Raw genomic sequence first — 57,671 nt, forward strand, 5'->3', positions numbered from 1 at the left:
TAATTCAGTATAATATAAATGGCATCACGATTATAAAAGTGAAAAATACAAATGTGATGTTTGAGTTACTATGGTATTCTAAAAAGAAATATTTCATGTCTATTTGTATGTTTAAAACGATTTTGTATGCCGCTTGCTATAGCGATCAATGTCGAAATGGATGTCTGGGGAAGGATAAGTGAGGTATGTCTGAGTTATTGGATACGAAAAAATCTCGTCGCCAGACGCTTGTTTTGGAGAAGCGTCGACATATGAATCGTATTATCATGCAGAAGAAACGACATGAACGTAGCACTCATCCAACCATGCCTCGATTAGCCATTGTCGCTCTGGTACTACAGGCTATTTTCATCGTGCTCTCCTCCTGTGGTGGTGGAGCTGCCCTCACCTATTATCACTCCCAACTGCCGTTGCTTGATAGTATCGCGCGACATTCTCTTTTTCAGACCACGCATATTTATGATCGTAATGGCAAATTATTGTATCAGCTCTATGATCATGGCGCGGATACTTCGGGGCATCCACGTGGACGGCGTACGTATGTGAACTTTGGCGATATTCCTACTGTGCTGGTGAATGCTACTGTGGCTGCCGAGGATCATTCTTTCTGGACAAATAGTGGCGTTGATCTTTATGGCATTCTGCGAGCCGTGGTGACCGATTTTCAACATGGTGTGCCGGAGCAGGGTGGCAGTACGGTCACACAACAATTGATCAAAAACCAGTTCTTTTTGAAACAAGATCGTACTTTGCAGATGAAGGGTGCTGAGGCTTTGCTGGCCGTTGGTCTAACTCAGCGTTACTCTAAAGCTCAAATTATGGAAATGTATCTTAATACTGTTTTCTACGGCGATTCGAATTTCGGTATTGAGGCAGCTGCACAGGATTTCTTTGGCCTGGTGCCACAATGCAATAAGCAAGGACAATGCAAGCCAGCGGTCGCTCAGTTGACATTAGGAGAAGCATCACTCCTGGCAGGGCTGCCACAAAGTCCCACCACATATATGCCATTCTACAATCGCCAGGCGGCCTTACAACGCCAGATGCACGTCTTGAATAACATGTTAGCTCTGGATATGATTACTTTGCCGCAGAGCAAAGCGGCGCAAAAAGAGATGAAGGCCTTCAAATTTAAACGGCCTCCCTCCGTCAAGAACGCGCCCCATTTTGTCGATTATATTGTCGATCAAGTACTGATCCCGCTGTTTGGAGCTCAAAATCTGGTGGATGGCGGCTATTCTATTTATACCACGCTTGATCTGAATCTCGAACGAAAAGTCGAAGATATCACTTATAAGCGCATCTATGGCGATACACCGGACATGTATGGCTACACCAACCTCAGAATTGCGCATAATTTGAATAATGCTGCGGTGGTTGTCACTGATCCGCGTACTGGCGAGATTCTGGCGATGGATGGTAGTGTCAGCTACAATGATACTTCTGATGATCCACGCATCCAGGGACAATTCAACTCGGCTGCCGATGCTTTACGACAGCCTGGATCATCATTCAAGCCCGTTGTCTACGCTACTGCCATGGAGATGGGCTGGTATCCGGCCATGAATATCGCTGATGTGCGTACATATTTTCCTGACGGTATCCAGGCATATGTGCCTGGTAACTATGACCACATGTATCATGGCGCGATTGGGATGTCGATGCGCCGAGCGATTGCCAACTCGTTTAATATCCCTGCTGTCGAAGCGTTAGAATTTGCAGGCATTCCCAACGTCCTGACGACTGCTGCCCGCCTTGGTCTCTCCAATGTAGCAAGTACTCCCCGTAGTTATCAGGGAGCGGCCATGGCGCTAGGCACAAGCGTAGAATCGCTCCTCAACATGACGACTGCCTATGCTACCTTTGCTAATCAAGGTACCCGTATGCCCCAAACGACTGTTCTACAAATCAATAATAACGTCGGGAAACCGATCTATAAATTTGATCCGCAAAAGGTGCGGGGAATACGCGTATTAGGTCAGGATGTCGCTTTCCTGATGAGTAGTATTTTGTCAGACACGAAGGCGCGTCACGAAGAATTTGGTCCAGGCAATCCACTGGAATTGGATCGTCCCGTTGCTGCTAAAACTGGCACTACCGATAGCTTTAATGATAACTGGACCCTGGGCTACACTCCCTATCTCACGGTAGGAGTCTGGGCTGGCAATAGTGATAATACGCCAATGAATAATGTGATCGGTATTACTGGAGCTGGCCCTATCTGGCATGACGTGATGGTCTGGGCTAATCAGCATTATCACTTCCCTGTAGCAGACTTTGTACCCCCCTCTAACGTCCATAGAGCGGTTGCCTCAGCCTATACCGGCCTATTGCCACATCTGGGCGAGCCTACTATCAAAGACTGGTTTATTGATGGCACAGTACCAACCATCCAGGGACCATATTATATCCGACCTGTTACACCAAAACCCAAAGTAGTCCATCACGATGCCGATCAGAAAGAGAAAAAAGAAGACAAATAGTGTCCTGTCTGCGCGTACAATACTTCACTTTTTGCTCGATTACCCTATAAATGTTGAGCTGCACGCACCACGATATTCTGTGGTATGGTATGATGCTTTATAGTAGCAAGTTTGTGAGAGATCCTGTGTTTTTGCGTGATGCGGTGGATCTCTCTTTGAGGAGATGTGTGATGGCTGATCTTTCAGAGGACGAAAAAGGGGATATTCAGCAGACGCTCGCACAATCAGGCTTCCGGCCACTCAATCGTACCGAGCGTCGTAATATCTGGATTCATGATTATGAGTCGCAAGATATTGCTTTGCAGGCCTGGGTGCGCCTGGTCGAACATGATGGCCTTGAAGTTGAGATTATGCTTCAGATGCAAGGACTTTTGATCTTCGGTACAATGGTAAGTGTACGGGCTTATGCTCAATTCTACATCGATCTGCACGAGCAGATGTATCGGCAGGAGTCTCCTGAAACCGCCGATTTCTTGCGCGATTATTATGCGGCTCTGGTGCCGCCCGATGAGCCTGCGGACTTTGGACCTGAAGGTCTACCTGTGATATTCCGCTACGCTCATTTGCGCGATGTAACGATTATGAATGCAGGCCATAAGGTCAGTGTTCCTTACTGGCGCGGTAAAGTAAATCAAGTGGACGCCTTTGTGGTTGGTGCCTCCGCTAGCGAATAGATATGTAGTTGGGATAGATGCTTCATTTGTGTTGCCTGTGTAGCCAACATGGTGTGGAAAGCCGGTTTTTAAATCGTTTTGCGCTTTTGGAGTACTATTGGCTAATTTTTTAGTGCACGTTACATTCATCGATCAAGATTCGTCTGACAATGAAGTAGGTCGATTTGACTGCACTCTAGTATATAGAAAATGGAGCATAGTATAAATTTTATGGATCATTCTCTTCATAACTCTCATGTAGATACAATTGATAATCCCTCTCAGGACGTGGTAGATGAACTGGTTGAAATAATTGACCAGGTAGCTCCTGCCTCTCAGTTTGTTCCCAGCTATCGTCCCACGCAATGGACCTTTGTCAATACTACTCTTGATCGCGTCGACATTATCACCAAAGGCCGCGCAGGTTCGTTGGTGAAGTTTGCGACCTTTCTTGTGATTGGTGGCTTTACTTCAGTTATCAATTTAGTAGTTGCTACCGTCGTCTGGCGTCTTCTCGTGCATACGTCTTTTTCGGACACGGTTCAAAATGTCATGGGCACTCTGGTCGGAGTTGAAATTTCCCTCGTCGTAAATTTTATGCTCAATGATAAATTTACTTTTCATGATACCGCAGGTCACGATCGACCGTGGTTGGCACGCTTCTCTCGTTTCCATGTGACTGCCATTGGTGGCGTGGTCTTGACTACCGTGCTTCAGACTTGTTTCGCCGATTTCCTGGATTTGAATAAGACCATTGCCCTGGCTATCTCAATCATTATCGTACTGTTTTATAACTTCACATTTCATCAATTTTTCACCTATCGCCGCCTTAAAGTTATTGAAGAAGTCGAATAAAAATGTCTGCGCAAAAAAATCCTGGAGAAGTTTTAAACTTCTCCAGTTTTTTTTGTGTTGCACTGCTAAACAGCTTATCGGATTTAGAAGAGCGATAGTTGTTGGGGAGGCTCTTCTTCATGCTTCTTCTGTACAATCACTTTTTCTGGTTGTCCTGCTGCCTGACGTTCGGCGGCCAGGCGTTCAGCTTCGGCGATGATTAGAGGAATTTTTTTGAAATCTTGACGAATCACATCTTTCAGGCTGGCCTGATGCAGTCCGGCTGCTGGATGATACATCGCGATGCAGATACGACCATCCTTTTTACGGGCGCGACCATGAATGGTGCTGATCCTCTCGGCACCAAAGAACTTTGTCATTGAGAAGCGACCCAGCGTTACGATGACTTCGGGTTGAAGCGCATCGATCTGGCGATCCAGGTAGCTGTTGCAGGCGACCATCTCGTCGGGCTCTGGATCTCGGTTACTTGGAGGACGACATTTTACGACGTTCGTGATAAAAACGTCTGAACGTTTTAAGTGAATACTTGCCAGGAGTTCATCCAAAAACTGTCCTGCCGGGCCGACAAAGGGGCGAGCTTGCTTATCTTCATGATAGCCCGGACCTTCACCGATAAATAATATCTTTGCTGTGGGACTGCCTTCGCCGGGGACGGATTTTGTACGCGTTTTGCATAATTTGCATTTTGCACAAGTAGAGACTTCTACTGCTACTTCTTGTAGTAGCTCCTCTGACGACATCACACCTTTACCCCTTTTCAAAGATTATGTAAAGATCGAGTTCTTATAAGATAAGGCGACCTCATGGTCGCCTTATCGCTTTTAATTGTGATCGAGAGATTACCAGCGGCGATCAGGCCTTTGCTGACCGTAGTTGTTGTCACGACGAGGAGCAGGATTAGGTCTGCTGCCTCCCTGGCCTCCCATGGGACGGCGCTGGCCGAAGCCACCACCACTACTAGTGCCGCCACCGTTGCGATCGTTGTTATAGCCACCGCGCAGACCGCCATTATCACGATCATTGTTATAGCCACCGCCACCGCCGCTGCGATTGCCACCGCCGTAGCCACCGCCACGATCATTGTTGTAGCCGCCGCCGCGATTGCCGCCGCCGTAGCCACCGCCACGATCATTGTTGTAGCCGCCGCCGCCAGGACCGCGTCCTGGGCCGCCTCGGCTAGGACCGCGATTCCCACGATCCTGATCTAACTCGGCTTGAGTTGGCATTTCGCCACTTAAGGCGGCACGTCGTGAAAGATTGACACGACCTTGCCCATCGACCTCAATCACCATCACAGTGATCTCATCGCCGACGGAAACGACATCCTCTGGGCGAGCAACCTGATAGTCGGCCAGCTGTGATGTACGCACCAGACCTTCTTTTCCTGGCAGAATCTCGACGAAACAACCGAAGTCGACGATGCGACGTACAGTGCCTGTATAGATGTGTCCCAACTCGACCTCTTCGGTCAGAGCACGCACAGCATCCATCGCATGCTGCATGGCTTCGCCCGAGGTGGCAGAGATATTGACGGAACCATCGTCCTCAATATCAAGCTTGGCGCCACTCTCGTCCTGGATCTTGCGAATCGTCTTGCCGCCTGGGCCGATGACTGCACCGATCTTGTCAGGATTAATCTTCAGGGTCTGGATACGCGGCGCGAATCCCGAGAGCTCCTCACGTGGTGCATCGATGGTATCAAGCATCTTCTCCATGATGAACATTCGGCCTTCGCGAGCCTGCTCCAGTGCTGTCGACATAATTTCGTAGGTGATACCCTTGACTTTGATGTCCATTTGCAGTGCGGTCACGCCATCGGCGGTACCTGCAACCTTAAAGTCCATATCGCCAAGCGCATCTTCAATACCCTGAATGTCTGAGAGCACAGCCCATTTACCCGCACGCTCGCCTTCGCCTGTGATTAATCCCATGGCGACGCCAGCAACAGGAGCATGAATCGGCACACCAGCATCCATCAGAGCCAGCGTGGTCCCGCAGACCGAACCCATTGAGGTTGAGCCATTGGATGAAAGGATGTCAGAAACGGCGCGGATCGTGTAAGGGAATTCTCCCTGGGTTGGCAGCACAGCTGAGATAGCACGCTCGGCCAGTGCGCCATGACCAATCTCACGACGGCCAGGACCACGCAAGGCTTTGCTCTCGCCGGTTGAATAGGGAGGGAAGTTGTAGTGGTGCATGAAGCGCTTCTTCTCGCTGATCCCCAGACCATCGAGTGTCTGCTCATCGCCAGGAGAGCCCAGCGTGACAACGCTTAACACCTGTGTTTGTCCACGTGTAAAGATAGCGGACCCATGTGTGCGTGGCAGTAAGCCAACTTCGCAGTTGATCGGACGGATCGTTTTGAGATCGCGGCCATCAGGACGTTGCGAATTATCCAGGATATTTCCACGGACGTATGCTTTGAGCTCCTTTTCGTAGAAGCCAATCACCTCTTTGAGGCGCTCAGGATACTGCTCGGTGAACGTATTGATGAGCTCTTCCTGAACCAGTCCTAGTGCAGCTCCTCGAGCCGCTTTGTCTGGATTGTTGACTGCAGCCTCGAAACGAGGGAGGACAAATTCAGCGACCTTCCCCTGCAATTCTGTATCGACGGGCGTGGGGGTAAATGGTCGTTTGACAGGGCTGACTGCCAGGACTAACTTCTCCTGGATCTTGATGATCTCTTGCAGACTTTCCTGACCAAAGCGTACGGCCTCCAGCATCAACTCTTCTGGGAGCTCTTTCGCGCCAGCCTCAACCATCATCACAGCATCAGCTGTACCCGCGATAGAGAGATCGAGCCGACTCTGCGCCATCTGGGATTCGAGCGGATTGATCACAAAATGATCGTCGATGTAACCAACACGCACAGCCCCAACCGGGCCTGCAAATGGAATATCAGAGACACTTATTGCGGCAGATGCACCAATAATGCCGAGAATATCGTAGTCGTTTTCCTGATCTGAGGAAAGGACGGTGATGACAACCTGTACATCGTTGCGGTAACCCTTGGGGAAAAGAGGTCGGAGTGGGCGATCGGCGAGGCGGCAAGAGAGGATTGCATGTTCCGATGCTCGGCCTTCACGTTTGATAAAACCACCTGGAATCTTACCTGCGGCGTACATACGCTCTTCTACATCAACTGTTAGTGGAAAAAAATCGATACCTTCACGAGGCACGTGGCTACCTACCACTGTTGCCATGATGATAGTATCTCCGTAGCGCAATAACACTGCGCCACTGGCTTGCTCTGCTACCCTGCCGGTCTCTATGCTCATTACCCGACCGCCGATAACAGCTTCTTGACGGTGAATCATATTTCCTCCGATAAATGGCACCCTATTCGTATTACTGGCCTGAAATCCTGGTGGAGGGCCTTTCACATCCCATCTTTTGTTGCCTTACGTTCAGATGAGAAATGTGTGTATGCACATCTCTAATTCGCTTGATCGCGACGTAATTCGCTTGATCGCGACGTAGCAATGGTTATTGTATTGCTGAACGTATATGGGTATTATGTAAAACTGGGTGCAGTTACTCTCTACTTTAAGGGTACAACACGGCGTGCAATCGTCGTCACGCATGCATCTGCTTGTGGTTTTTTCTACCCGTTACTCTTTACTCTATCATCTACCCTGGTTCGTGGGGGAACACCCTGCGTCTTGTTGAATTTCTCGTTCGTCTCGTTTCTTTCGCACAACAGTCGGAATGGCTCAAGCGGAGAAAATGGGAGCAGCGCGGTCGGGCTTCTGTACGGCGCTCGCCATGCTGCGCCGACCGCATCCACAGCAGCCTTTGGATTATCTGCGTGGGCCAAGCTTTACGCGTATACCCAGCTTTGCAACCAATGCGCGATAGCGCTCTGGGCTTTTCTTACTGAGATATGTGAGTAGGCGTCGGCGCTGTCCGACTAGCATCAGCAAGCCTCTCCGTGAATGGAGGTCATGCTTATGAATCTTCAAATGCTCGGTGAGCTGATTGATTCGGCGTGTGAGTATGGAGATCTGGACTTCAGGAGATCCGGTATCGGTCTCATGGACACGCACGTCCTCGATGATCTCAGTTTTTTCTTCAAGAGTCAATGCCACGTTTGTAAATCACCTCCAATGTAATGTGGGTGGGAAAAGATACAGATCCAATCACACAGCTTATATTTTTCTCTCATTAGCAAGCGCCCATTCGTTTGGATCAGGGCGTTTGGTATGATCTGAATGATTTGGACATAGAAGTATACGTTCGCATTATAACATGGATACCCAAAGGGTGCAATCAACGATCACGCCTTGCAGTGCTTTCTAACTCTGCTTTTACCGTCTATAGGCACTGTTTTTGAGCTGCATGATGCTCTCTCAAGCCTGCGTTGCTAACTCCCTCTGAGCGCATAGAGAAAGGCATCTCGCCGTCCGATTGTTATCCTGACAACGAGATGCCTTGCCCTCGTAAAGTTTAACTACTTGATAGTTACTTTCGCGCCAACTTCGGACAGCTTTGCAGCGATCTTGTCGGCATCTTCACGGGAAACACCTTCTTTGACGGCTTTTGGAGCCTCGTCAACGACGGCTTTGGCCTCTTTCAGGCCCAGGCCTGTGATCTCGCGCACAACTTTGATGACGTTGATTTTGTTAGGACCAACTTCGGTCAGAACGGCATCAAACTCGGTCTGCTCTTCAACGGCAGCGGCGGCTGGTGCATCGGATGCGGCAGCTGGTGCTGCGGCGGCGGCGACAGGTGCCGCGCTGACGCCCCATTTTTCCTGCAAGGTTTTTGTCAGCTCGACGAGATCGAGAACGTTCAACTTTTCAATTTCTGCAATGATATCTGCTACAGCCATGATATGTTTCTCCTCTTTATTTACTATTCAGCGGATGTTCCGCTATTTAATTGATCTGCACGTGCTTGTAAAACGTAGGTGAGGTCGCGCAACGGAGCCGTAAATAGTCCGTATGCGGCTGCGAGTGGACCCTGGACGGTTCCAACGACTTCGGCTTTGGCCTGAATCTTACCGCCTTTGATCTTGCTGATGCCTTCAACCTGTGCGGCCGTAATCGAACGACCACCCAGAATACCGGATTTGAGCAGGGCGACTTTTGAGGTCGCGAGGTAATCGTTCACTGCTTTGGCTGTGGCGACTTCATCCTCGTATCCAAAAGCGACAGCTGTCTGGCCGTTGAAAATTTTATGATCAATACCAGTCATCTTGTTGTGCTCAGAAGCGATACGCAACAGCGTGTTCTTTGCTACCTGGAACTCCACTTGTGAGGCACGCATCTTCTGGCGCAGGTCGTTCATATCCTTTACGGATAGGCCTTGCGTTTGAACCAGAATCGTAATGGCGGCTCGGTTCAGCTTATCGGCTAATTCGTCAATTTTATTTGACTTTGCCTCTGTTGGCATAAGGTATTTTCCTCCTTTCCCAGAAATAGATCTCTGTCACGAAGGGCAATAAAAACGCCTCCGGTACACTACCGAAGGCCAGGAGAGAGAACTGCTATTCTATGTCGTATGCCACAACCGCCTCAAACAGCGAGCAGAGCATAGTAAATTGTTGAATAGGTGAAATCCCCTCGGCAAGTCGATCGTTGTCTGCTGATCGCTTAGGTGCCTGCTGGCACGCTTGCTGTCTTCGGTGATGAATAATCATCTGGAAATTGTTTATGTAATCTTTGCCAAGACTATAATACCACAAAGAGTTCGTTTTGTGAACTCTCAATTTTGTAATTGGATGCGTTTTTATGTCAAGACACCGTAGCGTCGTACCCAAGGGTACGATGTCCCACTCGACGTACGATCAGGCCGGTCAGCGTGGTGAGCCGAGAGCCTGCTGAATCGTGCGAGATACTGGGACATCGTACCCAAGGGTACGACGCTACATGGTCTTCGCTTCGCTTGACCTCTTATGAGAGGGGCTTCAGAGCGGTGGCTGCTGCTACGTCCAGGCGTACGCTGGGGGACATGGTCGAGGAAAGGACAACGCTTCTGACGTAGGTACCTTTCGCGCCGGTCGGTCGAGCGCGTACTACTGCATCGATGATGGAAGAGATGTTCTGAATGAGCAGGTCTTCGCTGAATGAGAGCTTGCCAGCCGGGATGTGCAGGAGCGAGGTGCGGTCGACTTTGAATTCGACGCGACCAGCTTTGACGTCGCGGATGGTTTTGGCGAGATCAAAGGTGATGGTGCCAGCTTTTGGACTTGGCATCAGGCCGCGGGGACCAAGCTTTTTACCGAGACGACCGACTTTGCCCATGACATCTGGTGTTGCGATTGCAACATCGAAGCCGAGCCAATCGCTTTCAATCTGCTTGATCACATCGTCAAGACCGACAACGTCAGCGCCAGCGGCCTCAGCCTCGGCGGCTTTTTCGCCCTGGGCGAAGACAAGCACTCTGACTTCTTTACCGGTTCCAGCAGGTAGCATGGCTACTCCGCGAACCATCTGATCAGCGTGGCGTGGATCGACACCAAGCTTCATGTGTACTTCGACGGTTGGGTCGAATTTGGTATAGTTGAGCTTCTTGAGGAGTGTGACAGCTTCTTCTGGCTGGTACAGCTTTTCGGCATCGACGAGCTTTGCCGCTTCAAGATATTTTTTTCCGTGTGTTGTTGTTGCCATTGATTCTTTGCCCTCCTTGAGGCAGTTACCGCAGTGACTTCGGGCAGGATTAGTCGATTGTGACACCCATGCTACGTGCAGTACCTTCGATTGTTTTTTCGGCGGCCTCAATGCTGTTGACGTTGAGGTCTTTGAGTTTTAACTCGGCGATTTCACGCAACTTGGCTCGGTCGATCGAACCGACCTTGGTTTTGTTTGGCGTTGCGGAGCCCGATGTGATGCCCGCCGCTGCCTTGAGCAGATCAGGTACCGGTGGGGTCTTGGTGATAAAGGTAAATGAACGATCTTCAAAAATGGTAATCTCGGCTGGAATGACCATGCCGACTTGTTCCGCCGTACGGGCGTTGTATTCCTTACAGAACATCATTAAGTTGATGCCGTGAGGTCCAAGAGCGGTACCAATTGGGGGAGCTGGTGTGGCTTTCCCGGCTGGAATCTGTAGTTTTACTACCGCTTTAATACGCTTTGCCATAAGTGTTCAAACTCCTCAAAATGGTTCGGTTAACTAGTGATCCGCTCTAGATCTTCTCTACCTGGAGAAAATCCAGTACCACGGGGGTCTCACGACCGAAAAATGAGACGAGCACTGTCACTTTATTACGATCCATATTAATATCGCTCACAGTGCCAATAAATTCGGTAAATGGGCCATCTACCACGCGTACGCTCTGTCCTTTGGTGAAGTTGACCTTCGCTTTGGGCTTCTCGGTCTCGTGGGTGACCTGTTTCAAGATTGTTTTGATTTCGTGCTCATGGAGAGGAACCGGGCGAGTTCCAGATCCCACAAAGCTTGTGACTCCAGGCGTGTTACGGACGACATACCAGGCTTCGTCGCTCATAATCATTTCTACCAGCACATAGCCAGGGAATACCTTGCGTTGTACTGTGCGTCTTTGGCCTTGCTTAATTTCCACCTCTTCCTCCATCGGGACGATGATGCGGAATATTTTGTTACGCATGTCCATCGACGCGATGCGTGCCTCCAGGTGGCTTCTCACTTTGTTTTCATAGCCAGAATACGTGTGTATTGCAAACCAGGCACGTTTCTCCTCGGGCTGTGCTTTCTCGCTGGTACGTTCTGTAACCACGACATTTCCCCTTTAAATTTCCAGGCGACGAAGTTCGTTACCCATTGATAACAAGTAGGAAGAGATGATAAAGCCCGAGATCGATCAAGGATAAGATTCCGCCGAGAACCGCTGAGATGATGAGCACCATGACGGTCATGTTTCTGGCTTCTTCGAATGTCGGCCACGTTACTTTATGTCGGAGCTCATAATACGCTTCGAACAAGAAACGACCGACTCTGTTGTTCCGTAAGCGTGCAAGAGTTGAAGTCCCTCTGGAAGAGCGTTTCGCAGTTGGCTGTTTGCTAACTGCCGCTTTCGGGGCCGATTTAGCTATGGCTGCCGCACGTCGTTCTTCGATTGTCTTCCCTGATGTTGCCTGGGCTTTTTCTTGCGGCTTCACTTCGGTTGCCTGACTTCGGCTGACATTTTTTTTTCTGTCAGTCATGTTCTTTGCCACGTTCTTCAGCCTTTCTGATCAGTAGCGATTGCACTTCTGCTCAACGTACGAGGTTGAAGGGAAGAGAGACAATCCCACTTCCTACTTGGTTTCACGATGCGGTGCAGGCTGGCGACATGTGTTACAAAACTTCCGCAGCTCCATCCGCTCCGGGTTATTCCTTTTGTTTTTCGAGGTCGTATAGTTGCGGCTTTTGCAAACCGTACAAGCTAATGTTACCACGATTCTATTTTCTTTGCCTTTACTTGCCATCTTTTTCTCCGTGTATACTTGGAAACTGGCTGACTGACTGACTGGCGCTGCGCTGCTTCCCTATGCGGGAAGACCAATGGATACACTGTGTTATCTTCATTGTATCCATTGGCCCTTCATGCCATCTTAGTTGAGCACTTTGGTGCAGATGCCAGCGCCAACAGTTCGGCCACCTTCACGAATGGTGAACTTTACGCCCTCTTCCATCGCGACCGGCTGGATCAATTCCACCGTCATCTCGACGTTATCGCCAGGCATCACCATCTCCACGCCCTCTTTCAACTTGATCGCGCCAGTTACGTCGGTTGTCCGCACGTAGAACTGAGGACGATAGCCGTTGAAGAATGGGGTGTGACGTCCGCCCTCTTCTTTTGAGAGGACATAGACCTCTGCCAGGAAGTTTTTGTGCGGCTTGATCGATCCGGGCTTCGCCAGGACCTGACCACGCTCGATGTCGGTGCGCTCAATACCACGCAGCAGACAGCCAACGTTGTCACCGGCCTGACCGGAATCCAGGGTCTTCTGGAACATCTCGACGCCGGTGACGACGACGTTGCGGGTCGTCTCTTGCATGCCAACGATCTCGACGTTCTCACCGACTTTGACGACGCCACGCTCGATACGTCCGGTGGCGACGGTGCCGCGACCTTTAATACCGAAGACATCTTCAATAGGCATCATGAACGGCTGATCGGTTGCACGAGGAGGGGTGGGGATGTAGCTGTCTACCTGATCCATCAACTCCCAGATCGGCTTGGCGGCCTCGTCGTTGCGGGACAGATCGCCTTTGCTCTCCAGAGCGGCCAGCGCTGATCCACGTACGACAGGAACATCGTCGCCAGGGAAATCGTATTTGGAGAGCAGTTCGCGCACTTCCAACTCGACTAATTCGAGTAACTCTTCGTCGTCCATCATGTCGACCTTGTTCAGGAAGACAACCATGGCTGGTACTTCTACCTGACGGGCAAGCAGAACGTGCTCACGCGTCTGTGGCATCGGACCATCAGGGGCGCTCACCACGAGAATAGCGCCGTCCATCTGAGCGGCACCGGTGATCATGTTTTTGATATAGTCAGCGTGACCAGGGCAGTCCACGTGTGCATAGTGACGCTTCTCGGTCTCATACTCCAGGTGAGCAATCGAGATCGTGATACCACGCTCGCGCTCTTCGGGAGCTTTGTCAATCTGGTCAAAAGCCGTATATTTGGCAAGCTGAGCATTCGCCAGCACTTTCGTGATAGCAGCTGTCAGGGTTGTCTTACCATGGTCAATGTGTCCAATTGTTCCAATGTTCACATGCGGCTTTGTGCGCTCGAACTTTTTCTTCGCCATTTCCTACTGTGGCTCCTTCTGCAATCCTACTTACTGATCAGATAGCAATGGATGGGTATAGACATGCAGCAGCCGTCCCCTGGTATCTAATCGTCAAACAATGAGATAAATCTCCCTACGAAACGAGTGGGAAAAGTGACGATCAATCAGAAGACGGCAGCAAGGATCTTGTCTTATTCTTTTATAAGATACTCGCGGAGTTCAGGTTGACGAGTCAGAGCCATGTAGATAACGGCACGTAACTCGTCCAACACATCGAAACCACGGGAGCCCGTGATGGGACTTGAACCCATGACCTCATTCTTACCAAGAATGTGCGCTACCACTGCGCCACGCGGGCTTGATACTTGTACTACCAATAGCTGGAGTCATTGATAGTGGTGGGCAGTGAAGGATTCGAACCTTCGAAGCTCTCGCAATTGATTTACAGTCAATCCCATTTGGCCACTTTGGTAACTGCCCCGATAGCGTCAAACACCCCAGTTCCTCTGGTGATCGGTCTGAGTGATCAACGACCACATTATAGCTGAATCCTCCATAGGTGTCAAGCACTTTTTAAACGGTTTTTCCGCTGCCCCAAAAAACGCCTCCCAGCCTCATCCCAGGTAGCGTCCAAATCACTTCAAAGAGGGCAAAATAACGCTTCGCCCCAGGATACAATTGCTCACCGACGTAGCGGCGCGGCTCTGCCGTGCTGTCTGTGACTCGTACGATAACGTTCCCCATGGGGTTTCCTTGAGACTGCCTTCCCTTGAGAGACGCACCCGAGCAAATCATACGAGCAACTGACAGCACGGCAGAGCCGCGCCGCTACGTCGGCTGGCTTTTGTGCCGCTAGCGAAAGGGGTTTATTCCTTTCATCACAGCATTGTGACGCTACACAGGATTTTGTGAAAGTCATCCTTAAAAGGATTGCTTCTTGCCTAAATTGCTGGTATAATCTCCATCGTTGGAGAAATTCATCATACCTCATGCGGTTTTTCCGTTACCCATGTATGAGTAATCTTTTTGGATTTAGGAATAAGAGGTAGCTTCTATGGCGACGAATCGTGACTTCAGCCGTTCTTCCTTACTTCGTGAGCAGTATCAGCGAGACATGGAGCTCATAGCTATTGCGTTACAAGAGGAAAGTCAGGACGAGCGCAATGAGCGTTTGTCTCTCGTCGCTCAGTCTTGGGCTCTGACATCGGCCTGTTTCCGTTCTCAGCTTGAGACCAGTGACGTGCCATCCTATTCTCCGGTTGCTCTTGTTCACCCTTAGTTAGGTTTTACTGTTGGCTAGTGAAGATGTGTTAGTTTAATTACCATGCCTCATCCTCCTGAAATTGCATCGGAATCTCTCACCTATCTCACGCCTGTGCAGTTCGGCATGGTGTATTGGGTGAACTTCGGTTATCCATCCCTTCCGCCGGGGATCGAAGAGAAACGCATATTGGACTGGCATCCTGCGCTTGTTGTGTCAGGAGAGCCTTTTTGTCGGCACGCGGGTGCCGTCAATGTTGTTGCGCTCACTTCCTACCGTGGCAAACTCCGCCCCTATCATCACCTGTTACTCAAACGAGATTATCCCTTATTAGATACCGATAGCCTGGTAAAGACTGAACTGATGTATCCTATTCTGCGTTCGTTACTGGCTGATCAGTACGCGATCTGTCGCCTCAACGATCCCGATCTGCGTGCCGTGATGGGGAAGGTGGCGAACAGTCTGGCGATTACGATGTTTTATTCTTTGCATTAATGCTAGCAGATGTGGCGAGATGATGTCTTATGACTCTTGAGCACAACCAATTTCGTTTATTGCCATCTGTCGACGAGCTGTTACGAACTCCTCAAGGCGAGGAGCTCGTAGCAGCTTTTTCGCATGTGCTGGTCGTAGCTGCCTTACGTCAGAGCATCTCTCAGGCTCGTGATGATATCCATGCGGGCATGGCCTGTCCTGCTGCTGAGACACTCATTGTCCGTGCCGAGGTATCTTTACAGCAGCAGTTGCGTCCTCAATTACGCTCGCTGATCAACGCGACCGGCGTGATTATCAACACGAATCTCGGACGCGCTCCGCTGAGCCAGGATGCTTTATTAGCGGTTCAGCGTGTCGCCGGTGGCTACTCGAATCTTGAATATGATCTGGATCTGGGCGCACGAGGCTCGCGTCATACGCATATCACCGCTTTGTTGCAGGAACTGACTGGCGCGGAGGCGGCTCTGGTAACCAATAATAATGCTTCTGCTGTCCTCCTGGGATTGAGCGCGCTGGCCGCGGGTCGTGAGGTAGTGATTTCCCGTGGTCAGTTGATCGAGATTGGCGGTGGCTTTCGCATTCCCGATGTGATGCGACAGAGTGGTTGTGAGCTGGTGGAAGTTGGGACCACCAATCGCACGCGCATTGCCGACTATGCCGCAGCGATCACCGAGCGTACAGGCATTCTTTTATCTGTGCATCCGAGTAACTTTCAGGTCATCGGATTTACCGAATCCACTTCTACAGAGGCGCTGGCTGAACTGGCACATGAGCGTGGCCTGCTGGTGATGGATGATCTTGGCAGCGGTTGCCTGCTTCCCTGTGAGCGCTATGGCCTCACGCATGAGCCAACTCCTCAGGAGAGTTTGGCCGCCGGGGCTGATCTGGTCTGCTTCTCTGGTGACAAGCTGTTGGGAGGTCCACAGGCGGGTATTCTGATTGGTAAGCAAGATGTGATCGCTCGCCTGGCGAAGCATCCCTTGATGCGAGCTGTGCGCATCGATAAGATGACTCTGGCTGCGCTGGAAGCCACGTTACGTCACTATCAGCGCGATCAGGCCGAGACGCATATTCCTGTCTGGCAGATGATCTCTGCACGTCCTGAACGTCTGGCACAACGCGTAACTGATTGGATAGCACAGCTTGCTGCACAGGGAATACGTGCACGCAAACAACCAGGAGAATCGACTATCGGAGGTGGATCGTTGCCAGGAGAAACTTTACCGACAACTTTGCTGGCCTTGCACGCATCCGAACAAACTATCTCGCTTGATCTCATCTCTCAACATCTACGTTCCTTACCAACTCCCATCGTTGCCCGCATCTCGCACGATCGCTTGCTGTTCGATCCGAGGACTATCTTGTCAGAGCAGGATGCCCGTATTGTGCCATCCCTTGTCTCTGCTTGCTTACCTTAGTAGAGGCGCAGCGTTCGATGCGATTGCTGACTCAAAGCGGCAAAATAAGCAATCACAAAATCTCGGAACAGGCATTCCGCTCGCGAGAGATAGCTTTCCTGACGCCATGCTATTACCAGCGTGCGCTGAATGCTTGCTCCTTCTACAGGTAAAAGCACCAGGGATGACAGAACGTTTTGCCATGTCACGGCTGGTGCGAATCCGACGCCCAGTCGAGCTTTGATCAGCGCGGGAATCACTGCAGGGTTGTTGACTTCAAAGGCAACGTTGGCTTGAATGTTATTTTTTACCAGGAAGGCCTCAGTGATTTCGCGCAGAATATAGCCAGGTGTCAATGTCACTAATGGCTCATTAGCGATCTCGCTCAATAAGACATGTCCTTTCTGTGCCAATGGATGATCAGTTGGGACGGCTAAGAGTATGTCCTCGGTGATGAGCGGCAAACTACTTATATTTGTATTTTGCCGTGCTAGAGGTAAGCAGGTAAGGCAGAGTTTTGCTTCTCCACGTTCCAATTCGTTCAGTGCATCATGGCCTGTATGCTCTGAGACCTTGAAGCGAATGTGTGGATACTGCTCGCGAAAGGTACTCAAGAGGTCGGGCAATATCTGCGTTCCGGAATGGATCGCCAGTTCAATGACTCCTTGCTCTCCACTTGCCAGATCAGCCAGCTCGCGCTGGGCCTGATCTAGCTCATCAAAGGCTCTTTCTACGCGATATAACAATGCCCTCCCGAAGTGGTTCAGGCGGATCTGTCGGCCGACACGATCAAATAAGTGCACGCCCAGATCCTCCTCTAGCTGGCTGATAGCTTTGCTCAATGAGGGTTGCGCAATCGATAAGACCTCGGCAGCTTGCGTGATATGTTCCAGGCGCGCTACCGTTTGAAAGTATTTTAACTGGAGAAAATTGAGATGCATGCTGTCCTCTTCTCTTCTGTTTGATTGTTTATAACCATTTGGCTATATATCTCATAGTAAATTATGTCTTTGAATTTATGAATCAGCAAGACTATACTTCTCTAAACAGAACTGATAACGACGTTTTTTTTAGTATTGCCGTTGGCTCATATTTTATCTATCAAAAGGTAACAACAACGATGACTGAAAACCATGTACGTCCCTCTAGAAGCGACCAGGAAAGATTTAACCCCGCAGACTTGTTTCAACAAAATGCTGGCGATCCTGTACAAATGCTGGTCACTATCCTTGAAAAGGAGCTTCCCACTCCATCGACAGAATTTGGGCAAGAAGAGACGGTCCGTGTGTCTATGCGTGACGGGATCAACCTTGCGACACTGGTATTTTTTCCGGCAGGTCAGGGTCCCTGGCCTGTGATTCTGACTCGTTATCCCTACCCAATGACTGCGCTGATGAGGGCTCTTGGTAGAGCCTGGGCGCGACGTGGCTATGTCTTTGTGGCGCAGGATTGTCGGGGGACAAATGACTCAGAAGGCGTTTGGGTTCCCTGGGAAAATGAACGCGATGATGGTTTGGATACAGTAGGTTGGCTCACACAACAAGTCTGGTCTAATGGAAATATTGGTATGTGGGGGATGTCCTATCTCTCAGGTGTACAATGGGTCATGGCTGATCAACTTCCACCTGAAGTCAAAGCTCTGGTTCTTTCTGTCAATGGGACAGAGCGCTATCGGCAATTGTACATGAACGGTATGTTCAGGCAGGATGCTTTTACTTCGTGGGCATTTGCTAACTCTGAGGTGAAGACATCACAAGATCCAGGTGAACTCTATCAACAAGCGCTGCATACGCGTCCACCTCTAGATGCGGATGTCAAGTCGCTTGGTCAGGAGCTGCCCTGGTATCGTGAATGGATCAGCAATGTCAGCAGTGAGGACGAGTATTGGCGGCGTGGTGTTTTTAATATGCTCCAGCACATTCCACCGTACGTACACACACCTGTCCTGATGGTTGGTGGCTGGTATGACCACAATTTAGATGGAATGATCCGGTCCTATGAGCAGTTTCCAGAGCAGACAAAGGCTGCAAGTCGCTTTGTGATAGGCCCCTGGATTCATTCACTGGAAAGCAGCGGAGATTTAGCCTATCCCAATAGCGATGTGCTGGGGACGTTTATGATCAAGCAAACGACCGAATGGTTTGATCATCAGCTCAAAGGACAGCCCTATTCATATCGCAAAGGTGGCATAGATGCGTATGTTATCAGAGAAAACCGCTGGGATGTCTGGGATGGAGGACTTCCCCAGGCACGTAAGCAGGTATATTATTTGCGTGCCAATCAGGATGTGTCTCCTGCTTCGGGACAACTGACGTCTGAAGTAGCATCTGCTCAGGATCATATCTCCTATACCTACGATCCAGCTAACCCGGTTCCAACACAGGGAGGAGAATGTTTACTCGCCTGGAGTTTTGGTCCGACGTATCAGGGTGCCGAGCCGTCGAGTGTCAAGCAGGCCGAGCCGGGGAGCCGAGCGGATGTGATCACGTTCCTCTCGGCTCCTCTACAGGAGGATGTTGCGATCCAGGGCCATATCAAGGCACATCTGCGTGTCAGCTCAGACGTCGATGATACAGCTTTTACCGTGAAACTGATGGAGGTCTTTCCCAGTGGTAATGCTTATAACATCCGTGATGGTATTAGTAGCCTCGCTTATCGCAATGATGCCACGCGGCCACGGAATTATGTGGCAGGAGAAGCGGTCGACATTGAGATTGAACTGTGGCCGATCGCATGGACAATCAAGCAAGGATCTCAGATCCGCGTCGACATCTCCTCCTCAAATTTTCCGGCTTATCATGTCCATTCCAACTTTAGCGGACCCTGGGCCGAACAAAGCGAAGTGCGCAGCGCTCAGCAGACGCTCTATGTTGGAGGTACACAATCGTATATCGAACTTCCCGTACAACGTAAGTAATGAGGAGCATCGCTGCGATGTTTAATTATGCCTTGGATTTTAAAAATATTAATTTTCGCGATCATCCGGAGCTTTATCAAATCGGGAAAGGTGAGCAAGGAGTCCTTCTCATTGAACCGTACAAATCTGAGATCCTGCCATACTGGCGCTTTAAAACTCCAGAGATTGCGCGTGTGTCATCCGAAAAGATCTATCAGCTTTTCCTTGACTACAAAGAGCAGCAGGATTTTGTGGGGATGGATATGGCACGTAAGTTCTTGCAGATGGGCTATACCAGAGCACGTCGTTATGCCAACCATAAATCGGGTCAAAAGTACGCCTCCAATCCTCAACAAAAGGAAGATGGAGAAGCTCAGAAGCAAGCAAGAGAGCAAATACTTCCACAAGAGCTTGATTGGAACGAGAGCGAGAAGGCTCAAGCGGCCCGGATATTCTATGATAAGTATATCCGGGCCAAAGACAATCCCGAGTATCGGCGACTCAGCCAGGCGCATAAGCAACGCTATGGTATGTAATTAGCGTTCTTCGCCCGTGAACATACGTGTATAGCTACGATAGCGGCGTTCGTTGATCAGTCCTTCGTCGACGGCCTCGCGCACGGCGCAGCCCTCTTCATCGATGTGAGAGCAATCTGAATACTCGCATGTGCCCAGATACGGACGGAATTCCTTAAAGCAGTTAGCCAGTTCTTCCGGTGGAATATTCCAGGTCGCCAGCGCACGGATGCCAGCGGAGTCCGCGAGCCATCCGCCCTCGGAGAGTGGATAGAGCTGTGAGCCAGTAGTAGTATGTTTTCCCTTACCTGTGACATCGCTCACCAATCCCGTGCGTAGAGCCATGCCGGGCTCAATCGCGTTGACCAGCGAGGATTTGCCGACTCCCGATGGACCTGTGAATAAGGTTATGCGCTCCTTGAGCATTTGGCGTAGCTGGTCAATGCCTTCCTGCGTCTGAATGCTGGTGCGGATGACGATGTAGTCCAGCTGTGTGTAGAGTTCGATCTCTTCATCTACGTAGGGACGATGATCCAGGTCGGCTTTGTTGATGCAGATGACTGGCGCGAGTTGTGCGGACTCGCAGATGGTCAGATAGCGATCCAACAAGCTGAAGTGGGGCTCTGGTTGCGTGGTGGCAAAGACAATCACTACTTGATTGAGATTGGCGAGCAGAGTTTGCTGAATCGATCTTTTGGCGTTTGAGCCGGCGTCAAGGCGAGAAAGTTCGCTTTTGCGTGGCAATATTTCTTCGATTAAACCTGTCGTGTCGTCTAATTTTCGGATGACGACATAATCTCCAACTGAGAGTCGTGTAGGTGGTGCAATCTCGCTACTATCACGTTTCTCTATGCGCTCCAGACGTTCGCTTTGCTGCGCATTCACATATTTGTTAGAACGAACCTGGGTGGACTGGAACTTTCCTGCTGGTTTGGCGGCGTTTGCTTGCGCGAATGCTTTTTTGAGCTTGCCTCGTAGTGTACAGCGTAGAACTCCATCGTCGGTATGCACATCATAGATACCATGTGCGCCGTTAAGGACCATACCGGTCAGTTGTGCCGGATTATTAATCAATGCTGATTTCCCTCCACAGAGAATAAAAAGACACGGTTATTGCGGTCATGTAAGTCGTTTATGTGTAAGCTGCCTACCGTGCTGGAGGGGGAGTGTGCGAACTGTGAGTCGGCTTGGGACTCTCGTCAGGCACTCCGCATCGTCAGGAGATACTGGAAACCTGGCTGAGTAGTGTTCGCCCTCTACCGCCTTGGCGGGTAGACAAGGTGCATGCAGGCACAGTAAGTAGGTAAGTGTGTTTGGCCATAAAACTGCACCTCCTTGACTGGACGAGCCAGAATTTGAAAAAACAGTATTCTAATAAGAAGCATACTAGAATTTCTACACGTTTGTCAATGTGTGAAGAACAAGATTGATGTCCCACCCGACGTACGATCAAGGCAGACCAGTGTGGCGCGCCGAGCTCTAACTGTCTCGTACGAGTCACTGGGACATCGCACGCGAGCGTGCGACGCTACGGTGTCCTCGCTGCGCTCGACACTGGTCATGGGAAAGCAGCATCTCTCACTGCCGTAGCTACTTGACATCTAGCAATGAATGTAGTATTCTATGACAGTCGACGCGGGATAGAGCAGTGGTTAGCTCGTCGGGCTCATAACCCGGAGGTCACAGGTTCGAATCCTGTTCCCGCTACCAGTGCCTCTTGCATTTTTTCTTCCCTTGACGCGGGATAGAGCAGTGGTTAGCTCGTCGGGCTCATAACCCGGAGGTCATAGGTTCGAATCCTATTCCCGCTACCAATGCTTCAGGCACTTTTTTTCCCTTGACGCGGGATAGAGCAGTGGTTAGCTCGTCGGGCTCATAACCCGGAGGTCATAGGTTCGAATCCTGTTCCCGCTACCAGAACCTCTTCTTCACCAGAAAATCTTGAAGAAGAGGTTCTTTTTTTATCCTGAAGCTAGTACTCAATCGGCCCATCCAGGGCATCGCGTAGCGCTGAGCCGATCTGCCCGATGTTCTGAGTGACCTGATCAATATGCCTCTGGATGCCATAGATGCGCTCCATCAAGCGGATGGTGCCATGCTCCTGGCATTGTCGCATCGACTCAATGGCTAAATCAACGCCACTTTGTAGCTCTCCCCCGTGGACTAAAGCCATAGCACGCGCTGTTTTGAGCAATATCTCCCAATGCTTTGTCGGCTCTAGATATTTCTCGGCTTTGTCCAGATAATGCAGTGCTTGCTGCATTTTTCCCAGTTGCGTATAGCTGCGCCCATATTCTTCGTAGACCGTTCCAAGACTATATTGTCCCTGAGTGCTGCTGTGTAGAGGATCAATTTTATACGCTAACTCCTCCGCTTCGGCCATGGATTGTTCAAAAACCTTGTGTTGGTTGCTGCGTAAATAAGCTCTTCCTAGTAACTGGATGCCGTTACCACGGGCGGAGATATCAGCGCGTGGAGTCGTGTCGCGTGCAGCTTTGAGATACTGAATCCCTTTGTTAACCTCTCCTTTACGACAGTAGGTATCGCCTTCATAGGTCAGAGCTATATTCAGTAGGGTATCATCCTGAATGAGACGGGCGACGCGCTCCATCTCTGCGTAATAGTGCAGCGCATAGTTTGCGTCGCTGGAGCGGGTCACAACTGATTTAACGTAACCACCCAGATGGAGAGCCTGCGCCAGTTTGCGCAGCACTTTTGGATCTTCGTGTTCTATCTGCGTTGTTAGATCCTGGATTAATCTGACAATCAACTTATCGGCTTCATAACTGCGAGCCTTATCGATCAGCTGCCAGATATGCAGCAGCGTTGCATCGATCTCCTGACTTGTCAGCACAGATTTTGGTGATTTGACTACTCCCAGCCGCTCTGGATCTAATCCTAATAGCGTTGCAATACGTCTCAGCTCACGCACATCATTGAGAATGGTTTCTCCACTTTCCCAGCGTCGCAGCGTGCGTACATCGATCGAAAGATCGTTGGCGAGTTGCTCTTGCGTCAGCACATATTGCTCTCTATATTCGCGCACTGCCAGGGCCAGAGGAGGCTTGAGGCGGGTTATTTGGGTATGTGATACTGTCATATTTCTCTTTCTACCTGCTACCTATCTACATCTACTGTGACCAATACCTCGAAAAATTGATAGAACGTCATTTTTTTAACCAGAAATATGTATTAAGCGCTCATACTAGTATAGCAAGTTTAATCGTAGTATGACAATACTAGCGTATATTTAGGACTTTTTGCAGATGAAGGTGGCTGATATTGTTTTATCAAGATACTTATGTTTCCAGGCTGATGGCAAAATTCATCCTCTACCCCCTTGCATCCTATTGATAGTCGTGATATTATAGTGCCGTACAACGAAGGGCATTAAAAATCTTCGTTGCAGCAAGGAACCATCAGGTTTGGCGACGTAGCTCAGTCGGTAGAGCAAGGGACTCATAAGCCCTGTGTCACAGGTTCGATTCCTGTCGTCGCTACCAATTTTGGAGGAGCATGAGTGCTCCTCCTTTTTTGTGTATTTCAGGGAATAGTATATGCCTTTCTGAATGAAAAGCTATTTAAAAAGATGGCAGGAAGTGAGCCCTCGCTGCTGGACTGATGCGTCGCTGTACGTCTCTTTGATGCAGGTGGGCATTTCTAAATGTTAAAGTGGTAAGAAGGTGAGAAACACATCATGGATTGGAGTAAATATGCTTCAAGTGTCGATGATTATCTGAATGTCACCGATCGATACAACCTTAAGCTTGAGTATAGTGGCGGGGATATCATCACACAAAGTGGTGCTTCTGTTATCCTGCTGGGACATGTGTCACCCAAAGAGACTGTACCAGATACCGCCCTGATTATGATCAGCGACGTTACACAAAAAGAAGCAGAACAATTAGCCTCATATCTTGCGTCTCTCCGACAAGAGAACCTACCCACATAATCGCCCTGTCAATGGTGTGTATCTTATTGCGAATGCCTTGTGACGTCAACCATATTCCAACCTTAATGTGAGGATTTCTTAACCGCAGGGGTAGTAATTAGTATCATTTGATAGCCTCAGAGGAGCACTCTCAAACAAGGAAAGAAGGTATGGCAAACAAACAAGACACCTGGACACAGGAATATGAAATATACGCCCATCTCTCAGACAAGCGGGGAATGCCTATTGATGCCGGTATCCTTGAAACAGTGGTCGCACTCAATATCACGGGTATTGAAACATCAGCATCCTGTGAGGGCCACCTTGATCATGGCCTGCCCGTGCCCTGGGTGGACATTGAGGCACGTTCCGCGCTTGAGGAAACCAGCGCAGCCATTGAGATGTTTACCTCTGCGAGAAAAGAGGCAGAACGTGCAACCCGCCCACAGGCAGAGATTGACAAGCTTTTTGCACAGGCCCATGCCGAGCAGAACCGGGTGCGGTCGCTGCATCTCTCCCAGCGTGACACGCTTATGCAAGCACTAGGACGCTTCTATGATCGCATGCTCGCTGTGCATCCTCGCGATACGACGGGACGGGCACGGTTAGAGAGTCAGGGGGCAAGTATGCTCACTGAGTATTCGCCAGAGCTACGCCAACAAAAACGTCTGGAGTACCAGGCCGAAATGCAGGCGTTTACCGCATTCTTGAAAGCTGCGTACTTCAATGAAGCTCTTCCCCTTGCAAGGGGATAGCATCCGCAATAAGAAAGAAGCGCTCCGATACACTGGAGACGCTTCTTTTTTTGTGTGTGTTCAAGCCCTAATGGGGAGCTTCTAGTATTTTATGTTTTCCATATCCTGACTGCTCTCACCAAAATTGTATTAGGTTTCAATCCCTGGCGAGCTTTGTGCCGTATGACCCAAACGGTACAGTATTTCAATCCCTGACGGGATGGTTCTGGTATATTGCACCATGCAGTATCTTGTGCAGGTTCCGCTAGGCAGGTTTCAATTCCAACTGGACACCACAAGCATACCTAACCTGTGTAGAGAATTCAACTACAGAATGGTCGCAGGTGAAAATACTTGGCGATGAAGCCGAAGCCAAAAAGAAGAGGAATGAAAAAGGAGAACGCAAGGATGCCAATACGCGTTTTGACGCCTATTTCGCAGCAACGCGCGCCTATCGGCAAATTGCAACTGCACTTGATGGCATGGGACGTAAAGAAGAAGCCGAAAAATTTGCCTATCGCAGCCACATGATGCAGCGGAAAATGCTCTGGTGGAGCATCTGGCAACGGCCAAATTTGATAGATCAGAGCGCATGTTCTGGCAACAACGAGAACCACTAAAACGCACATTCTGGCAAACGGCTGGCAGATGCGCGGGCATGGCTCTTTTCCTGGCTCCTAACGCCGCTCTCAGGTTATGGCTATCGCTTTGGACGCAGCCTCTTATGGTATGTTGGCGTCCTGCTTACCTTTGCATGGCTCTATATGCACATCTCGCAAGGCGTCCCACCGCATTCGAGCATCCAGGATCATCTCCCTTGGTGGGATGCCCTGATCCTGAGTGTCAGTGATATGGTGGGTCGTGGCTTCTTTCGTCAAGATCTGACGTTAAGTGATCCGTATGCGGGATGGTCAGTGCTAGAAGGCCTGATCGGTGTTTTTATGGATGTCTTGCTCATCTCAACCCTGATACAGCGCCCTCTTCAAAAAGTAACATACTCTCCCTTGCAAGGGAGAAGAAGGACATGTGTGTCCTACCTTGTGTGTACGCGTACAAATCTTATCCACAAAAACGTAGATAAGCATGAAATGAGTGGTCAGATCAGGTGGACGAAGAGCGTATCCGGACTCCTTTGTTCAAGGCATGGCGAAGCAGTCTCCACCATGCCACAAGCAATCGCACTACAAGCTACGCAGCGTCATTATCGTCCGGTACACTCTTAGTATGATTTGTGACGAGGGGATTAAGATGAAGTTCTTTGAGAAATGCATCCATCTTGTCGAGATCATCCTGAATGTACTCGGAGATATCAGGCCAGCCGCCCGCGAGATCTGGATACCGATCATAGAACTGCTGCAATGTAAAGGGGTTGGCATCTACGAATTCTACTAGGTAATAAAAGTAGTTAGGATGTTTAACCGCCTTTGCTAGTTCGGACATGGCTCTCTCCTCTTGGTGTCTTAAGACAGTAGTAGTGCGAGAGAGTTCCAAACTATGAGGATGGCGTACCGAGGATTTTTCTACAAGGAGGCAATATAGGATATACGGGCAATTAAAGTATAGAATTTACTAACGTACGAGTCAACGAACTGTCGTTCCAATCATAGCAATAGTGCTATCAGGGGGAAAAATAGCACTTATTTTGGGAACCTATTTCTATTTCTTTACAATCCAAAATACTCCTTGGGATGTAATCCCATTTTGGATATCCACCTGTAACTAAGTTAAGATGTTCTATTGTATCAGTCAGGTCAGAATCTTCCCTTTCTACGCAAGAATAATAGAACGCCCAACCATAAAAAGTCAGACGTTCTTGTTCCAACCCTTGCAAGGGTAAGAGAAGGGCGTGCACTCACCGGGATATCTCTAGCCTTTTTAATGATCCCGAAGAGCTGATATCATCATCGATATCGCGTTTTTTATCGTAGCATAGGAAACAAATGTGGCAAAAATAGTAAACACGATAAAATGAGCACGACTGCAACAAGAACGACGATAGTCACAATCACTCTTCGGGGTAGTGGCGATGTTTGAGCAATAGGTGCTCTCACAAAGATTGTAGGCTCTGACTCCCTGCTCGGCTTCCTACGTGGCACTTGCAACTTTTTGTTATCTCCTGCGAAAGCGATCAAGGTTACTTACCCTCTGCACCTCCTCTTTATTCCCACTATAGAAATCCGCGTATTTATCTGCCCATCGATGTATCCATTGCAGATGGTTTATGTTGGCAAGCGCCTCTTGTGTGGAGATACGGCGTAATTCTAGAGCGTGTATAATACCAGGATCTCGTTGGTGGAACTTATTAACGATAACAGTGGAGTGTTTTTCCTTGTCATCTTTTACTATTTCAGATATGTCCCAATCCTCTTTTTCCTGGAGGTTGCACAACTTGGGTCCGTGCTCCATCAGCGCTGTCTTGAACGAGCGAATAAATACAGGTTTGAGGTTTTCAAGAATGTATTTTTGATCATCGGGGAAAGTGCGATCCCCGAACTCCTCGACTGCCTGATGTGCAGCATAATTTGTGATGTCACTATCTTCAATGTAAATAGGTGAGTTGCCGTACACTTCTCTTATTCTCTCTAAGAGCGTTTGTGCTGTCGAATCCCCTCTCGTTTGCATCTTTTGTACACCCCGACTATCCCTATCTGCATCTACAATAGGGGGATTAATTGAAATAATGTTGTCCTGGGTAATTGGCTCAGTGTCGTCTATTTCTAGTGGTTCGCCTTGCTCATCTCGCACGATAATCACAACCTTTCCTACTCCAGCGGGAACCGTGATGGTGAAGACGACAACAGAGATGAAGGGCTTTGCAGCAGCCAAGGCGGTAGATGCTGCTTGTTGCTGCTCTCTCCGTCTCAAGTATCGTCGCAACCATGCGCGTGTTCCATGCCGTCCGTACCGATTCATTACATTCTACTCAAGAGGAATTAATAGAAGAGATATAAGAGTAAGAGGCTACAGTTACAATACATCCATAAAGATAAGTATACGGGTATTGCATGTCATGTCAACGAACAAGTGTTCGTATAAGGGAAGGAATGAGGCATTGACATATATAATAGAAATATGGCAGAGCTAAAGATTAATAGAAATAAGGAGGTAGAGAGTGAAAAAAGCAAATATACAGTTATCTGGTATTGCTGTACTTGTTATCATGTTGATAATCATCATACGTATGGCGGCAATTAAAGATGATCTTCAGGTAGTTATAGAAGATCCTAATAAAGAAAATAAGCCTGGTGAGATTTTAAAACTTTTCTTTGATCTCAGCGGATTTTATTGAAGTTCATGTGTTTTTCTCTGTGTGCCTACATAAAACGTCTAGCCATGTCTGTCCTGGCTGGGCGTTGCTTTACCTACAATCCTCATCCCCTTGTAAGGGTAGGATATGGCTAAAAACACTTTCTGTATTCGTCTATCCCTATACAATTGGTTTTTGTCTCTATTTTTATATATCTGCATGAGGAAATTTAATGAATAACGACCCAAACCAGAATAATCCTTATTCACAAAATCCAAATCAAGCACCCTATACGCCTAATCAGTTTAATCAAATACCCTATGACTCAAAAAATCCGAATTATACCCCTGTTACCCCGAGCATACCAAATTATCCTCAGTACACGACAAATCCCGGACAACCATTTCAGCCGACGTATCCACCTCTCCCACCGGCATCACAGAACCAACAACAGCCACCCAAGAGGAACGCTTGGTCCTGGTATAAGCGTCAAAACAAGCCTGTTCGAATTAGTGTTGGATGTCTCAGTATATTTGTCGTTCTCATGCTCTGTGCGACCTGTTCTGGTATAGCAAACACAATTGCAGGCACCAACAAAGTGACGCAGACAGCAACTCCAACAAGCCACGTTGTTCAGAACGCTGCACCGACAGCAACTCCAATGCCAAAGCCAACCCCGAAACCTACTGTAAAACCGACGCCAACCCCGAAACCAAAACCGACTCCGACTCCCAAGCCAACAGCATCACCTGCCCAGGTCGAAGCAATATATAAAGCTGGTACAACTGATACAACACCCGGCAATATCGACAAAGATGGCAATGCTGACCAATATAAGAATGTTCACTTTATTTGTACAATCCTTGGTTTTGTAAAAGACGATACAGGAACTACAGCAGGTGCCAATGTCAGTGATCCAAATGATTCATCAATTATTCAAGTAGCGTTCACTCCAGGAACGGATATTTCTCAGCTGAATGAAAACGATACCTTAGAGGTCTGGGGCCTGGATGCAGGCATGTCAACAGGGACCAATGCTTTTGGAGCGACGATACAAGAAGCGGCTGTGCAGGCGTTGTATATGAATGATCAGACGACAGGTTATCAGGCAAATTCATAGCATCTTTTAACATGAATGCCTGACTAGAGTATAAACGGTCGGGCATTCTTTTCTATCCCATACTTTGCTGTATGGTCGATGCTTGCCACTCTTCATTAAGTATGAGCCATATCTCCTGCAAGTGGGTTATGTATGATGTGCGGACCATTCGGGTGTACGCACAAAGACAATTATTGTTTTGCCTTTGTTACCAATAGCACCTGCAAATAATCCAATAGGTCCAAGTAAAAGATTGCCAGCAATCGCTTTGCCTGCACTAAACTTTCCTTTTTGTGCAGATGTTCCTTGCGGTATCCACCCTTGTTGCGCAGCGGCTTCAACCTCTTTCTGCGTTTTTTTTACATCTTTATATTCTTGAACATGCGTGAGTGCACGCGGATTGTGATACCACTGTTTGCCCTGGACTACATGAGATTGGATGTGAGGAAAATGTGCCTCTATTTTGGCAAAGTTTTGTTTAGTAAGCATATCGGCAATATATATCCCACCTGCTACATAAATAGTGACATCAATACTTATTGCGCCTAGTTGTGTCGTAAATGCAGTTGCATCTTGGCAAGCAACGCTCCAAACTGTTTTATTGAAGGGCGCTTGCACGCGCAAGATACCTTCTTCTAATATCTGGAGTTGTCCCTGTTACAGGGGACGCTGACTAGTAGCTTTGACATCATTGTTCATCCTTTCACATCTATCTCTATTAAACGTATGAGTATCAGGCTTTTATGACGCATAAAAATATGATCGTTGCACGTTATACTGACATGAATAGATAGTATATAGAAGCAAGGATATATTTCATGGTTAAGGCATTACGCTGGACCCACAAAATACCTAATTGGGATAAGGACATCTAGGCACATACTCCTCAAAATCTGCACCCACACCTACATCAACAGTGAAACCAGTACAAGGGACATCTCAGTGGTCATATTATGAACCATGTACTTTTGAGGCACTCTATGGTATATTTGTCTTAGAATTCACTTAGAATGTTTGGAATTTTGCGTTCTTCTCTTGTGTAGATATGCCTTCATTCAGATGTTATTTGTGCTTGTTCCCATGCTTGTTCTATCTGAATTGTTGCATTTGCACTCTGCCTCATCTGAGCATATCAGATCGTTAATGTTCGAACCACGAAAGAAGTCACGTCGATGGATGATTATTCATATATCGTCACTAGCACTGCTCTCAACACGTTATATGCGAGTGATGTGCAGCTATCGTCGAAAGAATTCATGCTTGAAATCTGGATCGATGAGGCTTCAACACCCTGGCGGCGTATGTTTACTCTGCGTGAGTGCATGGCAAATATTGAACAGCTGGCTGCGGGAAGCACTTTTCGTATTAGTTGTCATTTTAATCGTCGTCGTATCGGCAATGGCATTTATTGCAAACAGAGTAACGGCATGACTGTCATTGATGAAGAAGGCGTCTTGATCGGGCTTTTTACATCGTTGCTGCAAGTTTCTCCTCCCAACATTCGACATTAGGCTCCTCTATCGTTCTCTGGACGTTGCAAATAGGTCTTCCAGCAAGGATGCTGATGCGCCTGCCCTGTATCTATAACATTTCTTGTATTGGAACGAGAAGCTGTTCTATTCCGTATATAACAGAAGAGGGCAATTATTCAGTTGATCTATCCCTTTTATTTAGTCCTCATGAAGCCCGATGAATGCAGAAATGAAATCATTGTAGCGTTCGACGATGTAATTTTTCTTCTCCATTGATGAAAGAGGTAACGTTATGGTCAAGCCACGGGTAGATGCGGCGGCCCAGGAAGAGATCCTGGATCGAGCTGTATGGCGTAAATGGAATAAATATACCTGGAGTGGGTTGATGGTCGTGGGCATTGGATGCCTCATGATCGTGGTTGGATTGCTACTCAATTCTGGTGCCTATTCGGCTGAGGGATTATTGATCGGCTTTGGGGCGATTGTGATTGTGATTGGTCTGGTCAGGATATCGATCGGGTTTATCAATCCGCTTTCTTCCATCGATATCCATAGATCACGCAGGTTACCAGCTCTGGATCCTCCCCTCGATCAGGAAGATCGCCTCTTAGATGCTCTTGAGGAAGAAGGCTCTATCTAAATTATCCTGCCTACCCGGTGGTTGTCATGTATCTGCCTCGCCTCTTTTTGACTCCCCACGGTTAGCTCTGTTTCGTCTGCACTATTGCTATCTCTACTTGGTAGCATCATTCAGATAGCAATAGTGCAGGTTACCTTTCGCGCTCCGGCCGGGCTTCCTCTTTGACCAGGCCATATAGGAGTATCTGAACGACAATCTCCGCCTGCTCTCTATCTCCTCCATAGCGGTTGATATTCCCGCCGGGATGTTCGGGACGCGCCAGAAATTGCGAGAGCATGTTCATAAATGTATATGCTGCGCTGATGGCATCCAGGCCACCATGTTGGGGTGCTCGGAGGAGTCCTTGCTGAATTCCCTCTGCAAATACCGTTGCGATCGGAGCAATCAGACATGTCTGAAATAAACTGCTCAGCAGCTCTCTTTTTTGAGTATCCAGCTCATATTGGATGTCATGCAACATCATTCCATGGTTCTGTTGCGTTGTGCTAAGCAGATAGCGAACGATTAGCCGTAGTCGTTCCTGAACGCTTTCATTGCGCTTTACAATGCGATCTAGAGCCACATGTGTTTTGTTTGTATTGTCTTTAATTACTTCAACATAAAGTGTTTGCTTATCTGCGAAGTAGTGATAAAGTGCTGGTTGTGTCAGGCCACAAGCATCTGCAATCTGACGTGTCGAGACGGCTCGATAGCCATATTGCATAAATAGCTGTCCCGCCGTACGCAAGATAATATGACTGGTTTCTTCCACATCCTCTTGTGCCGTGACCCCTTTGAGTTTGCGAGGCATACACTGCTGCTCCTGCTTTACGCGATTATTTATTTATCACTTGATAAGTATAAATGGAAAAAACCTGGCTTGTCAATCATGCACATCCCCGCACGCGTTCTGGATGTTTGACAAGAGATAGCTTGTTGTCCATACTAAGAATAGAATGTCACTCGTCGGGAAAGCAAGGTAAGCTAACATGTCTATTATTCCACGCCTGCGCCGCCTCTTTGGTGAAGATGGCAAATGTTTTGATGTCGCGATTGATCATGGTTTCTTTAATGAAAAGACGTTTCTCAATGGGATAGAGGATATTCAGAAAGCCGTTGATATCATTGTCGCGGCCGATCCTGATGCGATCCAATTGAGCCCTGGTCAGGCACCTATCTTACAATCACTGCCTGGCAAAGCCAAGCCCTCGTTAGTTTTACGTACCGATGTGGCTAACGTCTATGGATCAACATTGCCCGGTCATCTCTTTAGCCAACTCATTCAGCAGCCACTGCAGCAAGCTCTTGCATTAGATGCTGCCTGCGTGGTTGTGAACCTGCTGCTGCTGCCTGAGCAGCCAGAGTTGTATCATCAATGCATCCAAAATGTCTGCACGCTCAAACCGCTCTGTGAGCGCTATGGCATGCCTCTGATGGTTGAGCCTCTGGTAATGCGTCCCAATGATCAGCAGGGAGGCTATATGGTCGATGGCGATATCGATAAGATTTTGCCACTGGTGCGTCAGGCCGTCGAACTGGGAGCTGATATTATCAAAGCTGATCCCTGCGAACATATTGAAGAGTATCACCGCGTCGTGCAAGCGGCCTCCTCTAAACCGGTCCTGCCGCGTGGCGGCGGCCGCACCTCTGATGCTGATATTCTCAGGCGCACCTATGCTCTGATGCAGCAGGGTGCATCGGGTATTGTCTATGGGCGTAACGTGGTACAACATGATCAGCCACGGCAGATGACGCAAGCTCTGATGGCGATTGTCCATGCGGATGCGACCCCTGAGCAGGCTTTAACCTTGTTAAGCCAGACTTCGATGGCGAGTGATTAACGTATCATGACACAATGATATTCTCCTGTAAAATCCCCTTTTACAGGAGAATATCCATTTTTATCCTCTCTAGCTGTATTGTTACGCAAAAGTCCTAGCAATGAGGGTCTCGTTGAGAACCATTTGGGTTATTTACAATGCTGAAACACTGTGCTACACTTCTGTTAAAGCTTCAAGCTTGGGGAATTAATGCCATCTGCATAAGATCCGCCTTTTTTCGTATTTTGAACGTGTGGCTCTAAAAAGTTCTTAATATAAATCAAAGTTTGCGTTTTCTCACAAGGAGGTGCTCTATGGCTAGCTGGGAAGATGAATTATCCGTGCTATTGAGCGAGCTAGGTGTAAAGCAAGAAGAACCACAAGCTCACCTGCAACAATCATGCAAACCCAGAGGCAGCGATATTGCTTATAGTAGTGACACTCCTTATGGTGATGGCGATGATTTATGGGCTGATCAGCCGGCTGATGGACCCTGGATTGATGCTGAACGCACTTTTCCTGATGATGATGAGGAGCCCTGGGTCGATGATATCGATATGATGAGGCATGAAGTTGACTCTATTGTGAGTCAGGTCATTTTGTTGATGCAGCGCGGCGAACTGGATGCTACTCTGAAAGAGGATGTGATGGTTGTCTTGCGTGCTTTGCGTCATCGCCTTCCCCAGGTACACCAGCCAGTTGTCAGTGATGAGGCCTATTTGGAGTCTGCTTCCGCTCTCCTGCATTTCTGTCGCCTGGTCCTTCAACTCAGCGATTTTACGCCAGACGATATGTAGTTCAAGCATATTTTCAAAGTTTTCATGGCTGAATAACGATACATGATAACTCCTGTAGGTGCTCTTCTCCGAAGTGCAGGCCGTTCCGTTGCTCTGCTCTATTCTTTCTTCATCATTTCTTTTTCATCATTCTCCTTGACAGCCTTCAATCTAAACTGACATACTAGTGCATAAGCCTTGCAGCGATGGCTGTGTGTAGTTCGCTGCTGCGTGGAGAGATGGGTTGAATTATTTTGATGCATCCCTGCTGGATCAGTGTGTATCCAATGGCATATTGGGAGAGCATTATACATTGGTCTACTTCTGCGTACGTAGCTTTGCTCTGCATAAGGAGGTTCAATGAGTTCGAAATCAAAACTTACCGTCCAAACAACTGGACGCTGGATACGTGTAGGCGTTTTTTCTGCCAGTACTGTGTTGCCGATTGTGAATGCGCTTCTGAATCGGTTGCGTGCGCGACAGGAGGCCGAAGCGGCTATCGCACAGGAAACTACAGCTAAATTTTATAAAGAGAATCTGGCTCATTTTACGAACAATGCCCAATCCGAAGTACAAGAGCGCTTGCAGGCTGTTGGCTCCACGCTCGGCGATGTCCTGACCGAGTTGCGTACGCGCTCAAACAATCAAGATCTCATCAAGCGTACCAACGATCTCCGCGAGGATTTGATAGATCGTAGCAGCAAGCTCTCTCGTGCTATTGTTGAACGAAGTGGAGAGGTCTCTCACGAGTTAGCGAAGAGGAGTAGTGAGGTATCTCACGAGGTGGCGAAACGTGGTCATCAAGCTCAAGTGACGATTGCCGAACAGAAGCGTAGTTTCTGGATTGCTCTGGGTTTTAGCTTCGGTTTGACTGCGGCTGGCATTGTAACCTTTGTTCTGATCCGCCGCCGTTTGCAACAGACAACCGAGGTTGAGGAGCCTTCTATCCAACTGTCGTATGAGATGGCAACTCCCAGAACTGAGGTTCCTCCGACGTCTGAGCCTCGTGGGGGCATCTACGCTGTTCCTTCTTCCAACGGCACTGCCGATGCTGTGATCCCGGCTGTAGATGACCATGCGGCTTCCGGAGATGCTCAAGCCAGTACCGCTCCAGCTGACGCTGCTTTTGTCGGAATTGCGAGCACAAAGCATTACTATCCTGTGGAGACTCCTTTAGATCAGTTGACTGAGACCTCTGAAAAGCCTGTTGATATCATCTACTTTACCTCGGAGACTGAAGCACAGGAGCAGGGTTTTCAAGCGGCTGAGGTGTAGTATCACGTAGCTTTTGTTATGTCGTTGACACATCCGTGCTCTGCGGGCAGATAAAAATATGGGGTAAGCACTTTGCTAAGCAATTTACCAGGCACTTTTGCTAAATTTGCTTCTTGCTGCTGAGCCCCATATTTTTGAGTATGCGATGAATGCTATTCCAATCAAAGCATGAATACATTTTCCTTGCCATGAGTAAACTGACAGGATATGCTTTAGTGTCCCAGGTCATCATTGAACGTTCCACGTTGCACGAGATAGCGCAGAAATTGTAGATGGCGTTCCATATTTGAAGCGGCATCCAGCTTGAGATGTGCTGCGTGTTTTTGTTGCTTGTCCGTTTCAGATAAGGGAAAAATAGTTGATGCTGCGTTTTCACTATTGTTAGGAAGTGCTTGCCGGGTCTGAGAGGTGTCAGTAGCGTCAATAAAGATAGTGTCCATGGGCTGTTCAACGATTATGGAGATACTACCAGGTTGGGGGATTGACTGGTCTATGCCATAGGCCGTGGATCTCCACGATCCTTCAGCTGGGACATTCCAATTGATCTCACGAGCTGGTTGGGGTCCGTTCACATTGGCTAATCGTTTCCGGGACCACCACGCGAACAGTTTGTTCAGCCAACGTTTGAGCGTCTGCATGTTTTGCCCTCGTTGTTCTAGAGATGACTGTCACAGCTTTACGATTATGATTTTACGGTTGCACTACAAAGAACCATCAGGCATCACAAAGAGGAATATAGAAACATAGTAGCATATCAACGTGCACTCGTCTAGAGTTATTTGAACATATTTTTTAGCTTTGAGAGCATTGAGCCTTCTGTTGACTGGCCCTTCTTTTCTCTTGCCAGACGATTTTTCAGTGCTGCATTGTGACAAACCCTATGAGTGTAGAAAAAGCAAAGTAGTCGTCATCTGGCGGAGCCTCTGGATGAGGATCAAAAAGCTCAGGTACTCGTCAAACGTACTTGCAATTTTAGTGTAGGCATGCCATAATCAAATGTGTTAGGCCTTATGGAAAGGCTTTACGAGATGTCTCTGGTAAAAGTTCCAGTAGCGTAAAATGAGACATTTCCTGTTGAAGCCTTTTCTGCTATGCTTCATTCCTTTTGCTTTTTCGATGTTCTTAGAAAGCACGTCCCCTCCTTCCAGTGGTTGCGCTTGTGTGATGGTATGTACAAGCTAGTTCTTCGTTTCAATAGATAGAGGTAAGTAGAGGCGTGCGCCATCCCTTTTTATTGATGATAGGGGTACAATGCTATGCGCATGCGCTATCGGTACGTGGCCTATGGCTCACGCGAGGGTTCACAAAAACAACTGGAGCAGCATTATCGCCAGCTTTTAAACGACGCACTGCGTCAAGGACAGTTGTCGATTCTGCATCAATCCACCACCTGGCGTCCGCTGGCCGATATTCTGGAATCGCCAGAGATGATCAGGGTAAAAATAGAGCTCGCCGGAATGAAAGAAGACGAGATTGATGTTACTCTTTATGAAGATGCATTAATTGTTAGTGGTGAGCGCCGTGATAGTCATGAATATCAAGAAGGGCTCAGTTATCAAGAGGCGCAAATCCGTTATGGCCCATTTCGCGTAGAAGTGTTTCTGCTTGCGCCCCTGGTCCATGACGCTGTTACTGCTCATTATGAAAATGGCATGCTTTCTGTCGATTTACCTAAATTATCTGCACATAAGGTTGAGCAACTACCTATTCAGCGTCCTGTAAAACAAGAGTAAAAAAATTCGCAAAACGTAGAGAAGATTTTATGGAGAAAAATACAAATCACCGCAAGGCAGATCTGCAAGGGGATGAGGCCACACTGCAACAGAAGGATACTGATTCAACAGACGAAACTCTGGACAATCAGCCCAAGGATGATGTGTTAGCCTCTCCTACCGATGAGGGGACGGATTATAATCAAGAGCATCTTCCTGCTTTTGAAGACGCGGCATCTCCGGTATCCTCCTCTGAAGAGAAAGATTCTGCATCCCCTGAAGAGCCTGCCAACTCTTCCGAGTCACCCGCCAGTGCAGATATATCTGAAACTGTGCCTGTGGCTGAGATCTCTGCTGACGTAGAGGAGATACCTGTGGCCGAGTCGAGCGGCTCTGAGGACATCCTTGAGTCTCCCGTTGCTTCAGATGACGAGGAGCGTCTTAATATTCCCGATATTTTACCTATCTTGCCATTAAAAGATACGGTCATCTATCCATTCTCTGTCCAACCATTCTCGGTCGGGCAGGAGCGCTATATTAATCTGATCGATGATGTCATGCGTGGCAACCGTCTCGTGGTGTTGGTGGCGCAGAAGTCGCCAGATATCGATCACGCTGGCCCCGATGATATCTATCGCGTTGGAACAGTTTCACGCGTTGGTCGCATGTTCCGTATGCCTGATGGCACCGTACAGATTGCTGTTCAGGGGCTGGAGCGTGTGAGCATCGATGATTTTACGCAGGAAAAACCCTACCTGTTGGCGCACGTTACCTCGAAGCCTGATACGCAGGAGAGTGATACTGAGACCGAAGCAATTAAACGCAACGTGATCAGTTACTTCCAGCGCCTGGTTGCTCTGGTGCAGAACGTTCCTGAAGGTGTGGCTGCAGCCACGCTGAATCTGGAAGAGCCGCGTCAGGTCGTCTACGTGATCGCCACTTTTGTGCAGATGGAGATGGAACTTCGTCAGAAGCTGCTTGAAATCGATTCTGTACATGAGAAGCTCAATCAACTGAGCGATTTCCTGGCGCATGAGCTTGAGATTCTTGAGTTAGGAAAAAAGATCCAGACGAGTGCCCAGGAAGAGATGGGCAAGATGCAGCGCGAATATCTTCTGCGCGAGCAGCTGAAAGCCATCCAGCGCGAACTGGGCGAGGAGAGCGAGGAGCAGGCGACTGTCAATGAGTTGCGTCGTAAGATTGAAGAGGTCAAGATGCCCGAGGAGGCCTATAAAGAGGCCAATCGCGAGCTCTCACGCCTGGAAAAATTGCCGACCGTCTCTCCTGAATACAGTATTATTCGCACCTACGTCGAACTGCTTGTCTCCTTGCCCTGGAGCAAAGGTACGGCGACCCAGATTGATGTTCCACATGCGCGTCAGGTTCTCGATGAGGATCATTATGATCTACAAAAGATCAAAGAGCGTATTCTGGAATATCTGGCGGTACGCCGCTTGAAAGAGGATCGTCTGGCGGCCGAGGAGGCTCGTGAGCGTGAAGAGGTTCGCATTGAGGATGGGGTAGAGGTGGAGAGCCTTTCGCCGACACAACCTCTGGTGGCTCAGGAGGCTGCTCGTCCCCTGAATCGCGAGCCCATTCTATGCTTTGTTGGCCCTCCTGGAGTTGGTAAGACCTCCCTTGGTCAATCGATTGCCCGCGCCCTTGGCCGCAAGTTTGCTCGCATGTCTCTGGGCGGTATTCGTGATGAAGCCGAGATTCGTGGACATCGCCGCACTTATATTGGTGCCATGCCTGGACGTATTATCCAGACCCTACGCCGTGTTGAGGCCAATGATCCGGTGATCATGCTTGACGAGGTCGATAAGGTTGGTGCAGACTGGCGTGGTGATCCCTCTTCAGCCTTGCTGGAAGTATTAGATCCCGAGCAGAACTATAATTTCCGCGATAATTATCTGGATCTGTCATTTGACCTATCCAAAGTCATGTTTATCGCCACCGCCAACGCTCTGGAGCCAATCCCTGCTCCTCTGCGCGACCGTATGGAGATCCTGGAGCTGTCAGGCTATACCGAAGAGCAGAAACTGCATATTGCGCGGAATTATCTGCTCCCCAAGCAGCGTGAAGCCAACGGATTAAAGGAAGATGAATTGACGATCGACGATGATGCGTTACGCCGTGTGGCCCGCGACTATACGCGGGAAGCTGGCGTGCGTAATCTGGAGCGTCAGATTGGCTCACTCAGTCGGAAAGTTGCCCGCGAGGTGTCCGAGGGCTTGGAGACACCGATCCACGTGGACCCCGCCAAAGTGACCGAGTATCTGGGGCGTCCACGCTTCTTCGACGAGGTCGCCGAGCGTATCGATCGTCCCGGCATCGCCACAGGCCTGGCCTGGACTGCCGTCGGCGGAGAGATTATGTTCATCGAAGTTGCCTCGATGCCCGGGAAGGAAGAACGCCTGATCCTGACCGGTCAGCTCGGCGATGTGATGAAAGAGTCGGCGATGGCGGCACTGAGCTATGTTCGTTCCAATGCAGCCGCACTCGACTTACCTAAGAACGTCTTTGAAGGACAGAATATCCATATCCATGTCCCTGCGGGAGGCATCCCTAAGGATGGGCCTTCGGCTGGCGTAACTATGGTCACCGTCCTGGTCTCTCTGGCCAGGGGGCGCAAAGTTCGCTCCGATCTCGCCATGACCGGAGAGATCACACTCCGTGGCAAAGTGATGCCTATCGGAGGTATCAAAGAGAAGGTCCTGGCAGCCTATCGCTCGGGTATTCGTACCATCATTCTGCCAGAAAAAAACAAAGCCGACCTGCTGGAAGATATCCCCAACGAACTGCGTGAACAGATGTCATTTGTCTATGCCAGTGACATCAGTCAGGTCATCGACGCCGCTCTTGAGCCCGACGATGATGAAAACGTAGCCTCCTCTAGCTCAGAGGGCGATGGGCGTCCACGCAAAAGGAAAAGCGAAAAAAACGAAAAAGGTGAAAAGGCTGTCGTCAAAGCATAAGTAAACTTTTTCGTCATCTGAAAAGAGGGGACTGAGCATGCTAAAAGTCCCTTCTTTTTTGTCTCCTTTTTAGGAGGCGCGATTTATGGGGATATGCCATCAAAGCCCATGTTCCTGTTTAACTTTTGCAATCTTTTTGTCTAGACTTAAGGTAATGTTCCAGTAAGAAAACTTACAAAGTTAATACCTTAAGTCTCAGTATTATCTTCGTATTAACTTAGGAAAGCAGGCTTAAACACCTCTTTGCACCACTCCTGGAAACTCGTTGGTGCGCGTTGTGCGATCGCCGCATCTGCTTTGTAGAATCCCTTGCTTTGAGCGACCGCCATATCAGCCAGACCTTGTGACATGGCGTCACTGGAACCAAATTGCATCATGTTGGCTTTATAGGCTTCGGGGCTGATTTGCTGAAAATGAACGGGCTTTTCAAGCACTGTGGACAGAATTGCAGCCATTTCATTTGGCGTGAGGTTGTCGGGTCCAACCAACGGTACCCGCTCTTGTCCAACCCAGGTTGGATCAAGTAACAATTCTGCGGCTTTCAGCGCAATGTCACGGGTGGCAACATTATGGAGTATCTGGTCTGCGGCATTTGCCCAAAAGAATTTTCCCTGTTCTTTGATAGGAGAGATTTGCCACAGCAGGTTATCCATGAAGGTTCCTGGGCACAGTATACGGGCAGTAACACCAGTCTCTGCAAGCGGTTTGTCGGCGCTAAGTGCAGCTGATAGATGACCTCTGGCTCTGCTCATGTCACTGCCGAGTGTCGATACCCATACAATGCGCTGCACATTCTGCGCTTTAATTGCTTCTGCAGCTACCTGATTGAACTTATAATAGTGGCCATCCACGTCGTTTGTGACTTCATCTGGTGGAACAAGCCAAAAGACAACGTCAGCGCCAGCAAATGCTTTGTTTACTACTTCGACATCGTCAGTTGAACCCTGGATGACTTCTACACGCTCACGAACTTCGGAGGTAAGCCTGGCTGGGTCGCGAACGATAACACGGACTGGCGCTTCAGCCTTTAAAACATTTTGTAGAACTTGCTGTCCAATGGCACCAGTTGGGGTGGTAATGACAATCATGAATATATTCCTTCTATTTGAACTGCCATTCGGTCAAAATGGCGAGGTTCCGTTTTCATTGATAACTGCTTTACTGTGCAGATTATATTGGGAAAAACTTGTGTACCGTATTTGTTGGACGCTATTATTGGCGGCTTAAACAACGTAGCAGATGTTTTTGATGCTTGGATCGGCTTCCACTGAACCCACAATAGCCATACGCTCGGTATCTATGACCCGATTGGAAACAAAGAGTCGCTTCCCATCAGGTGTAAGTTCCATAAATCCGCCCAATGTTGATAGCTCAAGCGGGCGTGATTCTTGCCGTGTCTCTAGATCAATATAGGTGATCGATTCTCCATGTCCCACATAGAGCCGCTTCTCATCTGGCGACATAAGTAAGCGATCTGACAATCCGTTTATCTGAATCTGCTCCACGAGCGTATCATGGATCGAATCGATGACGTGAATCAGTGGTGCCGTTAAATCGCAGATGTAGACCTGGCTTGTGTCAGGCTGAACAGCAATATGCTCGGTGCCATGAGGAACAAGAATCTTACCGACGAGTGTACGGCGTTGAGCGTCGATCACCGAGACATGGAGAGCCTCTTTATTCGCCGTGTAGATTTTTTTGCCCTCATCAAGCAATACAAGCCAATGTGGACCGGGCGCCTCAGTCGGAATGGCATCCAGGACGCGATGGGTATGTACATCCATTACCAGGACACATCCACCTCGCGACTCACAGGTGATATAGAGCAGTCCGCGTTGCGCATCCAGAGCCAGGCCATGTGGCCCAAAATCAGGAGAGAGATCAATGATCTCTGCTACCTTGCGTCTCTCCAGATCAAGTAGAACCAGCTCGTGCCCCTTGCCTCGATTGTGCCCATACCAACCTTCACGATAAGCAATGGATATATAGGCGAGAGTTTTATCAGCAGAGAGACAAATCTCGTGTGGCTGAGGGGGAGTTTTGACCGCCGCCAGGAAACTATAAGTCTCGCCATCCAGGAAAAGGACCTGTGCGGTATGTAGATTTGTTGTCAGGATGAAAGGTCGTCTGCCCATCATAATGTGTTCCCCTTTTCGCAAATTGATGTGCTCCATTATCCGAGAAAAAGGCAACAAAAAAGCCAGACACGCATCTTCTACGGATCGATGGAGACCATCGTATAGTTTTAAGATGCCGGGTCTGACGTTCGGACACACGGCCAACTCTCTAGCAAAACCAGAAGGTTGACATAGTTAATCTTCTATTTGTATGCAATATATCATGCACCTCATCGTTTGTCAATAGGGTGTTTTCGCTTCGCTCGACCTGACCCCACAGCCGGTTCAGACACGCTACACTGTCACCATTGTAATTGCTCTTTGAGACTGATATAGCGCGGATTGCCGATAATGATATGATCAAGTAGATCAATATCCAATAGCTTTGCCGCCTCAGCCAGTTGTTGGGTGACATCAATATCCTCAATATTTACATGGAGAATGTTGACCTCCACTCGAGAATTTGATACACTCAGCAAAATGGTTGAAGAGAGGAGTGGAAAGGGATGTCACTTGAGTTTGTTGTGGAACAGCAGGTCCAGTTCGACATCAGGTACGAACGCAGTAAAATGGTCGCTGTCTCGACCAAATCCCCATTCGTTGATCACTTTTTGCGGAGAGTGAAACTTACCCAATCAGAACAAACCTGGATTGGTTACGCTCATGATTTGAAGGTCTTTTTTCGCATAGTAAATCTCCCACTAGAGCAAATTGATCGCCAAAGTTGCCTTACATTCATGGAATTGCAGGATCGTGCGGGCCTGTCTAACCTCACCATCAATCGCCGCCTAGCAGCGGTTTCTTCCCTCTTTGCCGAGCTACATCTTCTTGATCCGATCACTTTCCCAATCAACCCGGTCTATCCGCTTCAGCGTGAACGAGCAGTTCGGCGTCGAAGCCTCAGTCTGTACCGCAAACAACCAGATCGGGTGCCAGATATCATTGCTGAACAGGATCTCCAGGTGTTTTTCGAGGCTCTTCCTTCTTGGCGTGATCGTACATTGATGCTTCTGATGTGGATCAGTTGCCTTCGCATTAGCGAAGCAATTGCCATTCGCTTTGAGGATATTGAGTGTAGTAATCGGAGTGTCCACATCCGTCGAGGCAAGGGAAACCTAGCCAGAACTGTGTATATGGATCGTTACACCTTTGCTGCTCTCAACAAGTATTTGGATGAGGAACGCCGCAATTTGTTCCCTGATGTTGATGAGATTTTTGTGGCCTTTAAAGGGGTTTCCCGCGGACAAGCGCTTTCTGTCAATGCACTACAACATGCTATTGGCTACTACGCCGAGCAGTGCGGCCTGTCTCTACACGCCCATTTGTTCCGCCATACCGGCATTACTGCTCTTGTCCAGCAAGGAATGTCAGAGCCAGCAATTCGCAAGCTGGTCGGTCATCGGAATGCACAGTCACTTGAACCGTATCTGCACCTCTCTGATCGGTTTGTCGAAACCGAATTTGCTCGGACGCACATAGCCCTGCTTGCGGAAACGTGGTGTGCTTTGCCACTGAGAGGTGCAAACCAATGATTTTGGGACAAGGAACGGCAGAAACTGATGCAGAGATCATTACTGAATATCTTCATTTCTTGGTTGAACGCCATCCATTCCAAAATGCTATGGTGCTCGAACGCACGCGCATGGGACCAGCAGTCATGTGCCAACGAATTGGGAAACCCATTAAGGACTGGACCGATGAGGACATTCTGGCTTTGTATCGAGATAGGGCAAAAGCGACCTGGGCCGTGTACAACGTGTTTCTGACGTTCCTCTTCTTTCGGGGATATCGCCGAGCTAGCTTCCCGCTCTTAGACGCGCTTCAGGCAGATTTAAGTCGCCAGTGGCGGGCCGCCTCGCTTCCCTATCGACAAAAGATCGAGCAAACATGCAAGAATTTAGAGTATTCGGAGTCGGAGACCAGTATCCTTAACTTGTTGTTGTGGATGCTGGCACTCACGCTCAAGCCACTCGAAGAGATCACACGGGACGATTTCAATGCATTTCGTGAAAGCTATCAATCTTGGTATCAAGAACAGAGTAAACGCAGCAGTGGGAAACCGAATACGCGGATTTTTCGGCTGGAACAATATTTGATCCACTGGGGGCTGTTTCCACCTGAGCAGCGCGTCTTTCGCCATGAACAGCATTTTCTCTCACTGCGGCATGAGACCTTTCGCCGGGCCATTCTTCACTATATGCGCTGGTGTGACGTTCGCTATCAACCTTCGACCATTGACAGTGCTCGCGCAGCGTTGCTGGCCTTTTTCTTGTGGTTGCAAGAAGCATATCCGGTGTGTATGCGCCTCGATGAAGTGACCCGAACTGTGGCCTTAGCGTATGGACAGTACTTGAAACAACTGGTAGAAATTGGTCGCTATGGAAACACCTACCAACGGGGTCTCCACACATATATACGCCAGTTTTTTGACTTCATCATCGATGAACGGTTTGACACCTCACCTAGCCGCAACCCGTTCTCCATGCGTGATCTCCCGCGCCAGCCAGATATGCTTCCCCGATACCTCTCTGATCAGGAGCTACGGACCATTCTAAACTACTGTGAGCAGGGAGCTACGCAGTTTGAGCGAACGTTGGTCATTACGCTACTGCATACTGGTATTCGTGCAATGGAATTTGCCCACCTTAAAGCCTCCGATCTTGTTCAGATAGGAGGCGTGTGGAAACTACATATTCACTTGGGGAAGGGGTTGAAAGATCGGCTCATTCCATTAACGCCACAATGTCTTGCCGCCCTTCAGATCTGGCGGGATCAAAAATGGGAACGGATGAGTGACTACCTGTTTACTCACCATGGCCGCCCATGGAAAAGCAGCTCTTCAGTAACTACAGCCGTACATGAACTAGGTCTCAAACTGGGTATCCCTAGCCTTACGGCTCACCGATTTCGCCACTCGTTTGCAGTTGCTCTTTTAAATTATGGAATCCGAGAATCGGCATTACAAAAACTGATGGGACATGCAACGCTTAGCATGACACTGGAGTATGCCCGTATTCTGGACCAAACAGTTGAGCAATCTTTCGCTACAGCTATTGAACAGATGGCCGAGGGGCCACACAGTTGGGTGCCCAATTTCTTTGCTCAGGAAGATTACACCATGTTTGTGGAAGGGGACGCAGTAAGTTGGATACGTCTTCCTCTCGGCTTTTGTCGCCGCAATCCGAAGCTACATTGTGAGAGTGATGTAAAATGTCTGCTTTGTGATCGTTTTGCTGTTGGAAAAGAAGACCTGCCTCGGCTTCAGCAAATGTATGATCGCTTCATGAAGCTTGGCCTCAAAGTAAAAGCAGATGTTGTCGCTTCGCAGATACAACAGATAGAGTTACTTCCAAGAGAGGGGAATTTCATCCCTGTCAAATCCCTCACTGTTTCTTCGAAACGGCCATAATTTTGCTTTCCTACGGACGTGCTTAGCTATGCTGGCTGAGCACGTTCTGGAACTCCAGCATTTGTCGAAACCCAATAGGTTACACTTCCATAAAAACAGAGAAACCAAAGGCTTTCTTCTGGACGTGCAGAAAAACAAGCACACATACATCGAAAAACCTCTCCGTCACCAACATTGATGATGGGTGCTCCTAGTTGCAAGAGAACTTGGACTGTATCTTCAAAAGGCTTAATATTGCCTTGGATCTTCCCAACCTGAAATGTCGTGTTCTGAAGAAGTTTTCTCCCATAGGCACATTGGTACAGTCCGCGAACCATCATGCTAAAAACCTCATTTATCCGTTTCCCCGGGAGTTGAAGCTCATATGCCCATTTCTTAAAAACGCCAGAAGGTGTAGTGAGTCCTACAAGTTGTCTCTTATGAAAAGACTCTACTATTTCACGAGACTGGTTGCGTTGGACGGATCGTTCAAATTTATCCCAGAGCTGCTGTACAACCGGATTTGAAGAGGTAGTATTCGTATCTGCGAAAAGAAGATCTCTGAGGTACGTATCATTCCTAGATTTAACGATATGGTTGCATTCTTCACAAGCAAATGCTGTAGGAGTATCATTAGGACATTTGCCAACAAAAAGGCACTGAGGAATGATGTGATCTTCGGTTAGCATTTTGATTCTTCCGCAGTAAATACAAATGCCTTCTTTTTTTTGTCGTTTTGTTTTTAACCTTTTGGACATTCTTCTCTCCCGGTGTTAAATGTAACCCCCTCTATATTAACAGAAGGGCTTACTCCTGACAAATTTTTCTCCATGTAACATGACTTGGTGTGGGATCGCCGCTCGGATGGTTATGGCTGACAATAATTCTCGGACAGTTCCGTATGATGGCTGGTCGCATGATCTCTGCGATCCTCAGGACCGAGCTATTGACAGTTCCTTTGTAGCGCTTTATACAATCTACTACTTGATTTCTTGTGTCAAGTAAAATTATGTGCATTTCTTCATGGTCCAAGTACATAAGTTCCAGACGCACCAGCCGAGCTGCATCATCTGCCGATGTAATCTGAGTGCGCTTCTCCGTTGGTAGCATACTCAGGCGTTTCCCAATCTCCAGCGATGCTTTTAACTGGGCGGCTTTGGCTGGTCCAATCCCGTGCATTGTGCCGATCTCATGTACGTCAGCACTCATTAAGCCAGAGAGATTTCCATATTTATTAAGTAACTTCGCTGCTAATTCCATTACATTGTCGCGTGGTGTCCCTGTACGTAGAATAACTGCCAGCAGATCAGACGTAGTTAACGTCTCCGCACCGAACTTCAGGAGTCGTTCACGCGGACGATCATCGATCGGGATGTCATGGACCGTCGCATGGTATTCTGTTTCCGTAACGGGCTCCATTGGTGACACGTCTGAGAGCATCTCTGGTGTGAGCACAAGCGCGAGTTGATTCTCCAACTCGTCGGAGGAGGGAAAAATGTTCAGCATAGACGAGACTCTGCTCCTTATAATCCTCTACCCTACAACATACACATCGGTATACTGACAATACCGTGATTTGCGCACGTTGTAAATAGGCAAAATAGGAAGCAGACAAAGATTGCTATTCTAGAGCGTTGATATTATATTGTAGATTTTTTGATATCATTATACTAATAAATATCTATTTGTCAGGGAATCTGGTTGAAAATTCTATCTAGCGATTTTGTTACTTTCCCAAACAAGGCGAGCTTTAAGATCATTGCAATGCTGATGAGGTAATCGTCCTTCATGTTGAAGCCGTCCAACTACAATGCCTGGGGCAATCCTTATTTCACTTGCAAACTTTCTTATACGTGCTTTGGAATAACGAACCTTGGGAGCAACAAATTTTTTCCACTGAGCTTTATCAATTAAGATATTTCGAGAGAAATCGTTCGCTTCTTTTTCTTGTGCTTCAACTTCACTGCTAGCTTTATCTCTTTCGAGAAAGATTTGTCGTTTTCCATGCAATAGGATATGTCCAACTTCATGAAAAAATGTAAACCAAAGATGGTCGTCCGTTTTATAGCGCAGGCTAAGCTGAATTAATGCTTTGTTTGCGTTAATCCATTGAGTTGCACCACTAAATCCTGTATTGGGTAATTCTGGCACAAATACTACAGCAACCCCAGCATTCGCACATAAATGTACTAATTCAGATTGGAATGAGCTAACTGGCTTTACTGTTAAAGCAAGGATATTTTTTAGTGTTTCTTCGAATGTTTTCGCATTGTAGGGGAGGCATTCAATTTCTTGTGCTTCGATCTCGCCCTGGCACAACCAGGCTGCTTTTTTAAGCCTTACAGGAGAAGCAGATAAAAAAGATCCCAACGGCACTAAAGCCGTTGGGATCTTTTTTGCTATCGTTTACGAATATATTTTGGAACTTCTTCGGGAATACCTAGTCGTTGGTATAGCCAAGCATTGCGGTGCCGCCGTGCTTGATGTTATCCGAGAGGAAGTAGTAGACGCGCTCCGCGACGATTTTGCCATCCAGTCCCTGTACTGTGAGGGAGACGTTGTTCGCTCCACTCACCGGATAGGCGGTGGCGAGTGGCACGACGAATTGGTTGATACTGACTGTGGTGCGACTATGAGCTCCTAGTGCGATGGTCTTTTGGATAATGGTTCCATCTGCATAGATGGTGAGTGCCGCATGGACTATCGCCGCTGAAGGATTCTGTAACGTCAGGAATTCGGTATTGTTGCCTGCCGTATAGCCCTCTGCGAAGGAATAGGTTGAATGACCGCCGGTGCTTTCGTCACCGATGGTGTCCGATACGCCGGGCATCGATTTGGTTACACCGTTGGCTGTCGATGTGAATGTAAAGAATATCTGGCGTTCAGCTACAATTGCTCCATCATTGTCATGAACGGCGATGGAGAGCGATGTTGTGCGCTGACTGAACTGTGCCGCAATGCTGTTGATGTCAAGAATCGATTGGCTATAAGCTTTGACAAGCTGGGAGACTGTCTGCACTTGTCCATTGGTGTAATCGATGTTGATCTGTGCAGTTGTATCCGTAGCTGTAAAGTTCGCCAGCACCAGGTTTTCCTGGTCGCCTGCGTGGATGCTACCTTCTGCGAAGAGCCAATCTGTGCCCAGGCTGGTTGCTCCGACAGTGGTGGCAGCCCCGGAAATTTTACCACCAGCATTAGGAATATTATCCTGGAAGTAGAGCGGTCGCTCAGCGACAATACCAATGTCTGATGTGATCTTCATTGCGATCTGCTTGTTGGCTGGTGGTGTAAGTGTTCCACGCTGCATGGGTGCTAATGCTTTTGTCTGGGTCGCAATGACTTGTCCATTGGCATAATAGGTCGCTGTAATGTTCGCGGTAGTTGTCGGGCTGGGATTGAGCATGGTGATAAATGTGTTATAGATCTGGGCCGTTCCATTGACACGGGTATCACCCAATGGGAAGTAGAAACTGGTCTGGCTTGCATCTGTTGCACCCATCACATCGGTACCGCTGTAGATGCGATTGCCAAAGTTGAAGTACATGGGACGTTCAGCTACGATCGGTACCGTTACCCCATTGCTGTTAGCTATCGACTGCACTATCACAGAGATCGAGGCATAGGCTTTTCCTGTGTCGGGCAGATTGAGGTCCGACATCGTGGAGACCGTACCACGCGTGCTGGCTGCGACTGTGTGCTGAATCGTGACTGGAGTTCTTCCATCGGAAAAGAGATAGGTCACATTTAATGTTGCTGACTGTGTGATGCTCGGATTCAAGATTGAAATGAATTCCTGATATCCATTGCCTACATCACCTTCTGCAAAGTACCAGGTCGTTGTCGCTGGCGTGTTACGTTGTCCTGTCAGACTGCCGGCCAGGTTTGCTAGATCGGTGAAGAGCGTGCTGCTGGCAGGAGTTCCCAGGCCGGTCGTCATATCATATCCGCTGGCGGCTGCGTACTGAGTGCCACCAAAGATATTATTGTTGCCGGTGGTGATGTCATGGAAATCGCCGGGATTACTCTGGTTCAGGCTGTAGAGAGTGGGATTTAAGAAACCGAGATTGTAATAACCTTTACTCAGTGAATACTGGTTGGCCAGTGCAATCAAGGATGCATACATAGGTGCTGCCGTTGATGTGCCACCGTAGAGATACCAGGTTGGACTCTGGCAAACTCCCGCTTTTGTGCAGTCGACTGTGTAGATAGGATATCCCGAGTTCGGATCAGCATCAAATGAGACATCTGGAACCTCGCGGCAATAACCGGATGATGCTCCACAAGGTGCGCCAGAACTTGATGCGTTCGCGATATTTTGTTGGTAGGATGGCATTGGCCATTGGCTACTGATACCACCACCGCCTCCGATACTCTCAGGCCCATATGAAGGATCGTACGTTTGGGTACTATTCCATGTTACCTCACTACTGTAGGCGCCGCTTGTTGTGGTCTTTAATGTCGTGCCTCCAACGGCTGTGACATATGGCTGTGAGGCTGGATCATCAGTGCTAATTGATTTGTTGTTAGGATCTGCACCCTGACAATCAGTGCTACCGTAGTCGCCTGTGGCGGCGAGGATGCTTTGACCCTGTGCTGCGGCGATGGCGAATAAGGCGTTCTCCTGATTAAGTGTCGCAGTCGTGCTGGCAGCCTCGCATTGGCCCCAACTTGTGCTTACAACAGGAATAGCGTCACTTATGATCTGGCTCCACATGAGCAAGTTGCCTTGATCACTATTCGGTGCCTCATAAACGCTCAAGCCACCCAATTGGGGAGCCGTGCTTAAGATAAGCTCCATATCGAGCTCTGCTTCGGAGGTGCCATCATTTATTTTCGCACCCCCACTAATTGCGACACGTGTTGTCGGAACAGATGCTCCTCCGTAACATTTCGTGTAGGCCGCAATATCAGCAGGTTTGTAGTCGGAAAACTCTACTAGAGCCATCGTTTGACCATTGCCCTTATAGGTTTTTTGCAAGGTGCTCAAATTATAGGCAGTGGTGACCTGGCCTGGAGTGTAATATGTTGGATAGGCTCCACTGGGGCCGTTTGACACACAACTCACTGCTGCCGGTGTTACTGCTGCCGCTGAGAGTGTCTTGTTGGTCCTTTGGGTTGTGATTGGACTATGGGTATAATGTGTAACGTTGTCCAGACCCTCAATCGTTGTGATGTATGGCGCGATCGTGGCCGGAACTTTTGGGTCGGTTGAAGGTGCATAAAATTTTTGACCGGTATTGTCTGTATAGTAATTTTCGGAGATATTAAAGGCTTGCTCTGCTTGTCCGATGGTTCCTGTGAAACTTACTACCAGGCGATGGTCGAAGGTAGCCGCAGTGGTAAAACCATATTGGTGCATATAATCGATTACCGCTTGCTGCTCGACCGGATAAGGACTAAAATCCTGAATGATTTGTGCCTGTGTCAGTATGCGTTTTTGTTTGTTTTGTAAACCACTTGTGTCCTTCACATACTGTTCAAGATCTGCCTGGTTGTGAATGTGTAGGCCGATGGCGATTGTCACAGGTGTCCCTGGGTCAACTCCGTCCCCCATTTGACTGTTTTTGGTGAGTGCTGGTTTGATTCCTGCGAGTGGTGTAATCCCGCTTGCAGCTGCGTTACCGATGGGATTAAATCCTGAGAAGTAACTGACAAGCACTACCAGGGCTAATGTAAGTCCGATGATGGGGACAAATGCTACGGGGCGCTTGATAAATAATCCACGTGTCTGCTGATTATTTTTCCCTGGCATCATTGATTCCATAACGATTTTGCCTCTTTAAAAGGGAGATGATAAGCCAAAATCAATAAAAAAGAAGAGATAAGTGTAGATATAGCGCATATTTTCCTGCACTGATTGCCATGCGATAGCGCGATTTTTAATAAAAATGAAGTAAACCCAATACATCAGTGTCAGGCCATATTTTATCTCAGCCTTATATTTATACATCAGTATATATTAATATAAATAGCCTATGGTACTAATATCTTATATTGAGACAAATCAAGCTATATTGATAAATCTTCGAGTTTGGGCTTAGACCATTTCCGTATTAATAGAAATGCTTACACCTCTACAACAGTTTCTATTAGATGTATTAGCTCAAAGGAATGACGCTCTGCTATCAGGCAAATAAACAGAAGCATCAGTAGTTGAAATAGCTGATGCTTCTGTTTATCAGAATACTACTCTGCTTAATTGATAGAGGTTGTACCGGTAAGCATTAAGCTATCAGCGGCCGCACAAGGAATAATTGCATTTGGACCCATGCTGGCGGCACTGATGTTCAGATCGTTGCCGAGGGCATTGCCTATCTGTGCGTTGAGTGATTGCTGGATCTGTTGATTATAGTTATCAGCTGAGAAGGTGAAGATCAGAACGCTCAAGGTGGTTTTGCTGACGTGGAGCACAAGTTTGCCGTTGGCCGCTTGTGGCTCGATGATAGTGGTGGCTGTGCCAAGTTTGAGTACGGGAGAGCCGAAGACCAGACTGATGATATCTGCTGTCACGACAAGTTGTCCATTCTGCACTGCCAGCTTAATATTTTTTGCTTCCAGACTACTATTAATTTGCAAGGTGCCGATGCCTGAGGCTAGCGTGGTCAAGGAGCTGAATGGTACTTCCACGTAGGCTGGAACGGCTTGAGCTGCCTCTTGTTGCTGGTGCGCTTGCTGATGAGATGTCTCCAGACTCAGCAGCGATGTTTTTGCTGTCTGCTGCTTGAAGCTGGCCTGATAGGTATTGCTGGTAGTTTTCCCCTGAGTACTGGCCAGTGGGATCTGCAAGCCCAGTTCAAGGTTGGCTGCCCCGCAGGTTGGGGTGGTCTGGATGTTGGTTAAGGTTCCCATGGGGACCTGGATAGTTGTCAGTGGGCCTGTGATCAATGGTTGACTGCCTGGCAGGGCCTGGCTGCTTACCTGGATTGTGTTGGCGTTGAGGATGCTAAATGTAACGAGCATGTGCGAGAGGGTTGGCTTGGGATCGCCAGCGTAAAGGCTGAGTTTTATGCCTGCATTGAGTCCATTGCTCTGAGGCGTGAGGTCGGTCAGGGTGGCGGATGGCTGTACAAGTGCATGCGCTATCTGTCCAATCCATCCTTGCTCATCGGATGGGGAGCCGTTTACCATGCCCTGGATGGTCTTATCCGTGATTTGTGGCAGTTGCTGGTTGATACTGTTCTGGAAGAGCTGCTCCATGACGTCATGAGTGAGATAGATTTTTGCATTCAGCGTGCTGCCTGCATGCATGGCTTTTAGTGTCTCTGGGTTCATGGGGGCAGCAATCACTGGTGTGATCGTGCCTAGTAGCAGGAACGCTATCACCAGCCCCCAGCATATATAGATGGAGCGCTTAAAGAGTCGTTGCATATCCTCTATCCTCTTGCTCAAGTGTTTTTTATTTCGCAGCGTACGCGCAGCGAGTGTTTATTTTGGCAATAAATTATTCAGATCAAGAGTGTCGTTAAAGCAGATTGGCGATGGGAGCGATTGAGCCGAGACACCGTCAATGGTTGTCGCCCGTATCTGTAATACGAACGTCTCTGCCCCTTTGCCACATACGACGCTTTTGCTGGTATGCACTCCAATGATTTGGACGCCTTTGAGTTGCTGGTGAATACTGGGCATGACCTCCGCGAGGAGCATCTGGTTGAGCGCACCTTGCATGCTTTTGGCATTGACTGCCCCTGCGTCGACGCCATCCCGTTTGAGATGCTGGATATTCAATTGCATATTCTGTTGTTTATCTAGATACATTGTACTATCAAGTTCAACTGGCAGGGTCCTCTGGATGGTCCCAAATTGAATTGGCACGTTAAATGTGATCGTTAATCCATCGTTTGCGACCGGCGTGACGGTTAGATTTTTTATGAAAGCTTGCTGTTTGCCGAGTTGTGTTGCAAACACCGAGGTCAGTGCGGTTTTGCTGAGCGAGAGATCAATATTTCGTGCCGCATTTGCATCCGCGACTGTTGTCGTTTGTTTGGTTGTCAGATCGATGCCAACCAGATAAGCAGCCATGCATGTGCCGATGATTAATAGGATGGCTAAGATGAGTGTGGTGAGATTGCGGCGTGGGGCGCGATAACTCGGATGCGCAATCATCGTTTGCACGGCTTCTCTGGATGTGGGAGTCGTGGGGAGATCGTGGATATCTCCATCCAGTGCCGCTTCCGGGGCGGCGCGCCCCCAGAGGAAGATCGCTGGCACGATGGCGATCAGGCAGAAGATGGCCGAGATGAAGAAGACGGTGCAATAGACTGTATGGGCTGACTCAATAGCGTAGTTGGCATATCCCGTAAGTGGATTGCCGCTACTGGCCGCGCTCGATTTTGGATAGGCGATTAAGAGTTCTTGAAAGTAGGCCAATGCCCATGAAGTTAGAGCTGCCAATCCCAGAATCATACCGATCATGCGCAAAGCGGTAATAATCGCGGTACTCATACCAACCTGAGTTGCACGCACGGCGTTGATGGCGCTGGTGCCAATCGGAGCGATCACCAGCCCAAAGCCAAAGCCTGCTGTAAGCGTTGCCACTGTCATCTGGTACCAATCGACGTGTTGAGGCCAGCGACTCATCAGATAAAATCCGACAGCTGTAAAAAGTAAGCCGATGATTGCGGTGAGGCGACTGCTAATACGCGAACTGAGCCAGCCTCCAAGGATAGCTCCGATGGGGATCATCACGGTGAGGCGTAGTAGCGCCAGGCCACTGTCGAGTACCGTGCCTTGCAGGACTGTATCCACAAAAATGGGAATATTGGTCATCGCGATGATCAGGGCTGCTCCAACAAGCAGACTGACCAGAGCTGAGGCGCTAAAGGTGAAGCGCTTGAAGAGTTGTAGATCGACAACCGGCCAGCGCACCTGACGTTCTACCAGAATAAATGCCAGTAAGAAGACAACGGCGAGTACCAGTGCCAGTGGATTGTTTTGCGGCGTTGATGTATTGGCCGCTGACGGTCCTAATGAGGTGCCCTGTTGTGCCAATCCCAGACTCAGACAGGTTAGAGAGAGTGCCAGAAAGATTGCTCCCAGCCAATCTATCCCTTCGTGTAAGCGCTTGCCCTTAGGAATAAAAACACAGGCGGCAATGAATAGCACTATGACCAGCGGTACATTGAGGTAGAAGATGTATTGCCATCCCCACCGTTCGACGACCAGTGCTCCATAGAGAGGTCCTATCGCCCCTCCGGCTTCTGTAACTGCCCCTATGATGCCCAGGGCCAGTGCGCGTTTCTTCAGACTATAGACATCGCTGGAGATTGCCATAGCTACGGGGACAACTGCACCTCCACCGATGGCCTGTATCACGCGTGCGCTAATCAGCCAGATCAATCCTGGAGACGAGGTATCGATATGGAGTGGAGTCAGAACGGTGAGAGGAATTCTTTGTCCCAGGATAGGGGCGATACCGCAAAGGATTGAGCCGACTCCGAAGATGATCAGGCAGAGAAGAAAGATACGGCGGCGTCCATAGATATCGGAGACGCGGCCCATCAGAGGCATGGCAACGACAAAGCCTAGCAGATAGGCGCTGATAATCCAGGCGGCATGATCGAGCTGCGTGATCGGGATATGCAGATCGGTGATCACTTGGGGTAAGGCCGTGACGACCACTGTTTGATCCAGTGCCGTTAAAAAAACGCCGACACAGGCGATAATCATCGCCGCCCGAGCGACTCCAGGCGTATAGGCAGGAGGTGTTGGCTCCGTTGGGACAACAGGATAGCTGATGACGTCAGCGGGTAAGGTAGCTGTATTATGATGATCGTCAGGGAGAGTGTCCCCGGACTGTTGATCGTCCAGAGGCAATTGTCCTGATTGTTTGGCTGCATTGTACAACGAACGCTTATAACGAGAGGATGTTTCATGATCATCTTCAAACGTATACATCGTGCCCCCATCAAAGAGAGAAGGATAAGATCAAAAGGGTTGATACACGTTACTGTATCTTTTCAATAAACGCTTGCCGCTCCTGCTTTTGGGGCTGTAGGACTTTTTTCTCAATCTTACTACGCCAACGATTGCCTAATATGATCCCAGGTCGCTCGACAAACGCGAAATAAAGCACGCATAAGGGAACGATTACTACGAGTGCCCAGATCCAGTAGAGTCCGTAAACGGTGTATTTGTCGAGAGACGGGAAGAATGGCTGTACTACATGCGTCTGGAAAAACACAATCAATGGTAGATGCCAGATGTACAGACTGAAAGAGATGGCTCCGATCCAGCGCAACGGCTGCCAGGTGAATGGTCGTTGTAGCTGCGGTGGACCAAACAGTATGGCCATGATGCATGCACCGTAGCCAAAGGCCAGGACTATCTCATTGAACAATTGGAAAGCAGGTATGAGTGTATTTATTGGTGGCCAGATGGGAGCTGATACATCAAAGTTCCACATAGCGCAGAAAACCAGAAGCAATATACCACATCCCCAGAGCCAGAGACTGGAGCGTTGTAATGTTTGCACAAAACGATGATCCCGTGGCATATTCTGGGCATAGACATAACATAGGCTGGCTAACATACCAACAGCGAAATCCTCAATATACTTGCCTGTGATGCCAAAAGAGAAGAAGAGGATTACGTCAAGCACATTACGTGGTACTAGAAAGGTAACAGTTGGATTTTCTTGACAATAGAGACCAAAACCACGTATGCATAAAGCTATGGTAATGATGCCAGTCAGGCAGAAAATAACCGCTTGTAATCGATATTTTATTGCGATGCGTTTAACGACGAGAAGTATCCCTAATGCCAGTAGAGGCATAATCAGATAAAATTGCCACTCAGTGGCTAATGTCCAATAAGGACCATTTAATTGTCGGAATGTGGCTCTTGATGAATCCATGAATAACGTCAGGAAGAGTCCTAGCTCACTAAAATGCGAGGGCTGCAAGTATTGAGGTGCACTTAGTAAGATGAGTAAGAATAGAGAGATATAATACCCGGGCATGATACGCAATGCTCGGCGCAGATAGAACGTTCTGGCGAGCGGCCAACGTTTGGCGAAGAGTAATGATCTGGCATAAGGCAAGAATAGCAAGAAGCCCGAGAGGACAAAAAATAATGTCACCCCAGATCCGCCCGCAGTTGATATCGCCGAGGCTAAAGGATTGTCCAACCAAACCCAGAGGTTATAATGGGTTGTTCTGTTGATATGAAAGATAATAACAAAGAGAATTGCGCAAGCTCTAATACCATCAAGTGCAATAACCGTGTTTTTTTGAATATCGTTTGTATGCCCTTCAAACATATTATTTAGCCAATAGAGAATATGTCGGAAGATATATTTCATAATGAAAACTTTCTTTAATCTCTCTTCATAATGTCCTTTCTATAGTATACTGTTGAAATTAATATAATAAAATGAAGGCAAAACTTTTCTAAAGCCATATGGTTGAGGGAGAGAAGTTATTTCCTGTAAGATAACTGCTGTATGAGCTAGTTTTTATCTGGTTCGTCCAAATGCACTAGCCCGCAGAAATTCTTTGGTCTCAAGACGTAACAAATCTGAGCTTGAAGCAATGGTATCCTGACCTGAGGTTTGAGTGAAATATCAAACGGAGCCGTCATATGACGACTCCGCATTATTATTTAAAAGGGAACTAGTATACAGTTAATCTTGGAAACCATAGTTGGGATGCAAAGCTGCCCAACCACTCCATGATACTCCTGCTGTGGTTTGCCAGATATGCCAAAGGTTAGTATCGCTTCCAATAGCGAAAACTTCAATGCGCCCATCTGCATCAAGACCTGCTGATGGTGTCCCTTGAAAACCAAAATTGTTTTGTAATGCTACCCATGAACTAAACCAGACAGTTCCTGCTGTAGTCTGCCAAATGTGCCAGACATTGTTGTCTGTACCACGTGCATAAACTTCAAGACGCCCATCTGCATTAATACTGAAAGATGGATTACCAGAGAAGCCTACTCCTGTGACAAAAGCTGTCCATGTACCCCATGATGCTCCTGCCACTGTTTGACGGATGTGCCAGATGTTACCATCACTACCACGAGCAGCCACTTCTAATCGCCCATCGGCGTTTGATGTAACAGCAGGAGTGCCTTGAAATCCAAGGCCTGTCTGCAGGGCTCCCCAGCCGCTCCATGCACTCACGCTTGTTTGCCAAACGTGCCAGATATTATTATCGCTGCCACGGGCAAACAGCTCTAGCAATCCATTTGAATTTTTTCCAACCACCGGGCTACTTGAGAATGTTCCAGCAGCTTGTATAACCCC

General features: G+C 48.5%; 54 protein-coding genes and 6 tRNA genes (1 of these 60 only partly in view). 27 read left to right on the forward strand and 33 right to left on the reverse strand.

Translation table 11 applies throughout. The features are described 5' to 3' along the window. Positions 1–185 precede the first annotated feature (185 nt). From AC27N8_RS23370 to AC27N8_RS23380, 3 genes are all read left to right on the forward strand, one after another. Positions 186–2,483: a transglycosylase domain-containing protein gene (locus tag AC27N8_RS23370; protein ID WP_487069876.1), complete on the forward strand. Its 2,298-nt coding sequence runs from the start codon at positions 186–188 to the stop codon at positions 2,481–2,483. A gap of 170 nt (positions 2,484–2,653) precedes the next feature. Further along, entirely contained in the window at positions 2,654–3,157 is a 504-nt protein-coding gene (locus tag AC27N8_RS23375) for a hypothetical protein (protein WP_487069878.1), read from the forward strand. 210 nt (positions 3,158–3,367) lie between these two features. After that, positions 3,368–3,991, forward strand: coding sequence for a GtrA family protein (locus AC27N8_RS23380; protein ID WP_487069880.1), 624 nt, complete (start codon positions 3,368–3,370; stop codon positions 3,989–3,991). Positions 3,992–4,074: 83 nt separating this feature from the next. On the opposite strand, the gene AC27N8_RS23385 is transcribed toward AC27N8_RS23380, so the two are convergent. The 14 genes from AC27N8_RS23385 to AC27N8_RS23450 form a co-directional block, all read right to left on the reverse strand. After that, complete coding sequence (locus tag AC27N8_RS23385) at positions 4,075–4,731, reverse strand: uracil-DNA glycosylase family protein (RefSeq protein ID WP_487069882.1); 657 nt, start codon at positions 4,729–4,731, stop codon at positions 4,075–4,077. Between the two features lie 99 nt (positions 4,732–4,830). Beyond that, a complete protein-coding gene (locus AC27N8_RS23390) occupies positions 4,831–7,308 on the reverse strand; it encodes a polyribonucleotide nucleotidyltransferase (protein ID WP_487069884.1) in 2,478 nt (825 codons plus the stop codon). Between the two features lie 483 nt (positions 7,309–7,791). After that, on the reverse strand, positions 7,792–8,079 hold the full coding sequence (rpsO, locus tag AC27N8_RS23395) for a 30S ribosomal protein S15 (RefSeq protein WP_487069886.1): 288 nt from the start codon (positions 8,077–8,079) through the stop codon (positions 7,792–7,794). A gap of 362 nt (positions 8,080–8,441) precedes the next feature. Continuing rightward, positions 8,442–8,822, reverse strand: a complete 381-nt coding sequence (rplL, locus tag AC27N8_RS23400) for a 50S ribosomal protein L7/L12 (RefSeq protein ID WP_487069888.1) — start codon at positions 8,820–8,822, stop codon at positions 8,442–8,444. Between the two features lie 23 nt (positions 8,823–8,845). Then, entirely contained in the window at positions 8,846–9,385 is a 540-nt protein-coding gene (gene rplJ, locus AC27N8_RS23405; protein ID WP_487069890.1) for a 50S ribosomal protein L10, read from the reverse strand. Between the two features lie 500 nt (positions 9,386–9,885). Continuing rightward, positions 9,886–10,602 carry a 50S ribosomal protein L1 gene (gene rplA, locus AC27N8_RS23410; protein WP_487069892.1) on the reverse strand — a complete coding sequence of 239 codons (717 nt, stop codon included), beginning with the start codon at positions 10,600–10,602 and terminating at the stop codon, positions 9,886–9,888. A gap of 49 nt (positions 10,603–10,651) precedes the next feature. After that, entirely contained in the window at positions 10,652–11,074 is a 423-nt protein-coding gene (gene rplK / locus AC27N8_RS23415) for a 50S ribosomal protein L11 (protein WP_487069894.1), read from the reverse strand. Positions 11,075–11,120: 46 nt separating this feature from the next. Next, on the reverse strand, positions 11,121–11,690 hold the full coding sequence (gene nusG, locus AC27N8_RS23420) for a transcription termination/antitermination protein NusG (RefSeq protein WP_487069896.1): 570 nt from the start codon (positions 11,688–11,690) through the stop codon (positions 11,121–11,123). A 37-nt stretch (positions 11,691–11,727) separates the two neighbouring features. Next, positions 11,728–12,117, reverse strand: coding sequence for a preprotein translocase subunit SecE (gene secE, locus AC27N8_RS23425; RefSeq protein WP_487069898.1), 390 nt, complete (start codon positions 12,115–12,117; stop codon positions 11,728–11,730). A 93-nt stretch (positions 12,118–12,210) separates the two neighbouring features. Further along, a complete protein-coding gene (gene rpmG, locus AC27N8_RS23430) occupies positions 12,211–12,381 on the reverse strand; it encodes a 50S ribosomal protein L33 (RefSeq protein ID WP_487069900.1) in 171 nt (56 codons plus the stop codon). Positions 12,382–12,507: 126 nt separating this feature from the next. Next, positions 12,508–13,713 carry an elongation factor Tu gene (tuf, locus tag AC27N8_RS23435; RefSeq protein ID WP_487069408.1) on the reverse strand — a complete coding sequence of 402 codons (1,206 nt, stop codon included), beginning with the start codon at positions 13,711–13,713 and terminating at the stop codon, positions 12,508–12,510. 268 nt (positions 13,714–13,981) lie between these two features. Continuing rightward, positions 13,982–14,053 (reverse strand) — tRNA-Thr (locus tag AC27N8_RS23440). 38 nt (positions 14,054–14,091) lie between these two features. Next, positions 14,092–14,175, reverse strand: a tRNA-Tyr gene (locus tag AC27N8_RS23445). Between the two features lie 93 nt (positions 14,176–14,268). Then, on the reverse strand, positions 14,269–14,439 hold the full coding sequence (locus AC27N8_RS23450) for a hypothetical protein (protein ID WP_487069902.1): 171 nt from the start codon (positions 14,437–14,439) through the stop codon (positions 14,269–14,271). Between the two features lie 310 nt (positions 14,440–14,749). On the opposite strand from AC27N8_RS23450, the gene AC27N8_RS23455 reads away from it, so the two are divergent. From AC27N8_RS23455 to selA, 3 genes are read left to right on the forward strand one after another with little or no spacing between them, the layout of a single operon-like run. Next, complete coding sequence (locus AC27N8_RS23455) at positions 14,750–14,974, forward strand: hypothetical protein (RefSeq protein ID WP_487069904.1); 225 nt, start codon at positions 14,750–14,752, stop codon at positions 14,972–14,974. A gap of 45 nt (positions 14,975–15,019) precedes the next feature. Beyond that, the gene (locus AC27N8_RS23460; RefSeq protein ID WP_487069906.1) at positions 15,020–15,451 is read left to right on the forward strand and encodes a type II toxin-antitoxin system PemK/MazF family toxin; all 432 of its coding nucleotides are present in this window, start codon (positions 15,020–15,022) and stop codon (positions 15,449–15,451) included. Between the two features lie 29 nt (positions 15,452–15,480). Continuing rightward, a complete protein-coding gene (selA, locus tag AC27N8_RS23465) occupies positions 15,481–16,869 on the forward strand; it encodes an L-seryl-tRNA(Sec) selenium transferase (RefSeq protein WP_487069908.1) in 1,389 nt (462 codons plus the stop codon). Here the strand turns inward: selA and AC27N8_RS23470 are convergent. Continuing rightward, on the reverse strand, positions 16,866–17,789 hold the full coding sequence (locus AC27N8_RS23470) for a LysR family transcriptional regulator (protein ID WP_487069910.1): 924 nt from the start codon (positions 17,787–17,789) through the stop codon (positions 16,866–16,868). The genes selA and AC27N8_RS23470 overlap by 4 nt on opposite strands. Positions 17,790–17,968: 179 nt before the next feature. Between AC27N8_RS23470 and AC27N8_RS23475 the strand changes: the two genes are divergently transcribed. Together AC27N8_RS23475 and AC27N8_RS23480 are read left to right on the forward strand one after the other, a co-directional pair. Then, the gene (locus AC27N8_RS23475) at positions 17,969–19,765 is read left to right on the forward strand and encodes a CocE/NonD family hydrolase (protein WP_487069912.1); all 1,797 of its coding nucleotides are present in this window, start codon (positions 17,969–17,971) and stop codon (positions 19,763–19,765) included. Positions 19,766–19,782: 17 nt separating this feature from the next. Then, positions 19,783–20,280, forward strand: a complete 498-nt coding sequence (locus AC27N8_RS23480) for a DUF4385 domain-containing protein (protein ID WP_487069914.1) — start codon at positions 19,783–19,785, stop codon at positions 20,278–20,280. Here the strand turns inward: AC27N8_RS23480 and rsgA are convergent, their stop codons facing one another. After that, positions 20,281–21,333, reverse strand: a complete 1,053-nt coding sequence (gene rsgA / locus AC27N8_RS23485; protein ID WP_487069916.1) for a ribosome small subunit-dependent GTPase A — start codon at positions 21,331–21,333, stop codon at positions 20,281–20,283. A 339-nt stretch (positions 21,334–21,672) separates the two neighbouring features. On the opposite strand from rsgA, the gene AC27N8_RS23490 reads away from it, so the two are divergent. The 4 genes from AC27N8_RS23490 (at position 21,673) to AC27N8_RS23505 (ending at position 22,176) form a co-directional block, all read left to right on the forward strand. Beyond that, positions 21,673–21,849: a hypothetical protein gene (locus AC27N8_RS23490; protein WP_487069918.1), complete on the forward strand. Its 177-nt coding sequence runs from the start codon at positions 21,673–21,675 to the stop codon at positions 21,847–21,849. 44 nt (positions 21,850–21,893) lie between these two features. Next, a tRNA-Met gene (locus AC27N8_RS23495) sits at positions 21,894–21,969 on the forward strand. A 28-nt stretch (positions 21,970–21,997) separates the two neighbouring features. Next, positions 21,998–22,073 (forward strand) — tRNA-Met (locus AC27N8_RS23500). Between the two features lie 27 nt (positions 22,074–22,100). Continuing rightward, a tRNA-Met gene (locus tag AC27N8_RS23505) sits at positions 22,101–22,176 on the forward strand. A gap of 55 nt (positions 22,177–22,231) precedes the next feature. Here AC27N8_RS23505 and AC27N8_RS23510 read toward each other — a convergent pair. Then, a complete protein-coding gene (locus AC27N8_RS23510) occupies positions 22,232–23,359 on the reverse strand; it encodes a helix-turn-helix domain-containing protein (RefSeq protein ID WP_487069920.1) in 1,128 nt (375 codons plus the stop codon). A 327-nt stretch (positions 23,360–23,686) separates the two neighbouring features. Here AC27N8_RS23510 and AC27N8_RS23515 point away from each other — a divergent pair. The 4 genes from AC27N8_RS23515 (at position 23,687) to AC27N8_RS23530 (ending at position 25,544) form a co-directional block, all read left to right on the forward strand. Beyond that, positions 23,687–23,762, forward strand: a tRNA-Met gene (locus tag AC27N8_RS23515). 194 nt (positions 23,763–23,956) lie between these two features. Further along, positions 23,957–24,211: a hypothetical protein gene (locus AC27N8_RS23520; protein WP_487069922.1), complete on the forward strand. Its 255-nt coding sequence runs from the start codon at positions 23,957–23,959 to the stop codon at positions 24,209–24,211. Between the two features lie 149 nt (positions 24,212–24,360). Continuing rightward, complete coding sequence (locus AC27N8_RS23525; protein ID WP_487069924.1) at positions 24,361–24,945, forward strand: hypothetical protein; 585 nt, start codon at positions 24,361–24,363, stop codon at positions 24,943–24,945. Positions 24,946–25,268: 323 nt separating this feature from the next. Continuing rightward, complete coding sequence (locus AC27N8_RS23530) at positions 25,269–25,544, forward strand: hypothetical protein (protein WP_487069926.1); 276 nt, start codon at positions 25,269–25,271, stop codon at positions 25,542–25,544. 568 nt (positions 25,545–26,112) lie between these two features. Here the strand turns inward: AC27N8_RS23530 and AC27N8_RS23535 are convergent. Next, on the reverse strand, positions 26,113–26,364 hold the full coding sequence (locus tag AC27N8_RS23535) for a hypothetical protein (protein WP_487069928.1): 252 nt from the start codon (positions 26,362–26,364) through the stop codon (positions 26,113–26,115). Between the two features lie 669 nt (positions 26,365–27,033). Beyond that, entirely contained in the window at positions 27,034–27,750 is a 717-nt protein-coding gene (locus AC27N8_RS23540) for a hypothetical protein (RefSeq protein ID WP_487069930.1), read from the reverse strand. 286 nt (positions 27,751–28,036) lie between these two features. Between AC27N8_RS23540 and AC27N8_RS23545 the strand changes: the two genes are divergently transcribed. Together AC27N8_RS23545 and AC27N8_RS23550 are read left to right on the forward strand one after the other, a co-directional pair. Continuing rightward, complete coding sequence (locus AC27N8_RS23545) at positions 28,037–28,213, forward strand: hypothetical protein (RefSeq protein ID WP_487069932.1); 177 nt, start codon at positions 28,037–28,039, stop codon at positions 28,211–28,213. A gap of 190 nt (positions 28,214–28,403) precedes the next feature. Continuing rightward, entirely contained in the window at positions 28,404–29,291 is an 888-nt protein-coding gene (locus AC27N8_RS23550; RefSeq protein ID WP_487069934.1) for a hypothetical protein, read from the forward strand. A gap of 126 nt (positions 29,292–29,417) precedes the next feature. On the opposite strand, the gene AC27N8_RS23555 is transcribed toward AC27N8_RS23550, so the two are convergent. Then, on the reverse strand, positions 29,418–29,888 hold the full coding sequence (locus tag AC27N8_RS23555; protein ID WP_487069936.1) for a hypothetical protein: 471 nt from the start codon (positions 29,886–29,888) through the stop codon (positions 29,418–29,420). A gap of 554 nt (positions 29,889–30,442) precedes the next feature. Here AC27N8_RS23555 and AC27N8_RS23560 point away from each other — a divergent pair. Then, positions 30,443–30,781 carry a hypothetical protein gene (locus AC27N8_RS23560; protein WP_487069938.1) on the forward strand — a complete coding sequence of 113 codons (339 nt, stop codon included), beginning with the start codon at positions 30,443–30,445 and terminating at the stop codon, positions 30,779–30,781. A 253-nt stretch (positions 30,782–31,034) separates the two neighbouring features. Next, on the forward strand, positions 31,035–31,382 hold the full coding sequence (locus AC27N8_RS23565) for a hypothetical protein (RefSeq protein ID WP_487069940.1): 348 nt from the start codon (positions 31,035–31,037) through the stop codon (positions 31,380–31,382). A 130-nt stretch (positions 31,383–31,512) separates the two neighbouring features. Here the strand turns inward: AC27N8_RS23565 and AC27N8_RS23570 are convergent, their stop codons facing one another. Next, positions 31,513–32,172, reverse strand: a complete 660-nt coding sequence (locus tag AC27N8_RS23570) for a TetR/AcrR family transcriptional regulator (protein ID WP_487069942.1) — start codon at positions 32,170–32,172, stop codon at positions 31,513–31,515. 178 nt (positions 32,173–32,350) lie between these two features. Between AC27N8_RS23570 and AC27N8_RS23575 the strand changes: the two genes are divergently transcribed. The 3 genes from AC27N8_RS23575 to AC27N8_RS23585 all read left to right on the forward strand — a co-directional run bounded on the left by AC27N8_RS23575 (position 32,351) and on the right by AC27N8_RS23585 (position 35,232). Beyond that, positions 32,351–33,202, forward strand: a complete 852-nt coding sequence (locus AC27N8_RS23575; protein ID WP_487069944.1) for a class I fructose-bisphosphate aldolase — start codon at positions 32,351–32,353, stop codon at positions 33,200–33,202. A gap of 293 nt (positions 33,203–33,495) precedes the next feature. Further along, entirely contained in the window at positions 33,496–33,978 is a 483-nt protein-coding gene (locus tag AC27N8_RS23580) for a hypothetical protein (RefSeq protein WP_487069946.1), read from the forward strand. 339 nt (positions 33,979–34,317) lie between these two features. Continuing rightward, entirely contained in the window at positions 34,318–35,232 is a 915-nt protein-coding gene (locus AC27N8_RS23585) for a hypothetical protein (protein WP_487069948.1), read from the forward strand. A gap of 212 nt (positions 35,233–35,444) precedes the next feature. On the opposite strand, the gene AC27N8_RS23590 is transcribed toward AC27N8_RS23585, so the two are convergent. Beyond that, positions 35,445–35,870, reverse strand: a complete 426-nt coding sequence (locus AC27N8_RS23590; RefSeq protein ID WP_487069950.1) for a hypothetical protein — start codon at positions 35,868–35,870, stop codon at positions 35,445–35,447. 618 nt (positions 35,871–36,488) lie between these two features. On the opposite strand from AC27N8_RS23590, the gene AC27N8_RS23595 reads away from it, so the two are divergent. Together AC27N8_RS23595 and lon are read left to right on the forward strand one after the other, a co-directional pair. Beyond that, complete coding sequence (locus tag AC27N8_RS23595) at positions 36,489–36,965, forward strand: Hsp20/alpha crystallin family protein (protein ID WP_487069952.1); 477 nt, start codon at positions 36,489–36,491, stop codon at positions 36,963–36,965. 29 nt (positions 36,966–36,994) lie between these two features. Beyond that, on the forward strand, positions 36,995–39,922 hold the full coding sequence (lon, locus tag AC27N8_RS23600; protein WP_487069954.1) for an endopeptidase La: 2,928 nt from the start codon (positions 36,995–36,997) through the stop codon (positions 39,920–39,922). 212 nt (positions 39,923–40,134) lie between these two features. Here lon and AC27N8_RS23605 read toward each other — a convergent pair whose 3' ends face one another. The 3 genes from AC27N8_RS23605 to AC27N8_RS23615 all read right to left on the reverse strand — a co-directional run bounded on the left by AC27N8_RS23605 (position 40,135) and on the right by AC27N8_RS23615 (position 42,494). Continuing rightward, the gene (locus AC27N8_RS23605) at positions 40,135–41,010 is read right to left on the reverse strand and encodes an NmrA family NAD(P)-binding protein (RefSeq protein WP_487069956.1); all 876 of its coding nucleotides are present in this window, start codon (positions 41,008–41,010) and stop codon (positions 40,135–40,137) included. 135 nt (positions 41,011–41,145) lie between these two features. Beyond that, the gene (locus AC27N8_RS23610; protein WP_487069958.1) at positions 41,146–42,060 is read right to left on the reverse strand and encodes a YncE family protein; all 915 of its coding nucleotides are present in this window, start codon (positions 42,058–42,060) and stop codon (positions 41,146–41,148) included. Positions 42,061–42,341: 281 nt separating this feature from the next. After that, the gene (locus AC27N8_RS23615; RefSeq protein WP_487069960.1) at positions 42,342–42,494 is read right to left on the reverse strand and encodes a JAB domain-containing protein; all 153 of its coding nucleotides are present in this window, start codon (positions 42,492–42,494) and stop codon (positions 42,342–42,344) included. 51 nt (positions 42,495–42,545) lie between these two features. Between AC27N8_RS23615 and AC27N8_RS23620 the strand changes: the two genes are divergently transcribed. Both AC27N8_RS23620 and AC27N8_RS23625 read left to right on the forward strand, forming a co-directional pair. Further along, positions 42,546–43,571, forward strand: coding sequence for a tyrosine-type recombinase/integrase (locus AC27N8_RS23620; RefSeq protein WP_487069962.1), 1,026 nt, complete (start codon positions 42,546–42,548; stop codon positions 43,569–43,571). Continuing rightward, a complete protein-coding gene (locus AC27N8_RS23625; RefSeq protein WP_487069964.1) occupies positions 43,568–45,448 on the forward strand; it encodes a tyrosine-type recombinase/integrase in 1,881 nt (626 codons plus the stop codon). The genes AC27N8_RS23620 and AC27N8_RS23625 overlap by 4 nt, the downstream gene beginning before the upstream one ends. A 26-nt stretch (positions 45,449–45,474) precedes the next feature. Here AC27N8_RS23625 and AC27N8_RS23630 read toward each other — a convergent pair whose 3' ends face one another. The 8 genes from AC27N8_RS23630 to AC27N8_RS23665 all read right to left on the reverse strand — a co-directional run. Continuing rightward, positions 45,475–46,185 carry a hypothetical protein gene (locus AC27N8_RS23630; protein ID WP_487069966.1) on the reverse strand — a complete coding sequence of 237 codons (711 nt, stop codon included), beginning with the start codon at positions 46,183–46,185 and terminating at the stop codon, positions 45,475–45,477. A 49-nt stretch (positions 46,186–46,234) separates the two neighbouring features. Then, positions 46,235–46,933, reverse strand: a complete 699-nt coding sequence (locus AC27N8_RS23635) for a JAB domain-containing protein (protein WP_487069968.1) — start codon at positions 46,931–46,933, stop codon at positions 46,235–46,237. A gap of 204 nt (positions 46,934–47,137) precedes the next feature. After that, positions 47,138–47,803 (reverse strand): ImmA/IrrE family metallo-endopeptidase, encoded by a 666-nt coding sequence (locus AC27N8_RS23640; protein WP_487069970.1) that lies wholly within the window; start codon positions 47,801–47,803, stop codon positions 47,138–47,140. A gap of 64 nt (positions 47,804–47,867) precedes the next feature. Further along, positions 47,868–51,191, reverse strand: coding sequence for a S53 family peptidase (locus AC27N8_RS23645; protein WP_487069972.1), 3,324 nt, complete (start codon positions 51,189–51,191; stop codon positions 47,868–47,870). A 431-nt stretch (positions 51,192–51,622) separates the two neighbouring features. After that, positions 51,623–52,795: a hypothetical protein gene (locus AC27N8_RS23650; protein WP_487069974.1), complete on the reverse strand. Its 1,173-nt coding sequence runs from the start codon at positions 52,793–52,795 to the stop codon at positions 51,623–51,625. Positions 52,796–52,852: 57 nt separating this feature from the next. Continuing rightward, positions 52,853–55,321 carry an MFS transporter gene (locus AC27N8_RS23655; RefSeq protein ID WP_487069976.1) on the reverse strand — a complete coding sequence of 823 codons (2,469 nt, stop codon included), beginning with the start codon at positions 55,319–55,321 and terminating at the stop codon, positions 52,853–52,855. A gap of 49 nt (positions 55,322–55,370) precedes the next feature. Further along, positions 55,371–56,726, reverse strand: coding sequence for an acyltransferase family protein (locus AC27N8_RS23660; RefSeq protein WP_487069978.1), 1,356 nt, complete (start codon positions 56,724–56,726; stop codon positions 55,371–55,373). Between the two features lie 321 nt (positions 56,727–57,047). After that, positions 57,048–57,671, reverse strand: the 3' portion of a protein-coding gene (locus AC27N8_RS23665; protein WP_487069980.1) for a PLL family lectin. The gene runs 1,767 nt beyond the window's last position; 624 of the gene's 2,391 nt are visible here — the last part of the coding sequence; the start codon falls outside the window, past its right edge; the stop codon is at positions 57,048–57,050.

The organism is Dictyobacter sp. Z7_2 (assembly GCF_057551105.1).

What these genes read in the sequence shown, in the direction of transcription:
- AC27N8_RS23370 (WP_487069876.1), top strand. Translation starts at nt 186, where the DNA reads ATGTCTGAGTTATTGGATACGAAAAAATCTCGTCGCCAGACGCTTGTT.
- AC27N8_RS23375 (WP_487069878.1), top strand. Translation starts at nt 2,654, where the DNA reads ATGGCTGATCTTTCAGAGGACGAAAAAGGGGATATTCAGCAGACGCTC.
- AC27N8_RS23380 (WP_487069880.1), top strand. Translation starts at nt 3,368, where the DNA reads ATGGATCATTCTCTTCATAACTCTCATGTAGATACAATTGATAATCCC.
- AC27N8_RS23385 (WP_487069882.1), bottom strand. Translation starts at nt 4,731, where the DNA reads ATGTCGTCAGAGGAGCTACTACAAGAAGTAGCAGTAGAAGTCTCTACT.
- AC27N8_RS23390 (WP_487069884.1), bottom strand. Translation starts at nt 7,308, where the DNA reads ATGATTCACCGTCAAGAAGCTGTTATCGGCGGTCGGGTAATGAGCATA.
- rplL (WP_487069888.1), bottom strand. Translation starts at nt 8,822, where the DNA reads ATGGCTGTAGCAGATATCATTGCAGAAATTGAAAAGTTGAACGTTCTC.
- rplJ (WP_487069890.1), bottom strand. Translation starts at nt 9,385, where the DNA reads ATGCCAACAGAGGCAAAGTCAAATAAAATTGACGAATTAGCCGATAAG.
- rplA (WP_487069892.1), bottom strand. Translation starts at nt 10,602, where the DNA reads ATGGCAACAACAACACACGGAAAAAAATATCTTGAAGCGGCAAAGCTC.
- rplK (WP_487069894.1), bottom strand. Translation starts at nt 11,074, where the DNA reads ATGGCAAAGCGTATTAAAGCGGTAGTAAAACTACAGATTCCAGCCGGG.
- secE (WP_487069898.1), bottom strand. Translation starts at nt 12,117, where the DNA reads ATGACTGACAGAAAAAAAAATGTCAGCCGAAGTCAGGCAACCGAAGTG.
- rpmG (WP_487069900.1), bottom strand. Translation starts at nt 12,381, where the DNA reads ATGGCAAGTAAAGGCAAAGAAAATAGAATCGTGGTAACATTAGCTTGT.
- tuf (WP_487069408.1), bottom strand. Translation starts at nt 13,713, where the DNA reads ATGGCGAAGAAAAAGTTCGAGCGCACAAAGCCGCATGTGAACATTGGA.
- AC27N8_RS23450 (WP_487069902.1), bottom strand. Translation starts at nt 14,439, where the DNA reads ATGGGGAACGTTATCGTACGAGTCACAGACAGCACGGCAGAGCCGCGC.
- AC27N8_RS23455 (WP_487069904.1), top strand. Translation starts at nt 14,750, where the DNA reads ATGGCGACGAATCGTGACTTCAGCCGTTCTTCCTTACTTCGTGAGCAG.
- AC27N8_RS23460 (WP_487069906.1), top strand. Translation starts at nt 15,020, where the DNA reads ATGCCTCATCCTCCTGAAATTGCATCGGAATCTCTCACCTATCTCACG.
- selA (WP_487069908.1), top strand. Translation starts at nt 15,481, where the DNA reads ATGACTCTTGAGCACAACCAATTTCGTTTATTGCCATCTGTCGACGAG.
- AC27N8_RS23470 (WP_487069910.1), bottom strand. Translation starts at nt 17,789, where the DNA reads ATGCATCTCAATTTTCTCCAGTTAAAATACTTTCAAACGGTAGCGCGC.
- AC27N8_RS23475 (WP_487069912.1), top strand. Translation starts at nt 17,969, where the DNA reads ATGACTGAAAACCATGTACGTCCCTCTAGAAGCGACCAGGAAAGATTT.
- AC27N8_RS23480 (WP_487069914.1), top strand. Translation starts at nt 19,783, where the DNA reads ATGTTTAATTATGCCTTGGATTTTAAAAATATTAATTTTCGCGATCAT.
- AC27N8_RS23510 (WP_487069920.1), bottom strand. Translation starts at nt 23,359, where the DNA reads ATGACAGTATCACATACCCAAATAACCCGCCTCAAGCCTCCTCTGGCC.
- AC27N8_RS23520 (WP_487069922.1), top strand. Translation starts at nt 23,957, where the DNA reads ATGGATTGGAGTAAATATGCTTCAAGTGTCGATGATTATCTGAATGTC.
- AC27N8_RS23525 (WP_487069924.1), top strand. Translation starts at nt 24,361, where the DNA reads ATGGCAAACAAACAAGACACCTGGACACAGGAATATGAAATATACGCC.
- AC27N8_RS23535 (WP_487069928.1), bottom strand. Translation starts at nt 26,364, where the DNA reads ATGTCCGAACTAGCAAAGGCGGTTAAACATCCTAACTACTTTTATTAC.
- AC27N8_RS23550 (WP_487069934.1), top strand. Translation starts at nt 28,404, where the DNA reads ATGAATAACGACCCAAACCAGAATAATCCTTATTCACAAAATCCAAAT.
- AC27N8_RS23560 (WP_487069938.1), top strand. Translation starts at nt 30,443, where the DNA reads ATGGATGATTATTCATATATCGTCACTAGCACTGCTCTCAACACGTTA.
- AC27N8_RS23565 (WP_487069940.1), top strand. Translation starts at nt 31,035, where the DNA reads ATGGTCAAGCCACGGGTAGATGCGGCGGCCCAGGAAGAGATCCTGGAT.
- AC27N8_RS23570 (WP_487069942.1), bottom strand. Translation starts at nt 32,172, where the DNA reads ATGCCTCGCAAACTCAAAGGGGTCACGGCACAAGAGGATGTGGAAGAA.
- AC27N8_RS23575 (WP_487069944.1), top strand. Translation starts at nt 32,351, where the DNA reads ATGTCTATTATTCCACGCCTGCGCCGCCTCTTTGGTGAAGATGGCAAA.
- AC27N8_RS23580 (WP_487069946.1), top strand. Translation starts at nt 33,496, where the DNA reads ATGGCTAGCTGGGAAGATGAATTATCCGTGCTATTGAGCGAGCTAGGT.
- AC27N8_RS23585 (WP_487069948.1), top strand. Translation starts at nt 34,318, where the DNA reads ATGAGTTCGAAATCAAAACTTACCGTCCAAACAACTGGACGCTGGATA.
- AC27N8_RS23590 (WP_487069950.1), bottom strand. Translation starts at nt 35,870, where the DNA reads ATGCAGACGCTCAAACGTTGGCTGAACAAACTGTTCGCGTGGTGGTCC.
- AC27N8_RS23595 (WP_487069952.1), top strand. Translation starts at nt 36,489, where the DNA reads ATGCGCATGCGCTATCGGTACGTGGCCTATGGCTCACGCGAGGGTTCA.
- lon (WP_487069954.1), top strand. Translation starts at nt 36,995, where the DNA reads ATGGAGAAAAATACAAATCACCGCAAGGCAGATCTGCAAGGGGATGAG.
- AC27N8_RS23605 (WP_487069956.1), bottom strand. Translation starts at nt 41,010, where the DNA reads ATGATTGTCATTACCACCCCAACTGGTGCCATTGGACAGCAAGTTCTA.
- AC27N8_RS23610 (WP_487069958.1), bottom strand. Translation starts at nt 42,060, where the DNA reads ATGATGGGCAGACGACCTTTCATCCTGACAACAAATCTACATACCGCA.
- AC27N8_RS23620 (WP_487069962.1), top strand. Translation starts at nt 42,546, where the DNA reads ATGTCACTTGAGTTTGTTGTGGAACAGCAGGTCCAGTTCGACATCAGG.
- AC27N8_RS23625 (WP_487069964.1), top strand. Translation starts at nt 43,568, where the DNA reads ATGATTTTGGGACAAGGAACGGCAGAAACTGATGCAGAGATCATTACT.
- AC27N8_RS23630 (WP_487069966.1), bottom strand. Translation starts at nt 46,185, where the DNA reads ATGTCCAAAAGGTTAAAAACAAAACGACAAAAAAAAGAAGGCATTTGT.
- AC27N8_RS23635 (WP_487069968.1), bottom strand. Translation starts at nt 46,933, where the DNA reads ATGCTGAACATTTTTCCCTCCTCCGACGAGTTGGAGAATCAACTCGCG.
- AC27N8_RS23645 (WP_487069972.1), bottom strand. Translation starts at nt 51,191, where the DNA reads ATGGAATCAATGATGCCAGGGAAAAATAATCAGCAGACACGTGGATTA.
- AC27N8_RS23650 (WP_487069974.1), bottom strand. Translation starts at nt 52,795, where the DNA reads ATGCAACGACTCTTTAAGCGCTCCATCTATATATGCTGGGGGCTGGTG.
- AC27N8_RS23655 (WP_487069976.1), bottom strand. Translation starts at nt 55,321, where the DNA reads ATGTATACGTTTGAAGATGATCATGAAACATCCTCTCGTTATAAGCGT.
- AC27N8_RS23660 (WP_487069978.1), bottom strand. Translation starts at nt 56,726, where the DNA reads ATGAAATATATCTTCCGACATATTCTCTATTGGCTAAATAATATGTTT.